At 74.5% G+C, this 54,730-nt stretch carries 54 protein-coding genes and 1 riboswitch (2 of these 55 only partly in view); of the genes, 27 read left to right on the forward strand and 27 right to left on the reverse strand.

Annotated elements, in window-relative coordinates; all coding sequences use genetic code 11:
* Positions 1-555, reverse strand: partial view of a DUF4231 domain-containing protein gene (locus ACWD4P_RS00485; protein WP_449778102.1) — the 5' portion only. Its footprint begins 369 nt before the window's first position; 555 of the gene's 924 nt are visible here — the first part of the coding sequence; it begins with the start codon at positions 553-555; its stop codon lies off the left edge, out of view.
* 131 nt (positions 556-686) lie between these two features.
* Here ACWD4P_RS00485 and ACWD4P_RS00490 point away from each other — a divergent pair, with 131 nt between their 5' ends.
* Complete coding sequence (locus tag ACWD4P_RS00490) at positions 687-1,136, forward strand: VOC family protein (protein ID WP_449778103.1); 450 nt, start codon at positions 687-689, stop codon at positions 1,134-1,136.
* A gap of 74 nt (positions 1,137-1,210) precedes the next feature.
* On the opposite strand, the gene ACWD4P_RS00495 is transcribed toward ACWD4P_RS00490, so the two are convergent.
* Positions 1,211-2,671: an NCS2 family permease gene (locus ACWD4P_RS00495; protein WP_359820602.1), complete on the reverse strand. Its 1,461-nt coding sequence runs from the start codon at positions 2,669-2,671 to the stop codon at positions 1,211-1,213.
* Positions 2,672-2,849: 178 nt separating this feature from the next.
* Between ACWD4P_RS00495 and ACWD4P_RS00500 the strand changes: the two genes are divergently transcribed.
* From ACWD4P_RS00500 to ACWD4P_RS00510, 3 genes are all read left to right on the forward strand, one after another.
* Positions 2,850-3,128: a DUF2530 domain-containing protein gene (locus tag ACWD4P_RS00500; RefSeq protein WP_359820600.1), complete on the forward strand. Its 279-nt coding sequence runs from the start codon at positions 2,850-2,852 to the stop codon at positions 3,126-3,128.
* A gap of 130 nt (positions 3,129-3,258) precedes the next feature.
* A complete protein-coding gene (locus tag ACWD4P_RS00505; protein ID WP_449778104.1) occupies positions 3,259-5,718 on the forward strand; it encodes an HAD-IC family P-type ATPase in 2,460 nt (819 codons plus the stop codon).
* 132 nt (positions 5,719-5,850) lie between these two features.
* On the forward strand, positions 5,851-6,060 hold the full coding sequence (locus ACWD4P_RS00510) for a hypothetical protein (protein WP_449778105.1): 210 nt from the start codon (positions 5,851-5,853) through the stop codon (positions 6,058-6,060).
* A 64-nt stretch (positions 6,061-6,124) separates the two neighbouring features.
* Here the strand turns inward: ACWD4P_RS00510 and ACWD4P_RS00515 are convergent, their stop codons facing one another.
* Together ACWD4P_RS00515 and ACWD4P_RS00520 are read right to left on the reverse strand one after the other, a co-directional pair.
* Entirely contained in the window at positions 6,125-9,421 is a 3,297-nt protein-coding gene (locus tag ACWD4P_RS00515; RefSeq protein WP_449778106.1) for a sacsin N-terminal ATP-binding-like domain-containing protein, read from the reverse strand.
* A gap of 362 nt (positions 9,422-9,783) precedes the next feature.
* Positions 9,784-10,665, reverse strand: a complete 882-nt coding sequence (locus ACWD4P_RS00520; protein WP_359823067.1) for a DUF3027 domain-containing protein — start codon at positions 10,663-10,665, stop codon at positions 9,784-9,786.
* A 558-nt stretch (positions 10,666-11,223) separates the two neighbouring features.
* Between ACWD4P_RS00520 and ACWD4P_RS00525 the strand changes: the two genes are divergently transcribed.
* The 4 genes from ACWD4P_RS00525 (at position 11,224) to ACWD4P_RS00540 (ending at position 14,839) form a co-directional block, all read left to right on the forward strand.
* Positions 11,224-12,576 (forward strand): MFS transporter, encoded by a 1,353-nt coding sequence (locus ACWD4P_RS00525; protein WP_449778154.1) that lies wholly within the window; start codon positions 11,224-11,226, stop codon positions 12,574-12,576.
* Between the two features lie 73 nt (positions 12,577-12,649).
* The gene (locus ACWD4P_RS00530; RefSeq protein ID WP_359823012.1) at positions 12,650-13,183 is read left to right on the forward strand and encodes a hypothetical protein; all 534 of its coding nucleotides are present in this window, start codon (positions 12,650-12,652) and stop codon (positions 13,181-13,183) included.
* 11 nt (positions 13,184-13,194) lie between these two features.
* Entirely contained in the window at positions 13,195-13,995 is an 801-nt protein-coding gene (locus ACWD4P_RS00535; RefSeq protein WP_449778107.1) for a futalosine hydrolase, read from the forward strand.
* On the forward strand, positions 13,988-14,839 hold the full coding sequence (locus tag ACWD4P_RS00540; protein WP_359828979.1) for a 1,4-dihydroxy-6-naphthoate synthase: 852 nt from the start codon (positions 13,988-13,990) through the stop codon (positions 14,837-14,839). The genes ACWD4P_RS00535 and ACWD4P_RS00540 overlap by 8 nt, the downstream gene beginning before the upstream one ends.
* A 28-nt stretch (positions 14,840-14,867) precedes the next feature.
* On the opposite strand, the gene ACWD4P_RS00545 is transcribed toward ACWD4P_RS00540, so the two are convergent.
* The gene (locus ACWD4P_RS00545; protein ID WP_188300873.1) at positions 14,868-15,251 is read right to left on the reverse strand and encodes a cold-shock protein; all 384 of its coding nucleotides are present in this window, start codon (positions 15,249-15,251) and stop codon (positions 14,868-14,870) included.
* Positions 15,252-15,720: 469 nt separating this feature from the next.
* On the opposite strand from ACWD4P_RS00545, the gene ACWD4P_RS00550 reads away from it, so the two are divergent.
* The gene (locus tag ACWD4P_RS00550; RefSeq protein ID WP_359828980.1) at positions 15,721-15,960 is read left to right on the forward strand and encodes a hypothetical protein; all 240 of its coding nucleotides are present in this window, start codon (positions 15,721-15,723) and stop codon (positions 15,958-15,960) included.
* 81 nt (positions 15,961-16,041) lie between these two features.
* On the opposite strand, the gene ACWD4P_RS00555 is transcribed toward ACWD4P_RS00550, so the two are convergent.
* Complete coding sequence (locus tag ACWD4P_RS00555; RefSeq protein ID WP_359828981.1) at positions 16,042-16,674, reverse strand: HAD family hydrolase; 633 nt, start codon at positions 16,672-16,674, stop codon at positions 16,042-16,044.
* 99 nt (positions 16,675-16,773) lie between these two features.
* On the opposite strand from ACWD4P_RS00555, the gene ACWD4P_RS00560 reads away from it, so the two are divergent.
* From ACWD4P_RS00560 to ACWD4P_RS00575, 4 genes are all read left to right on the forward strand, one after another.
* The gene (locus tag ACWD4P_RS00560; RefSeq protein WP_449778108.1) at positions 16,774-17,817 is read left to right on the forward strand and encodes a FecCD family ABC transporter permease; all 1,044 of its coding nucleotides are present in this window, start codon (positions 16,774-16,776) and stop codon (positions 17,815-17,817) included.
* On the forward strand, positions 17,814-18,896 hold the full coding sequence (locus tag ACWD4P_RS00565) for a FecCD family ABC transporter permease (RefSeq protein ID WP_449778109.1): 1,083 nt from the start codon (positions 17,814-17,816) through the stop codon (positions 18,894-18,896). The genes ACWD4P_RS00560 and ACWD4P_RS00565 overlap by 4 nt, the downstream gene beginning before the upstream one ends.
* A complete protein-coding gene (locus tag ACWD4P_RS00570; protein ID WP_449778110.1) occupies positions 18,896-19,714 on the forward strand; it encodes an ABC transporter ATP-binding protein in 819 nt (272 codons plus the stop codon). Before ACWD4P_RS00565 ends, ACWD4P_RS00570 begins: the two co-directional genes overlap by 1 nt.
* A gap of 80 nt (positions 19,715-19,794) precedes the next feature.
* Complete coding sequence (locus ACWD4P_RS00575; RefSeq protein WP_449778111.1) at positions 19,795-20,799, forward strand: ABC transporter substrate-binding protein; 1,005 nt, start codon at positions 19,795-19,797, stop codon at positions 20,797-20,799.
* Between the two features lie 54 nt (positions 20,800-20,853).
* On the opposite strand, the gene ACWD4P_RS00580 is transcribed toward ACWD4P_RS00575, so the two are convergent.
* Positions 20,854-21,711: an AraC family transcriptional regulator gene (locus tag ACWD4P_RS00580; protein ID WP_449778112.1), complete on the reverse strand. Its 858-nt coding sequence runs from the start codon at positions 21,709-21,711 to the stop codon at positions 20,854-20,856.
* A gap of 65 nt (positions 21,712-21,776) precedes the next feature.
* Between ACWD4P_RS00580 and ACWD4P_RS00585 the strand changes: the two genes are divergently transcribed.
* Positions 21,777-22,364: a TIGR03086 family metal-binding protein gene (locus ACWD4P_RS00585; RefSeq protein WP_449778113.1), complete on the forward strand. Its 588-nt coding sequence runs from the start codon at positions 21,777-21,779 to the stop codon at positions 22,362-22,364.
* A 22-nt stretch (positions 22,365-22,386) separates the two neighbouring features.
* Here the strand turns inward: ACWD4P_RS00585 and ACWD4P_RS00590 are convergent, their stop codons facing one another.
* Together ACWD4P_RS00590 and ACWD4P_RS00595 are read right to left on the reverse strand one after the other, a co-directional pair.
* Positions 22,387-23,262: a LysR family transcriptional regulator gene (locus ACWD4P_RS00590; protein WP_449778114.1), complete on the reverse strand. Its 876-nt coding sequence runs from the start codon at positions 23,260-23,262 to the stop codon at positions 22,387-22,389.
* Between the two features lie 111 nt (positions 23,263-23,373).
* Positions 23,374-24,432, reverse strand: coding sequence for a PRC and DUF2382 domain-containing protein (locus tag ACWD4P_RS00595; RefSeq protein ID WP_449778115.1), 1,059 nt, complete (start codon positions 24,430-24,432; stop codon positions 23,374-23,376).
* A gap of 199 nt (positions 24,433-24,631) precedes the next feature.
* Between ACWD4P_RS00595 and ACWD4P_RS00600 the strand changes: the two genes are divergently transcribed.
* The 3 genes from ACWD4P_RS00600 to ACWD4P_RS00610 all read left to right on the forward strand — a co-directional run bounded on the left by ACWD4P_RS00600 (position 24,632) and on the right by ACWD4P_RS00610 (position 26,874).
* Entirely contained in the window at positions 24,632-24,991 is a 360-nt protein-coding gene (locus ACWD4P_RS00600; RefSeq protein WP_359828990.1) for a nuclear transport factor 2 family protein, read from the forward strand.
* Positions 24,992-25,104: 113 nt separating this feature from the next.
* Positions 25,105-25,647 (forward strand): hypothetical protein, encoded by a 543-nt coding sequence (locus tag ACWD4P_RS00605; protein WP_359828991.1) that lies wholly within the window; start codon positions 25,105-25,107, stop codon positions 25,645-25,647.
* A 24-nt stretch (positions 25,648-25,671) separates the two neighbouring features.
* Positions 25,672-26,874: a sensor histidine kinase gene (locus ACWD4P_RS00610; RefSeq protein WP_449778116.1), complete on the forward strand. Its 1,203-nt coding sequence runs from the start codon at positions 25,672-25,674 to the stop codon at positions 26,872-26,874.
* Between the two features lie 63 nt (positions 26,875-26,937).
* Here the strand turns inward: ACWD4P_RS00610 and ACWD4P_RS00615 are convergent, their stop codons facing one another.
* From ACWD4P_RS00615 to ACWD4P_RS00630, 4 genes are all read right to left on the reverse strand, one after another.
* On the reverse strand, positions 26,938-27,741 hold the full coding sequence (locus ACWD4P_RS00615) for a hypothetical protein (protein ID WP_359829358.1): 804 nt from the start codon (positions 27,739-27,741) through the stop codon (positions 26,938-26,940).
* A gap of 172 nt (positions 27,742-27,913) precedes the next feature.
* Positions 27,914-28,954: a fatty acid desaturase family protein gene (locus tag ACWD4P_RS00620; RefSeq protein WP_359829366.1), complete on the reverse strand. Its 1,041-nt coding sequence runs from the start codon at positions 28,952-28,954 to the stop codon at positions 27,914-27,916.
* A gap of 442 nt (positions 28,955-29,396) precedes the next feature.
* Positions 29,397-30,008 carry a TetR/AcrR family transcriptional regulator gene (locus ACWD4P_RS00625; protein WP_359829359.1) on the reverse strand — a complete coding sequence of 204 codons (612 nt, stop codon included), beginning with the start codon at positions 30,006-30,008 and terminating at the stop codon, positions 29,397-29,399.
* A gap of 121 nt (positions 30,009-30,129) precedes the next feature.
* Positions 30,130-30,906 carry an SDR family NAD(P)-dependent oxidoreductase gene (locus ACWD4P_RS00630; protein WP_449778117.1) on the reverse strand — a complete coding sequence of 259 codons (777 nt, stop codon included), beginning with the start codon at positions 30,904-30,906 and terminating at the stop codon, positions 30,130-30,132.
* Between the two features lie 125 nt (positions 30,907-31,031).
* On the opposite strand from ACWD4P_RS00630, the gene ACWD4P_RS00635 reads away from it, so the two are divergent.
* Entirely contained in the window at positions 31,032-31,670 is a 639-nt protein-coding gene (locus ACWD4P_RS00635) for an NAD(P)-dependent oxidoreductase (RefSeq protein ID WP_449778118.1), read from the forward strand.
* A gap of 65 nt (positions 31,671-31,735) precedes the next feature.
* On the opposite strand, the gene ACWD4P_RS00640 is transcribed toward ACWD4P_RS00635, so the two are convergent.
* Complete coding sequence (locus ACWD4P_RS00640) at positions 31,736-32,683, reverse strand: hypothetical protein (RefSeq protein ID WP_449778119.1); 948 nt, start codon at positions 32,681-32,683, stop codon at positions 31,736-31,738.
* A 171-nt stretch (positions 32,684-32,854) separates the two neighbouring features.
* Here ACWD4P_RS00640 and ACWD4P_RS00645 point away from each other — a divergent pair, with 171 nt between their 5' ends.
* On the forward strand, positions 32,855-35,356 hold the full coding sequence (locus ACWD4P_RS00645) for a helicase-associated domain-containing protein (protein ID WP_449778120.1): 2,502 nt from the start codon (positions 32,855-32,857) through the stop codon (positions 35,354-35,356).
* Between the two features lie 6 nt (positions 35,357-35,362).
* Here the strand turns inward: ACWD4P_RS00645 and ACWD4P_RS00650 are convergent, their stop codons facing one another.
* The gene (locus ACWD4P_RS00650; protein ID WP_359829364.1) at positions 35,363-35,617 is read right to left on the reverse strand and encodes a hypothetical protein; all 255 of its coding nucleotides are present in this window, start codon (positions 35,615-35,617) and stop codon (positions 35,363-35,365) included.
* Positions 35,618-35,741: 124 nt separating this feature from the next.
* On the opposite strand from ACWD4P_RS00650, the gene ACWD4P_RS00655 reads away from it, so the two are divergent.
* Positions 35,742-37,379: a DNA repair helicase XPB gene (locus ACWD4P_RS00655; protein WP_449778121.1), complete on the forward strand. Its 1,638-nt coding sequence runs from the start codon at positions 35,742-35,744 to the stop codon at positions 37,377-37,379.
* 21 nt (positions 37,380-37,400) lie between these two features.
* On the opposite strand, the gene ACWD4P_RS00660 is transcribed toward ACWD4P_RS00655, so the two are convergent.
* Positions 37,401-37,562 (reverse strand): hypothetical protein, encoded by a 162-nt coding sequence (locus ACWD4P_RS00660; RefSeq protein WP_359827904.1) that lies wholly within the window; start codon positions 37,560-37,562, stop codon positions 37,401-37,403.
* A 336-nt stretch (positions 37,563-37,898) separates the two neighbouring features.
* Between ACWD4P_RS00660 and ACWD4P_RS00665 the strand changes: the two genes are divergently transcribed.
* On the forward strand, positions 37,899-39,974 hold the full coding sequence (locus ACWD4P_RS00665; protein WP_449778122.1) for a HelD family protein: 2,076 nt from the start codon (positions 37,899-37,901) through the stop codon (positions 39,972-39,974).
* Between the two features lie 45 nt (positions 39,975-40,019).
* Here the strand turns inward: ACWD4P_RS00665 and ACWD4P_RS00670 are convergent, their stop codons facing one another.
* The 3 genes from ACWD4P_RS00670 to ACWD4P_RS00680 form a co-directional block, all read right to left on the reverse strand.
* Positions 40,020-40,706 (reverse strand): copper homeostasis protein CutC, encoded by a 687-nt coding sequence (locus tag ACWD4P_RS00670; RefSeq protein ID WP_359827908.1) that lies wholly within the window; start codon positions 40,704-40,706, stop codon positions 40,020-40,022.
* 139 nt (positions 40,707-40,845) lie between these two features.
* Positions 40,846-41,802, reverse strand: a complete 957-nt coding sequence (locus ACWD4P_RS00675; protein WP_359827910.1) for a hypothetical protein — start codon at positions 41,800-41,802, stop codon at positions 40,846-40,848.
* Positions 41,799-42,182, reverse strand: coding sequence for a PadR family transcriptional regulator (locus ACWD4P_RS00680; RefSeq protein WP_359827911.1), 384 nt, complete (start codon positions 42,180-42,182; stop codon positions 41,799-41,801). The genes ACWD4P_RS00675 and ACWD4P_RS00680 overlap by 4 nt, the downstream gene beginning before the upstream one ends.
* Positions 42,183-42,239: 57 nt before the next feature.
* Between ACWD4P_RS00680 and ACWD4P_RS00685 the strand changes: the two genes are divergently transcribed.
* On the forward strand, positions 42,240-42,944 hold the full coding sequence (locus ACWD4P_RS00685) for an HD domain-containing protein (RefSeq protein WP_449778123.1): 705 nt from the start codon (positions 42,240-42,242) through the stop codon (positions 42,942-42,944).
* On the opposite strand, the gene ACWD4P_RS00690 is transcribed toward ACWD4P_RS00685, so the two are convergent.
* From ACWD4P_RS00690 to thrC, 5 genes are all read right to left on the reverse strand, one after another.
* Complete coding sequence (locus tag ACWD4P_RS00690; RefSeq protein WP_359823240.1) at positions 42,941-43,297, reverse strand: hypothetical protein; 357 nt, start codon at positions 43,295-43,297, stop codon at positions 42,941-42,943. The genes ACWD4P_RS00685 and ACWD4P_RS00690 overlap by 4 nt on opposite strands.
* A gap of 114 nt (positions 43,298-43,411) precedes the next feature.
* Positions 43,412-45,034: a chaperonin GroEL gene (gene groL, locus ACWD4P_RS00695; RefSeq protein ID WP_270144962.1), complete on the reverse strand. Its 1,623-nt coding sequence runs from the start codon at positions 45,032-45,034 to the stop codon at positions 43,412-43,414.
* A gap of 323 nt (positions 45,035-45,357) precedes the next feature.
* Positions 45,358-45,561: a cold-shock protein gene (locus ACWD4P_RS00700; RefSeq protein ID WP_030289665.1), complete on the reverse strand. Its 204-nt coding sequence runs from the start codon at positions 45,559-45,561 to the stop codon at positions 45,358-45,360.
* Between the two features lie 538 nt (positions 45,562-46,099).
* Positions 46,100-46,378: a MoaD/ThiS family protein gene (locus ACWD4P_RS00705; protein ID WP_359823238.1), complete on the reverse strand. Its 279-nt coding sequence runs from the start codon at positions 46,376-46,378 to the stop codon at positions 46,100-46,102.
* A 47-nt stretch (positions 46,379-46,425) separates the two neighbouring features.
* The gene (gene thrC, locus ACWD4P_RS00710) at positions 46,426-47,721 is read right to left on the reverse strand and encodes a threonine synthase (protein ID WP_449778124.1); all 1,296 of its coding nucleotides are present in this window, start codon (positions 47,719-47,721) and stop codon (positions 46,426-46,428) included.
* 16 nt (positions 47,722-47,737) lie between these two features.
* Positions 47,738-47,873: riboswitch (SAM riboswitch) on the reverse strand.
* 111 nt (positions 47,874-47,984) lie between these two features.
* Between thrC and ACWD4P_RS00715 the strand changes: the two genes are divergently transcribed.
* Positions 47,985-49,022 carry a glucosyl-3-phosphoglycerate synthase gene (locus ACWD4P_RS00715; protein WP_449778125.1) on the forward strand — a complete coding sequence of 346 codons (1,038 nt, stop codon included), beginning with the start codon at positions 47,985-47,987 and terminating at the stop codon, positions 49,020-49,022.
* A gap of 49 nt (positions 49,023-49,071) precedes the next feature.
* The gene (locus ACWD4P_RS00720; protein ID WP_359823229.1) at positions 49,072-50,538 is read left to right on the forward strand and encodes an alpha,alpha-trehalose-phosphate synthase (UDP-forming); all 1,467 of its coding nucleotides are present in this window, start codon (positions 49,072-49,074) and stop codon (positions 50,536-50,538) included.
* On the opposite strand, the gene otsB is transcribed toward ACWD4P_RS00720, so the two are convergent.
* Positions 50,525-51,349 (reverse strand): trehalose-phosphatase, encoded by an 825-nt coding sequence (gene otsB / locus ACWD4P_RS00725; RefSeq protein ID WP_359823244.1) that lies wholly within the window; start codon positions 51,347-51,349, stop codon positions 50,525-50,527. The two genes, ACWD4P_RS00720 and otsB, sit on opposite strands and share 14 nt — an antisense overlap.
* Before the next feature lie 74 nt (positions 51,350-51,423).
* A complete protein-coding gene (locus tag ACWD4P_RS00730; protein ID WP_359823226.1) occupies positions 51,424-51,651 on the reverse strand; it encodes a DUF3263 domain-containing protein in 228 nt (75 codons plus the stop codon).
* Positions 51,652-51,752: 101 nt separating this feature from the next.
* Here ACWD4P_RS00730 and ACWD4P_RS00735 point away from each other — a divergent pair, with 101 nt between their 5' ends.
* Positions 51,753-52,097, forward strand: coding sequence for a cupin domain-containing protein (locus ACWD4P_RS00735; RefSeq protein WP_359823223.1), 345 nt, complete (start codon positions 51,753-51,755; stop codon positions 52,095-52,097).
* Positions 52,098-52,159: 62 nt separating this feature from the next.
* On the opposite strand, the gene ACWD4P_RS00740 is transcribed toward ACWD4P_RS00735, so the two are convergent.
* Entirely contained in the window at positions 52,160-53,440 is a 1,281-nt protein-coding gene (locus ACWD4P_RS00740; protein WP_359823220.1) for an extracellular solute-binding protein, read from the reverse strand.
* A 315-nt stretch (positions 53,441-53,755) separates the two neighbouring features.
* Between ACWD4P_RS00740 and ACWD4P_RS00745 the strand changes: the two genes are divergently transcribed.
* Together ACWD4P_RS00745 and nagA are read left to right on the forward strand one after the other, a co-directional pair.
* A complete protein-coding gene (locus tag ACWD4P_RS00745) occupies positions 53,756-54,703 on the forward strand; it encodes an ROK family protein (RefSeq protein ID WP_449778126.1) in 948 nt (315 codons plus the stop codon).
* Positions 54,700-54,730: the start of an N-acetylglucosamine-6-phosphate deacetylase gene (gene nagA / locus ACWD4P_RS00750; RefSeq protein WP_449778127.1), read on the forward strand. 1,151 nt of this gene lie beyond the right edge of the window; the window shows 31 of its 1,182 coding nt (coding positions 1-31); its start codon is at positions 54,700-54,702; its stop codon lies beyond the right edge, outside the window. Before ACWD4P_RS00745 ends, nagA begins: the two co-directional genes overlap by 4 nt.

Raw genomic sequence — 54,730 nt, forward strand, 5'->3', positions numbered from 1 at the left:
GTACCAGGTGCGCTGGCCCTCCACCCGGGTGCGCAGGTAGAGCGTGCGCCGGGCGGCCAGGCCCTCGGCACGCTGACGCCGCATCTCCGGGGTGATCTCGGCGACGCTGCCGGGCGGCACGATCTCCGGGTCCTCGAAGGCCCGCAGCACGTCCTCGACCTGCAGCAGGTAGCCGCGGTCGACGTCGGCGGACTCGGCCTCGCCGTCGAACGGCCGGGCCCGGACGGTGTACTTCCAGGCCAGCGTCTTGACCGACTCGGCCGCCGCCCGGGCCTGGTACCAGCGGCCCTGCGGGTTGCCGCGCCGCAGCCGGGACCAGAAGTAGCCGGCCACCAGGAAGGCGGCGACCGAGAGCAGCGGCCAGAAGTCGAAGCCGCCCTTGTCGCCCGTGCTCGGGAACGACCCGATCACGGCGGCGACCACCAGCATCGAGATCAGTCCGCGGTACCAGCGCAGCGTCTCGCGCTGGCCGTCCAGCGAGGCCTTGTCCGCCGTCCAGAACAGCTCCGGCAGCAGCTGTGCCTCGACGCCCCCCGGCGGATCCTGTTGCACCATCGGTCGAGTCCCCTCCCCCTTCTCCGTCCAGCCAGTATTCCCTCCGCCAACTCGCCTACACGGGCGCCTTTTTGACAACTTCCGACCGGTGGCCGTTGTCCGGCCGCCCGGTAACCTATATAACCGGTTACATGCCGCTGCACTGGAAGCTCGTCATCGACTGCGCCGACCCGCACCGCCAGGCCGCCTTCTGGGCCGCCGCCCTGGAGTACGCGCGGGAGGACCACGGCGCGCTGATCACCCGGCTGCTCGCCGCCGGCGCGGTCGGCCCGGAGGCCCTCACCGAGGTGGACGGCCGCCCGGCCTGGCGCACCCTGGCCGCCGTCCGCCACCCCGAGGACCCGTTCGACCCGGCCTCGGACACCGGCCTCGGCCGCCGCCTCCTGTTCCAGGCCGTCCCCGAGCCCAAGCAGGGCAAGAACCGGCTGCACCTCGACCTCCACCCCGGCCCGGACGCGCGCGGGGCCACCGTCACCCGCCTCGAAGCCCTCGGCGCCACCACCGTCCGGCACGTCGAGGAGCCCGGCGGCGCCTGGGCCGTCATGCGAGATCCAGAGGGCAACGAGTTCTGCGTCCACTGACCAGCCCCCTCGGGAACGCCGAAGCCCCGCCCTCCCGGAGCCGGGAGGGCGGGGCTTCGTACCGCGGTGGGCCGTCAGAGCAGGCCGAAGGCCGGCATCAGGTAGTAGAAGGCGAACACCGTCGCCACCGCGTACATCGGGACGGGGACCTCGCGGCCGCGGCCGGCCGCCAGGCGCAGCACGCAGAAGGCGACGAAGCCCATGCCGATGCCGTTGGTGATGCTGTAGGTGAACGGCATCATCACGATGGTCAGGAAGGCCGGGATCGCGATCGTGTAGTCGGCCCAGTCGATCTCCTTGATCGAGTTGGCCAGGATCAGGAAGCCGACGGTGATCAGGGCCGGGGTGGCGGCCTGGGCCGGGACCATGGTGGCGAGCGGGGTGAGGAAGAGCGCCACCACGAAGAGCAGGCCGGTGACGATCGAGGCGAAGCCGGTCCGGGCGCCCTCGCCGACACCGGCGGTGGACTCGACGAAGCAGGTGTTGGCGGAGGCCGAGGTGGCGCCGCCGGCCGCGGTGGCGATGCCGTCGACCATCAGGACCTTGTTGATGCCGGGCAGGTCGCCCTTCTCGTCGAGCAGGTGGGCCTCGTCGGCCACGCCGAGGATGGTGCCCATCGCGTCGAAGAAGCAGGACATCAGCACGGTGAAGACGAACAGCAGGCCGGTCAGCACGCCGACCTTCTCGAAGCCGCCGAACAGGCTGACCTTGCCGACCAGCCCGAAGTCCGGCGCGGAGACCGGGTTGCCCGGCCAGGTCGGGACGGTCAGCCCCCACTTGAGCGCCGGGACGTCGGCCACCTTGTCGATGATCGCGGCGAGCGCGGTGGAGACCGCGATGCTGATCAGGATGGCGCCGGGCACCTTGCGGATCAGCAGGATCAGGGTGAGCACCAGGCCGATCACGAAGATCAGCACCGGGAAGCCGAGCAGGTGGCCGTTGCCGCCGAGCTGGAGCGGGACGGTGGTGTGGGCGGCGTCCGGGATGCGGCTGACGAAGCCGGAGTCGACCAGGCCGACCAGGCTGATGAACAGGCCGATGCCGATCGCGATGGCCTTGCGCAGGCCGAGCGGGACGGCGTTCATGACCCGCTCGCGCAGACCGGTGGCGACCAGCAGCATGATCGCGAAGCCGGCCAGCACGACCATGCCCATGGCGTCCGGCCAGGTCATCCTGGGGGCGAGCTGGAGCGCCACGATCGTGTTGACGCCGAGGCCGGCGGCCAGGCCGATCGGGACGTTGCCGATGACGCCCATCAGCAGGGTGGTGAGACCCGCGGTGAGGGCGGTGGCGGTGACCAGTTGGCCGCTGTCCAGGTGGGCCCCGGTGATGTCCGTGCCGCTGGCAAGGATGATCGGGTTCAGCACCAGGATGTACGCCATGGTGAAGAAGGTGGCGACTCCGCCGCGGATCTCGCGCGGCAGGGTGGAGCCGCGCTCGCTGATCCGGAAGAAGCGGTCGACGGCGCTCGTGGGGGGCTTGGGCGCGGCGTCGGCGGGTTCGGGCGACTCGGTGGTCGGCTGGACCACAGGCATGTGCGTGCGTCCTCTGTGGGGGAGCTGAGGAGAGGGAGTGAACGCCCGGTGCGACGGTGGCCGGGCGCAGATCTTTAAGTATGGTTTCCGGATCGCACACGCGCTATCTTCGCGCGTAGAGCCTGCCGGGGGTCGCAACACCCGCGAAGCCGCCCCGCCGCACCGTACGCTAGGCCCCATGCCCAAGACGCCACTGCACCCCTCGCCCCCTCCGCTGGAGGCCAACGACGTCGCCATCGTCGGCGGCGGCACGGTGCTGTGGTTCGTCGCCTTCCTCGCCCTGCTCCCCTTCCAGGGCAGCCTCTCGGCGCACGGCCACGGCACCTGGCCCTGGATCTGCCTCTCCGGCGGGCTGCTCGGCCTGATCGGCCTCTGGTACTGCCGCGCCCGGCGGGACGCGATCGCCCGCAGCCGCGCCGCCGAGGCCGCCGGAGCGGCCGAGCACGAGGCCGGCTAGCGGAGCGCGCGGCCCCGGCGCACCGTCGGACGCGGGGCTGGCGGCGACGGCCGGAACCCGGCCACCCGGTCGGACTGAATAGTCCTTTAGTAGCACGCATCGGACATAAGGCGCCCGTAGAGTCGGTGCCATGACGCAGCCTGCCCAACCAGCGGAAGAGCGGCCGACCGACCGAGACCGCCCGGACGGAGCACACCCCCTCGGCCTGCTGCCCGGCCGGCGCGGCGGCCTGACCGCCGCCGAGGTGGCCGAGCGGGTCGCGAAGGGCCAGGTCAACGACGTCCCCGTACGGTCCAGCCGGTCCACCAAGGAGATCGTCAGGGCCAACGTCTTCACCCGCTTCAACGCGATCATCGGCGTGATGTTCGGGATCATCCTGATCGTCGGTCCGATCCAGGACGGCCTGTTCGGCCTGGTCATCGTGGCCAACACGGCGATCGGCATCATCCAGGAACTGCGCGCCAAGAAGACCCTGGACAGCCTGGCCCTGATCGGCGAGGCCCGCCCCCAGGTCCGCCGGGACGGCTCCGCCCGCCAGATCGGCGTCTCCGAGATCGTCCTCGACGACACCGTGCTGCTCGGCATCGGCGACAAGGTGATCGTCGACGGCGAGGTCACCGAGGCGGACGGCCTGGAGATCGACGAGTCGCTGCTCACCGGCGAGCCCGACCCGGTCCTCAAGCAGCCCGGCGACCCGGTGATGTCCGGCAGCTTCGTGGTGGCCGGCGCCGGCGCGTTCACCGCCACCAAGGTCGGCCGCGAGGCCTACGCGGCCCAGCTGGCCGAGGAGGCCAGCAAGTTCACCCTGGTGAAGTCGGAGCTGCGCACCGGCATCGACAGCATCCTGCGGATCATCACCTACCTGCTGATCCCCACCGCCCTCGGCCTGATCATCAGCCAGCTGGCCGTCGAGGGCCGGGACTGGAAGGAGGCCGTGCGGCGCATGGTGGCCGGCATCGTGCCGATGGTCCCCGAGGGGCTGGTGCTGCTGACCTCGGTCGCCTTCGCGATCGGCGTGGTCCGGCTCGGCCGCAAGCAGTGCCTGGTCCAGGAGCTCCCGGCGATCGAGGGCCTGGCCCGGGTGGACACCGTCTGCCTGGACAAGACCGGCACCCTCACCGAGGGCGGCATGGACGTGGTCGACCTGCGGATGCTCTCGAACGGGGAGCCCGCCGCCGCCACCCCGGAGACCGTCCGGCACGCGCTGGCCGTGATGGCCGGCGCCGACGCCCGTCCCAACCCCTCCATGCAGGCGGTCATCGACGCCTACGGGCGCGGCGACGCCGGCACCGCCCCGGACCGCGACGGCTGGCGGGTGATCGAGGCGATGCCCTTCTCCTCCGCCCGCAAGTGGAGCGGCGTGCAGCTGCTGGAACCGCAGGGCGGCGAGGCCAGCTGGCTGCTCGGCGCGCCCGACGTACTGCTGCCCGCCGGACACCCGGCCCTGGCCGAGGTCGACGAACTGGGCGCCCGGGGCCTGCGGGTGCTGCTGCTGGGCCGCACCCCCGTCCCGCTGGACTCCCCCGACCCGGCGGCCGACCTCACCCCGCTCGCCCTGGTGGTGCTCCAGCAGCGACTGCGCTCGGACGCCGCCGAGACCCTGCGCTACTTCGAGGGCCAGCGGGTCCGGGCCAAGGTCATCTCCGGCGACGCGGCGGTCTCGGTCGGCGCGGTCGCGGGCCACCTGGGCCTGCCCGGCGCCGACCACCCGCTGGACGCCCGCACCCTGCCCACCGACCCGGAGGAGCTCGCCGAGACCGCCGACCGGACCAGCGTCTTCGGCCGGGTCACTCCCCAGCAGAAGCGCCAACTGGTCGGGGCGCTGCAGTCCCGCGGCCACACCGTGGCGATGACCGGCGACGGCGTCAACGACGTGCTCGCGCTCAAGGACGCCGACATCGGCGTGGCGATGGGCACCGGCTCCGACGCCACCAAGGCCGTCGCCCAGATCGTGCTGCTGAACGACTCCTTCGCCTCGCTGCCGTCGGTGGTGGCCGAGGGCCGCCGGGTGATCGGCAACATCGAGCGGGTCGCTTCGCTCTTCCTGGTGAAGACCGTCTACTCCGTCCTGCTGGCCCTCCTGGTGATCTTCACCCACTCGCCGTACCCGTTCCTGCCCCGGCACTCCACCGTGCTGTCCTCGCTGACCATCGGCATCCCCGCCTTCTTCCTCGCGCTCGCCCCCAACAACGAGCGGGCCCGCACCGGCTTCGTGAAGCGCGTGCTGCGGCTCGCGATCCCCGGCGGCGCGATCGCCGGCACCGGCACCTTCGTCGCCTACACGCTCGCCCGCGCCGACCACGCGACCGACCTCAAGGCCGACACCAGCGTGGCCACCCTGACGCTCTTCCTGATCGCCATCTGGGTGCTCGCCATCGTCGCCCGCCCCTACAACTGGTGGCGCCTGCTGCTGATCGGCTCCATGGGCGGGGCCTTCGCCCTGGTCCTGCTGGTGCCCCCGCTGAAGACCTTCTTCGACCTCTCCCTGGTCGGCTTCCGCGATCCGCTGACGGGCGTCGCCATCGCGGTGGTCTGCGGCATCGCCCTGGAGATCGCCTGGCGCGTCATGAAGCGCCGCGGCATGGAGTGACGCGGCACGGAGTGACGCGTCCGCCGGTACGGGGCGGCGCGCCCTCGGCACGGAGCGGCGCGCGCCCCTCGGCGGCTTGCGTGACAAGGCCGTGCCCCCACCACGATGATGGGCACCGGGAGGGGGTGCCGAATGGCGCGCAAGGGTGGGGATCTGGAGGCGTTCATCGCCTTCCTGGGCGGACTGCTGGCGGCCGGACTGGCCGGACTGGCGATGGCGGGTGTCGGCCTGGCCGTCCGGCCGACACCCGCGCTGCGGAGCGCCGCGCTGGTGACGCTCGGCGCGGTCTGGCTGACGGCCACCACCACCGTCTACTGGCGGCTGCGGGCGCGCACCCGCTGAGCCCGGCGGGCGCCCGCGCGGACTCGGCCCCGCACGCGGGCGACTCGGCCCGCACGCCCCGGGCTCAGCCCTCGAAGTCGCGGGCGGCCGAGAGCTCGTAGGCGCGGTCCGGCTCGCTCAGGGCGGCCAGCACCTCGAAGCGGCGGTGCCACTGCCCGACCGACCAGGCCAGCCCGGCGGCGAGGCCCTCCGGGGTGGCCGCGTGCAGCAGACCGGGCACCGGCGGGACGTCGAACTCGTCGTCCTCGTCGCCGGCCTCGGCCAGCTCCGGGTCGTACGGCGGCTCCGGGCTGTCCGCCCCGGTGTCCCAGCGCCAGTCCACCGCCGCCTCGCCGCCGTCCGGCCCGACGACCAGCAGTTCCTCGTGCTCCTCGTAGGCGACCGGGCAGCCGGGCAGCAGCTCCCGCACCACCGCCGGGACCCGGTGCAGCACGCCCTCGGAGAGCACCCGGCCGCCCGCCACCTCGCTGGCCAGCGACACGTGCAGCCGCTCGGCGAGGTCGGCGGCCAGCGCCGGGGCGACCGGCAGCAGCGGGTACGGGTGCAGCAGCTGGACCAGGTCGGGGGCGTCCGCGACGACCGCCTCGGTGGCGTCCACCACCACCGTGTGGGCCGGCCGGCGCCCGGTCTCCGGGTCCAGCGGGGGCAGCGCCCGCACCACGTCCAGCGGCTCGATCCGCTCGCGGTCCACCCGGGCCAGCGCGGTGTGGATGCCGTGCAGCTGGCGGTGGCCGACCTCGGCGTCCGGGTCGGTCATCCGGTCCAGCACCTCGTCCGGCCCGTGCGGCTCGGCGAGCAGCGCGGCCAGCGTGGTGCGCACGCCGAGCGCGTGCAGGAACTGCTCGTCCAGCGCGGTGCGGGCCTCGTCGTACAGCCCGCGCAGCAGCGGGTCGGCCCCGGCGGCGCGCAGGCCGGCCGGCTCGCGGCCCGCCAGCACCGGGTGGTCGCGCAGCCACCACGCGGTGTACGGCGGCAGGTCGGCGTACGAGCCGTCCGGCAGCAGGGTGCGCACCGGGGCGACCACGGCCTCCCGGTACGGCGGGCGGGCCAGCGCGGCGAGCGCCTGCGGCCAGGCGTCGTCGTCCACCAGGTCGAGGTCCCGCACGGCCAGCAGCTCGGCGGCCACCGGCGGGACGCCGACCGCCTCGTCGGCCTGGAGCGCCTCCAGCGCGTCCTCGGCCCACTCGGCGAGCCCGTCCGGCGCCTCGTCCAGCAGGCCGGTGGGGTGGCCGCCGGCCGCGCGGTCGGCCGGGACGGTGGGGTCGAGCCGCTCCAGGTCGTCCGGGTCGAGCACCACGTCCTCGGCCCGCACCAGCACGAAGCCGGCCAGCACGCCGACGGCGGCGAGCACCTCCGGCCCCCAGCGCTCCAGCAGCTCGTCGTCCACCCAGCCGGCGTCCTCCTCGCGGGCGAGCGCGGCGAACGGGCTGCCGGGCAGCACGAGTTCGCCGGCCCGGGCGGGCTCGCCCTCGTCGTCGAGCAGCGCCAGCCGGGCCAGCCACGGGTGGGCACCCGGCTCCGGGGCGGCGGCCTTCACCAACGCCAGGACGGCGTCGGCGAGTTCGAGCGCCGCGTCGAGGTCGTCCTCGGCCAGCTCGTAGGAACGGGCGACGGCGGCCCGCACCTCGGGGGTGTCCAGCACGCCGGCCGGGGTGGCGGTGCCGGCGCCGAGCTTGGCCAGCAGCGGGTGGGCGGCCTCGGGGTGGGCCAGGCGCAGGTCGAGCGCGGCGAGCGCGCCCGCGAGGGACTCGGGGTAGCCGGGGAAGGCCGCCCAGTCGGCGTCCTCGGAGGGCAGCAGGACGCGCCGCGGCCCGGTGACCGTCCGCCCGTCGGCGAGCGGGACGGGCAGCGCGCCGAGCGCCTCCGGGTCGGCCGCGCCGAGCGCCGCGTACAGGTTGCGCCACCAGGCGGGCTCGCGGTCCAGGCCGCCGAGCTGGTCCACCACCTCGGCCAGCGGCACCCGGCGCACGTTCAGCACCCGCAGCTCGGTGCGGCGCTCCAGTCCGGCCGGCAGCAGCCCGGGGAAGATCGGCGAGAGCGCCTCGACCACCGAGCCGTCCGCGCCCTCCAGCAGCGTCGCGTCCCGCGGCCGCAGGGCCGGCGTGCCCTCCTCGACCGGCGCCGGGTGCGGCAGGAACGGCGTGCCGGGCAGCCGGGAGAGCACCGCGGCGCGCAGCGCGTTGTCCAGCGCCCCCTGGCCGAGCGGGGCCGGGACGAGGCCGAGCGAGCCGAGGTCGGCGCCGCGGGCGCGCAGCAGATCGGCGTAGCTGTCGGCGGCGCGCTCGGTCAGGAAGTCGGCCAGCGGGCCGGGCGCGACGTGCCGGCGGGTGGAGTCCAGCGGGTAGGAGGCGATCAGCAGCGCGGGCAGGCCTACCGGCTCGTCGCTGGGGGTCGGCGCGTGCAGCACGGAGGCGATCCCGGGCCGCTGCGGGGCACCGTCCGGGCCGACCGGGACGGCCCAGGTCACCGTCCAGTACGGGCGGGCGCGCTCCTCGGTGGGCCGGTCGACCAGCAGCTCGGCGGAGAGCGTGCCGGAGGTGCCGGCGGTCTGCCAGACCGTCTGCCGCGGCCGGCCGCCCGCGTCGTCGGTGACGGTGACCTCGGTGACCCCGTCCGGGCGCGGCTCGGCGGCGTCCCGGGTGAGCGTCCGGGTGCCGTCCGGGGTCTCCACCACGACCTCGCGCAGACCGGGCAGGGTGAGCAGCAGCGCGTCGTCGATCCCGGCCAGCAGGCGGCGGGTCAGGTCCTCGGCGGCGGCGTCCCGCAGCGGCAGCACGACCACCGTGTCGTAGCCCTCGGGGGCCGGGCCGTCGGCCGCGAACGGCAGCCGCAGCAGCGGCACGTGGCCGTCCCGGCGGCGCAGTTCCTCGGCCAGCTCGGGCCGCTCCCCGGCCATTGCCCGCGCCTCGCCGAGCGACCAGCGCACGCCGCCGGTGGCGCTCAGCACGGCGGGCTCGTCGGTGACCGCGAGGACGGCGGCGAAGCCGACCCCGAACCGGCCGACGGCGGGCGCCTCACCGCGCTTGGAGGAGGCGCGCAGGGTCGACAGCGACTCGACGGCGGCCGCGTCCAGCGGGGCGCCGGTGTTGGCGGCGGCGAGCACGCCGTCGGCGAGGGTCAGCCGCAGCCGGCCGGGGCCGTGCCCGGCCCGGACCGCCGCGTCGGCCGCGTTCTGCGCCAACTCGACCACCAGGCGGTCCCGGTAGCCGCCGAGCGCCAGCTCCTCCTCGGCGTTGGCGTCCTCCCGGAACCGGGACGGCGAGGCGGCCCAGGCGTCCAGCACCCGCCGGCGCAGCGCGGCGCTCCCGAAGGGGTCCGCGAGGTGCTCGTCCGTGCCGCTGCCGATGATCCGAGGTTCCACTGGACCTGCCGCCTTCCGCTGCCCTGTTCGTCGTAGGGCATTCTTCCCTGCCCCACTGACTGCTCCCGACCACGGACCCCGCCGCCGACGGCCCGGGGACGACGCCGGCGGCGCACCTGACGGTTCCTCCGCCGGCCGTCCGACGGCCCGGGGGCTCCCCGGCGGGCGGCGCCGCCGGGGCCGGTGGACGGCCCGGGCCGGACCCGCGCCGGGAACCGAAGCCCCAGGCCACCGGCGGGGCCGCGGCGGGCGGGCGGCCGGCCGGCGGGTGCCGACGCCGGCCCGGAACCGCCCGGAACGCACCGCGGCCCGCGCCGGCGGGTGCCGGGCGGGCCGCGGTGGAACGTCGCTCAGGAAGACCGCTAGGAGTGGCCGAGCTCCTCGGCCGGAGCGTCGGGCTCGACGGAGCCGGAGGCGCGGTCGGGGTGCAGCGGGAGCGGCTCGACCACCAGCTCGTCCAGGATCAGCTCGGACGGCGCCGGCGGGGCCGGGATGACGGCCGCCTCGGAGTGCCCGCCGCAGCCGTACGCGAAGGAGACGATCTGGCCGTCGGCCGGGCCGAACTCGTTGCCGCACACGCCGAAGGCCTGCCCGAGCGAGCCGCCGATCGGGACCAGGAAGCCGCAGCTCGCGCACGAGGCCGGGGCGGCCTGCGCCATCGGGGTCTGCGGGCCGTGGGACTTCTCCCAGCGGTCGGCGGCCAGGTGCAGGCCCAGCCGGGAGAGCACCCGGCTGCGGCCCAGGCCCAGCTCCCCGGCGACGGCGTCGATCCGGGCGCGGGCCGGGGCGGGCTGGATGTGCGGGTCGGTGACGACCAGGTCCTCGTCGTCCGCCAGGGCGACCGCGGAGTTCGGCGCCGGCTCGTCCTCGCCGGTCCAGCCGGGCTCCAGGCGCAGGTCGTCGGCGCCGGTGGGCAGCAGGTCGCCCGGGCCCATGTCGCCGGGGCGCAGCCGGTCGCTCCACGGCACCCACTCGGGGGCGAGCACCGCGTCGGCACCGGGCAGCAGCACGACCTCGTCCAGGGTGACGTTCTTGGCGCGCGGCGCACGGGCCACGGTGACCGCCCAGTGCCAGCCGCGGTAGGCCGCGTCGAGGCACTCGAAGGTGTGGGTGACGACGCGGTCGGCGTCCGCCTGGACGCCCAGGTGCGGCCCGACGGCCTCCGCACCGACGGCCTCCTCGGCGGCCTGGCGGGCGAGTTCGACGGCCTCGGCACAGAGCCGGTCGGGGGTACGGCTTCGCATCGCAGCACTCACGGCGTCGATTCTCTCCCAGTTCTTCTGTCGCCCACGGCGTGTTGCCTGTTCCGTCGCGGCTCGGTGTCCCTCGTCCATTCTGCGCGACCGGGAGCCCCCTCGGGTACCGGCCGCGCCGCTCGACCGGCCTGCCGGCGCCCCGGCGCCCCGGCGGGTCGACCCTGGGCAGGCTACCCGTCGCCCGGCACCCCGGCACAGTCCGGGGCGGACACGTCCCTTCCGAGAGGCCGCGCCGAGCGGGTCCGGTCCCGCGTCGGCTCGCCGATTCTGGGGCAGGATGGGCTTGTGGCGGACCACGACCCGTCGCAGCACGCACTGCGCGCCCCGCAGGCCGGCAGCCCCGACCACGCGGACGCCGTGCCGCGACAGCAGCCTCCGGTCCCCGGCGCGGACGACCCGCAGCCGGCGGACGGCCCCGAGACGCCCGCCGCCCCCGTGCACCCCCTCACGCCCCGGGCCGCCGACACCGCCGGGCCGGCCCTGCCGGAGCCGGCCGCCGCGGGCGAGGAGGACGAGGACGAGGCTCCCGAACCCCGCCGGCACTTCCTGGTCCGCACCGCCTCCGCCGCCGGCTCCCGCACCGGCAAGGTGGTCCACGGCACCGGCCGCCGGATCCGCCGGGCCACCGCCGCCGAGGGCGCCGGCGAGTCCGGCCTCGCGAAGCTGATCGAGCTGCACGCGCTGAACTCCTTCGGCGACATGCTGATCACCATCGCGCTGGCGTCCACCATCTTCTTCTCCGTGCCCACCGGCGAGGCCCGCGGCCGGGTCGCGCTCTACCTGCTGATCACGATGGCCCCCTTCGCCCTCCTGGCCCCCGTGGTCGGCCCGCTGCTGGACCGCCTGCCGCACGGCCGCCGGGCGGCCATGGCGATGGCCATGCTGGCCCGGGCGGTGCTGGCCTGGACGATGGCCGGGGTGATCGCCGGCGGCGGCATCGCGCTCTACCCGGAGGCGCTCGGCGTGCTGGTGGCGTCCAAGGCGTACGGCGTGGTGCGCAGCGTGGTGGTGCCCCGGCTGCTGCCGAGCCGGCTGTCCCTGGTGAAGGCGAACTCCCGGGTCACCCTGGCCGGGCTGCTGGCCACCGGCGTGGCGGCCGCGGTGGGCGGGCTGCTGCACCTGATCGGGCCCGGCTGGCCGCTGCGCGGCGCCTTCCTGGTGTTCGTGATCGGCACCCTGATGGCCTTCCACCTGCCGCCCGCGGTGGACTCGGCCAAGGGCGAGCAGCGCGCCGTCCTGCACGCCGAGGTGCACGGCGAGGGCTCGCACCTGATCCACCACCGGCCGCCGCCGGTCAAGGCCTCGCTGCGCACGGTCGGACCCTCGGTGATCCTGGCGCTGCGGGCGATGTCGGCGATGAAGTGGCTGGTCGGCTTCCTGGTGATGTTCCTGGCCTTCCTGCTGCGGGAGGAGCCGATCGGCGGGCTCCAGCCGACGGTGGCGCTGGGCCTGGTGGCGCTGGCGGCCGGGACGGGCAACGCGCTGGGTTCGGTGCTCGGCTCCTGGCTGCGCACCCGGGGCCCGGAGGCGACGGTCACCGCGATGCTGCTGCTGGCGACCTGCGTGACGGCGGCGGCCGCGCTCTGGTACGGCGTGGTGACGGTGGTTCTGGTCGCCGGGGCGGCCGGGATGGCGGCCTCGCTGGGCAAGCTGTCGCTGGACGCGCTGATCCAGCGGGACGTCCCGGAGACGGTGCGGACCTCGGCGTTCGCCCGTTCGGAGACCCTGATGCAGCTGTCCTGGGTGGCGGGCGGCGCGGTCGGCATCCTGCTGCCGCTGAACGGCAAGCTGGGCCTGTCGATCGCCGCCGGGGTGGTCGCCCTGGTGCTGCTGTGGACGCTCCGCTCGCTGTTCCGGGTGGGCCTGCGGCGGCATCCGGCGGCGCCCCGGGTGGCCTGACCGGGGCCCGTCGGCAACACGCGGTGCGGACCCCCGCGTCGCGTGATCGGCCAGGCCCGGTAGATTCTGACGCATGAGCCTCAATTCCCGTGCCATCGCCGCCCTCGGCGCCGTCGTCGTGGTCGGCGCCGCCACGGTGGGCACCTCCGTCGCCATCGCCGCCGGCCAGACCGAGCACATCTCCCACCAGGCCACGCTGACGGTCGGCAACTCCTCGGTCGTCGCGCAGCCGCTGTGCTGGAACAACGGCAGCCCGCTCACCGAGGACCAGCAGCAGCAGTGCCAGCTGGACGCGACCAAGGCGCTGAAGGACGGCACGCTGCCCTCCTCGGACGTCGTGGGCAGCGACCGGGTCGGCGTCGGCGTCTCGCCGAACGTGGCCGACACGGGCTGGTGGGCCTTCACCAACGGCGGCTCGGCCAACCAGGGCGGGCGCTACAGCCTGTTCTCGGCCTCCAAGGGCCAGACCTGGTCCGGCGCCCAGGCCGCCGGCAAGCTGCTGAACTCCAGCGGCAAGACCGTGGTCACCGTGGTCGAGGGCGACCCGGAGCAGGAGTCCCCGATCGCCGTCTGGTACTTCCAGCTGAACAGCAAGGACAACAGCTGACGGTCCGGCGGATGACAGCGCGCGCCGTCCCCGACGGCCGGAACGAGCAGTCGGGCCCCGCACGGGCCCGGCTGCTCGTCGTCGTCGCGGTGGCCGCCGAGGCCGAGGCGGTGCTGCGCGGCCTGCCCGGCGGGTCCGCCGCGCTGCCGCTGCCCGGCGGCACGCTGCACCGCGCCGAGCGGGTGCCGGTGGACGTGCTGGCCGCCGGGGTCGGCCCGGCCGCCGCCGCGGCCGCCGCCTCCGCCGCGCTGGCGGCCCACCCGTACGCGCTGGCCGTCTCGGCCGGGATCGCCGGCGGTTTCGCCCCGCTCGCCCCGGTCGGCGGCACCGTGCTGGCCGACGCGATCGTGGCCGCGGACCTCGGCGCCGAGACCCCCGAGGGCTTCGCCGACGTCGCCGAGCTGGGCTTCGGCACCGTCCGGCACACCCCGCCGCCCGCCGCCGTGGCACTGGCCGCGCGGGCGCTGGCCGGCCCCGGCCTGACCGTCGGCCCGGTGCTGACCGTCTCCACCGTCACCGGCAGCGCCGAGCGGGCCGCCGAGCTGGCCGCCCGCCACCCCGGCGCCGCGGCCGAGGCGATGGAGGGCTTCGGCGTGGCCGAGGCCGCCGCCCGGTACGGCGTGCCGGCCCTCGAACTGCGCACCGTGTCCAACCCGGTGGGCCCGCGCGACCGGGCCGCCTGGCGGATCGGCGAGGCACTGGCCGCCCTGGAACGGGCCTTCGCCGCGCTGCCCGTCCACGAACTGGCCGCACGGCGGGCACCGGAACCGGCCGCGCGGCACGAACCGACTGAGGAGGCCGGCCGTGGCTGAACGGCTGAGCATCGCGTACTCGCCCTGCCCGAACGACACCTTCGTCTTCCACGCCTGGGCGCACGGCCTGGTGCCCGGGGCCGACGCGCCCGAGGTGACCTTCGCCGACATCGACATCACCAACGGGCAGGCCGAACGCGGCGAGCTGGACGTGCTGAAGATCAGCTACGGCGCGCTGCCCTGGGTCCTGGAGGAGTACGCCCTGCTGCCCTGCGGCGGCGCGCTGGGCCGCGGTTGCGGCCCGCTGGTGCTCACCCGGCCCGGCGTGGACTCCCCCGCCGACCTCGCCGGGAAGACCGTCGCGGTGCCCTCCGAGCGCTCCACCGCCTACCTGCTGTTCCGGCTCTGGGCGGCGACGGCGGTGCCGGGCGGCTTCGGCGAGATCGTCGTCCTGCCGTTCCACGAGATCATGCCCGCCGTCCGGGACGGCCGGGTGGACGCCGGCCTGGTGATCCACGAGGCCCGCTTCACGTACCAGCAGTACGGCCTGCACAGCCTGGCCGACATGGGCGAGGCCTGGGAGCGGGAGACCGGCCTGCCGATCCCGCTGGGCGCGATCGTCGCCCGGCGCTCGCTCGGCGCGGAGCGGCTGCGGGAGATCGCCGACGCGATCCGCGCCTCCGTCCGGCAGGCCTGGGCGGACCCGGCGGCGAGCCGCGCGTACGTGCTGGCGCACGCCCAGGAGATGGACCTGGACGTCGCCGAGCAGCACATCGGGCTGTACGTCACCGAGTTCTCCGAGGACCTCGGCGAGGAGGGCTACGCGGCCGTCCGCGCGCTGCTCACCCGGGCCGCCGCGGAGGGGCTGGTGCCCCCGCTCGACCCGGGTGCGCTCGCGTTCTAGGCGCTGCCTCCCGTCCGCCCGAGGGCGGTCAGACGTCGAACTGGTCGGCCACCGCGCGCAGCAGGCCGGCCAGCTTCTGGCCGGTCGGCTTGGCGGGGTAGCGCCCGCGCTGGAGGCCGGGCAGCACCGCGTCCAGCGTGGTGATGAGGTCCTGGACGATCGGCGCCATGTCGTCGGCGCTCCGGCGCTGGGCGGCGGCCACCGAGGGCAGCGCGTCCAGCAGCTGCACGGCCATCGCCTGGTCCCCGCGGTGGCCGGCGACCACGCCGAACTCGACCCGCTGACCCGGCTTCAGCGACGTGACACCGTCGGGCAGCGCCTTGGTGTGGACGAAGACGTCGCCGCCGTCGTCGCGCGACAGGAAGCCGAAGCCCTTCGTCTCGTTGAACCACTTGACCTGGCCGGTGGGCATCTCGAACAGTCCTCGAATGGGTGTGAGGGATCCCGGCCCTGGCCGGGGATCACTGGGTGGTGGGAAAAGCGGCCGACCTCGACTCCGAGCCCGTGGGCGCTCATGGTCGGCACGCGGTCAGGAGCAGACTAACCGTCCGTCACTGCCTCATCCGCGTTCCGCGAGGGATCCGCGTTCCGAGGCCCGGTCGGGGCGGCGGGAACGGGATCTCGCGGTCACGGGCAACCCGGAAACGGCACGGCCGGGGCGCGGCTCCGCGCATTCCATCGGCTCACACCCCCGGGTCTGAGGACGCGGGGCACACCTGCAGCGCCCCTCGGCATCCCGTGCATACCCCCGCTCAGCAGGGATCAAAACGTTCAGCTGCCGGAAAACTGCGCAACGTGACCGGCCCGCTCCGGTGGGCCCGCCCGGCGGCCGCTCTGCCAGACTGGTGGCAGTCCCGACCGGCCCGTAGGAGTGAGCAGACGTGAGCAGCCAGAGCGCCGACCCCGGCGACGTGTACGTCAGGGCCGGGGCGATCGTCTTCGGCCTCGGTGCGCTCGCCACCCTGGTCACCTTCGTCCCGCTGTTCCTGCACCTGACGCCGCTGCCGACGGCCGCGTACTGGCTGAGCATGCTGATGCCGGCCGGCTTCCTGGCCGCGCTGACCGGGTTGCTGAGGAACGCCCGGGCCCAGCGCCGCCGGACCGGGCCCGTCGGCTCCTGATCCGCCGGCGCGGCGCCGGCCCGTGCGGTCCGGCCTCGCCCAGCCGCGCTCGCCCAGCCGCGCTCGCCCAGCCGCGCTCGCCTAGCCGCGCTCGGCGAGGTGCCCGGCGAGCCAGTCGGGGAAGGCGGTGAGGTCGGCCAGCACCACGTCCGCGCCCGCCTCGCGCAGTTCCTGCGCGCTGTACGGGCCGGTGGGCACGCAGACCGCGAGGGCGTCGGCGTGCCGGGCGCCCCGGATGTCACCGAGGTGGTCGCCGACGTAGACGCTCGCACCGTGCTCGCGCAGCGCCACGCCCTTGGTCTCCGCCCACAGGTCGCCGATCACGGTGTCCGCGACCAGCCCGGCGTGCTCCAGGTGGAGCCGGGCGTTCGGCTCGTACTTGCCGGTGATCACCGCGACCCGGCCGCCGTGGGCGCGGACCGCCTCGACGGCGGCGTACGCGCCGGGCAGGGCCACGGTCGGGGCGAAGGCGTGGTCGCGGTAGAGCTCGCGGTAGCGGTCGACCGCCCGTTGCGCCTCGGCCTCGGGGAACCAGTTGCGGATCTCGTCCAGCAGCGGCGGACCGAGCCGGGTGACCACCAGGTCGGCGTCGATGAACGTGCCGGTCTCGGCGGACAGCGCCCGGTAGGTGGCGCGGATACCCGGCCGGGTGTCCAGCAGCGTCATGTCGAGGTCGAAGCCGACCGTGAGCGGAGCGGGTGGGGTCGCGGACATGCCGTCAGGCTACCCAACCGGTACCGCGGGCCACGAGGCAATTTGCCCGGGCTTCACGGCTGAACTTAGGTTTACCTGAGTTGTCTGCGGAGAGGGCCCATGACCGACACCAGCGCACCGCCCGGGGCGCCCCGCGCGCCGTACCGCGCGCCCCGGCGCCGAATACTGTGGCTCGCCGCCGCGCTGGCCGTGCTGGCCGCCGCGGTGCTGCTGAGCCTGGCGGTCGGCAGCCGGACCATCCCGTTCGGCGACACGCTCGACGCCCTGCTGCACGGCGGCGACACCGCGGACGCCGTCGTGGTCCGCGAGCTGCGGGTGCCGCGCACGGTCGTCGGACTGGCCGTCGGCGCGGCGCTCGGCCTGGCCGGGGCCGTCATGCAGGGCCTGACCCGCAACCCGATCGCCGACCCCGGCATCCTCGGCGTCTCCCAGGGCGCGGCGGCCGGCGTGGTGGTCGCCATCTCCGGCTTCGGCGTCTCCACCCTCACCGGGTACGTCTGGTTCGGCTTCGCCGGCGCGGTGATCGCCACCGTGCTGGTGTACGGGCTCGCCGGGCGCGGCCGGGGCGGGGCCACGCCGATCAAGCTGGCGCTGGCCGGCTCGGCGATGTCCGCCTTCATCGCCTCGCTCAACACCCTGGTGCTGACCACCGACGCGGCCACCATGGACCAGTTCCGCTTCTGGCACGTCGGCTCGCTCTCCGGGCGGACCGCGGACGTGGCCTGGCAGCTGCTGCCGTTCCTGGCCGTCGGCACCGTGCTGGTGGTCGCGGTGGCGCGCGGCCTGGACGCGCTGGCGCTCGGCGACGACACCGCGAAGGGGCTGGGTGCGAAGACCGGCCTGGTCCGGGCGGTCGGCGCGCTCGGCGCGACGGTGCTGACCGGCTCGGCGGTCGCCGCGGCCGGCCCGATCGCCTTCGTCGGCCTCGCCGTCCCGCACGCGGCCCGCGCGGTGGCCGGCGCCGACCACCGCTGGATCCTCGCGTTCTCCGCCGTCCTCGGGCCGGCGCTGCTGCTGCTCGCCGACACCCTCGGCCGGGTCCTGTTCCCGCCGTCCGAGGTGCCGGCGGGCGTGATGACGGCGCTGGTCGGCGTCCCGGTGCTGGTGGCCCTGGTGCGCCGCCGGAAGGTGGTGGCGGCATGAGCTCCGTCCCCGGCATGGGCTCCGCCCCCGCCGCGCGGTCCGTGACCCTGCGCGGCTACTCCGTCGTCCGGGCCGGGCGGGCGTCGTTCCTGGTGCACCGGCGTTCGGTGGCCGTCACCGTCGGGCTGCTGGTGGCGCTGGCGGCGACCGTGGTGGCCTCGCTCTGCCTGGGCGAGTCCACCGTGGCGCCGGGCGAGGTGGTCAAGGTGGTGCTCGGGCAGCCGAGTCCGCACGAGCTGGTGGTCGGCGAGTTCCGGCTGCCCCGGGTGGTGGTCGGACTGCTGGTCGGCCTGGCGCTCGGGCTGGCCGGGGCGCTGGTCCAGACCGTCGCCCGCAATCCGCTGGCCAGCCCCGACGTGGTGGGCGTGACCTGGGGCGCCACCGCGACCGTGGTCGGCCTGACGGCGTACGGAGTGGTCGGCTCGACCGGCCAGGCCCCGTACGCGGCGGTGGCCGGCGGCCTGGTCGCCGGGCTGCTGGTGTACGCGTTGGCCTGGCGGCGCGGCCTGCACGCGCAGCGCTTCGTGCTGATCGGCATCGGCATCAGCGTCGCGCTGTCCTCGCTCACCTCCGTCTTCCTCACCAAGGGCGACGGCTTCCAGGCCCAGGCCGCCAAGGTCTGGATGACCGGCAGCCTGAACGGCGCCGGCTACGACCACGCCGGTTGGCTCGCCTGGGTGCTGCTCGCCGCCCTGCCGGTCGCCCTGTGGGCCGCCCGGGCCCAGCGGTCGATCTCCTTCGACGACGCCACCGCCGTCGGCCTCGGCCTGCGCCTGGACCGGATCCGCCTCGGCATGGCGCTGCTGGGCATCGTGCTGGCCTCGTGCGCGGCCGGGGCCGCCGGGCCGGTGGACTTCGTCGCGCTGATGGCCCCGCAGATCGCCCTGCGGCTGGCCCGCTCGGCGCAGGTCCCGCTGTTCTGCTCGGCTCTGACCGGCGCGCTGGTGGTGGTCCTCGCCGACCTGATCGCCCGGCGCCTGCTGGCTCCGACCGAGCTGCCGGTCGGCGTGGTGACCGGCATGGTCGGCGCGCCGTACCTGATGTGGCTGCTGATCCGATCCCGTCGTGGAGGTTCCTGATGTCCGAACACCGCCTGGAGGCCCGGGGCCTCACCCTGGCCTACGAGGCGCGCACGGTCGTCGAGGACCTGGACGTGGCCGTCCCGGACGGGCGGGTGACGGTGATCGTCGGCCCGAACGCGTGCGGCAAGTCGACCCTGCTGCGGGCCCTCGGCCGGCTGCTGAAGCCGGTCCGGGGCGCGGTGCTGCTGGACGGCGAGGAGCTGGCGCGGGTCCCGACCAAGCGGATCGCCCAGCGGCTCGGCCTGCTCCCGCAGTCGCCGACCGCCCCCGAGGGCATCTCGGTGGCGGACCTGGTCGCGCGCGGCCGCCAGCCGCACCAGAGCTGGTGGCAGCAGTGGTCGCCGCAGGACGAGGAGGCGGTCGCGGAGGCGCTGGAGCGCACCTCCACCACCGAGCTGGCCGAGCGGAGCATGGACGAGCTGTCCGGCGGCCAGCGCCAGCGCGCCTGGATCGCGATGGCGCTCGCCCAGGGCACCGACATCCTGCTGCTGGACGAGCCGACCACCTACCTGGACATCGCGCACCAGGTCGAGGTGCTGGACCTGGTCCGCCGGCTGAACGTCGAGCGCGGCCGGACGGTCGTCGCGGTGCTGCACGACCTCAACCAGGCCGCCCGGTACGCGGACCACCTGGTGGCGATGCGGGACGGCCGGGTGGTGGCGCAGGGCGCGCCCGGGGACGTGGTGACGGCCGAGCTGGTGCGGGAGGTGTTCGGACTGGACTCGGTGGTGGTGCCGGACCCGGTGACCGGCACACCGCTGGTCGTGCCGGGCGCCCCGTGGGCGGCACTCGCACCGGACGGCACCAGCGCTTAACGGCACTTTAGGTCCCATTTCGGACATAATCGACGGCGCCCCGACCTCGCCCGCTCCGCCCCGCCGCCAGAGGACCGCCGATGCCCCGGATCTCCCGCCGCACCCTCCTCACCGGCCTCGGCGCGGGCGCGCTCGCGGCGGCCGCCGGCTGCACCGCCCGGCAGCCGGCCCCGGCGGCCACGGGCGGCCCCACCACCGGCACCCAGCCGGCCTCGGCCCCGACCCCCACCCCGCCCCCGGTACCGCCGGTGACGGTGAACGCCGCCACCGGCCCGGTGGTGGTACCGGGCGCGCCGATGCGGGTGGTCGTGCTGGACACCGACGTGCTCGACTCCTCGCTGACCGTCGGCATCACCCCGGTCGGCGCCGCGCTCCCGAGCCACGACACCAGCTACCCCGCGTACTGGCCCGCCTCCCGGACGGCCGGGATCCGACTGGTCGGCCCGGCCGGCGCCCCCGACCTGCCGACCGTCCGGGCCCTGCGGCCGGACCTCATCCTCTCCAACCAGACCCGCGACGGAGACCGCTACGAGCAGCTGCGGGACATCGCCCCGACCGTGCTCACCCAGACCGCCGGGGCGGCGTGGAAGGCCGACTTCCAGCTGCACGCCCAGGCTCTGGGCCGGGAGGCCGCCGGGGCCGCCTTCGCCGGGGCGTACCAGAAGCACGCCGGGCAGGTGGCGCAGGCACTGGCGACGGCGAAGCTGTCCGGACGCCGGGTGAGCCTGGTGCGGTTCGTGGAGGGCGGCGGCATCCGGCTGTTCGGCCGGCAGAGCTTCCCCGGGACGGTGCTCACCGACGCCCAGGTCGGCCGGCCGGACGCGCAGAACGTCGACCAGTCGGACTTCGAGATCCCGCCGGACCAGCTCGCCAGGGCCGACGGCGATCTGCTGCTGTACGCGACGTACGGCGATCCGGAGGCCTCGGGCGCCAACGCCGTGCTGGCGAGCCCCGGCTGGCAGGCGCTGGGGGCGGTCAAGGGACACCGGGCCTTCCCGGTGGACGACCAGCTGTGGTTCCAGGGGATCGGGTACACCGGGGCCAACTACGTGCTGGACGAGCTGCAGCGCTTCCTGGGGGCGTAGCCCCGGCCCGGACCGGGCGTTCGGCCGGGGTTCTCGGGCGTGCCCCGGCGGGTCTCAGCGCGCCGCCCCCGCGTAGCGGGCCGGGGAGACTCCGACGGCGGCGGTGAAGTCCCTGGTCAGGTGCGCCTGGTCGGCGTACCCCAGCTCGGCGGCGAGCGCCGCCAGGTCCAGACCCCCCACCGCGGCCGCGCGTTCGGCGGCCTCGTGGAGGCGGGCGCGGCGCAGCACCCACTTCGGGGAGGCGCCGACGTACTCGGCGAACAGGCGCTGGAGGCGGCGGACGGTCACGCCCAGCTCGGCGGCCAGCTCGTCCACCCGGAACAGGTCCGGGGCGCCGGTGATCCGGTCCACCATCGCGGCGACCTCGGCGGCGACCGGATCGGGCGCGGGCAGCAGCGGGCGGAGGAAGGCGTCGGCGAGGGCGGCGGGGCTGCCGGACGCCCCGAGGACCCGCGCGTTGAGCCGGTCGACCCCGGGCCCGAAGTACTCGGCGGCGGGCACGGAGCGGTCGGCCAGCGCGCTCACCGGATGCCCGGCGAGGCCGCGGAAGGCGCCGGCGCGGAACCGCGCGCCCAGCACGTGCCCGGCGCCCTCCAGGCGGCGGACGAAGAGCGAGCGGTCCACCCCGTACACGCGCGCCCGCGGCGCCTCGAGGACCAGGTGGACGTTGGGGTGGGCGAGCACCTTCTGCTCGTACGGCGGCAGGCCGCGCAGGTCCCACCGGACCAGCCAGTAGTACTCGACGGACCGCGCCACGGCCGGATCGGGGGCGAGCCGCTCCACGGTGATCAGCTCGGCCGCCCGGGCGGGGTGGAGCACACCGCGGCCGAGCCCGGGAGTGTCAGGGGAATCCGGGGAGTCCGGGGAGTCCGGGGAGTCCCCGCTGATGCCCGTCCCCTCGCCGCTGCCCATGGCGTCAGGCTAGTCGTCGCGTTTCTTCAAGACCGGGTGGTGCGGCCGCGCGCAGAATCGGCGCCATGAACGTCCACCCGATGCACCCCTTCCTGGCCCGTGCCGCCTCCCTCGCGGCCGGTGTCGCCGCCGCCGTCCCCGCCGACCGGCCGCTGGACGCGCCGACGCCCTGCACGGAGTTCGACACCCGTGCGCTGATCAACCACTGGGTGCTCTACACCTCGCACGGCCTGGAGCACCGGGCCCGGCGGGCCGAGCTGCCCGAGGAGCTGACCGCACGGGACTTCACCGCCGAGGCCGACTGGCGCTCCGCCTACGCGGACCGGCTGGAGCGCGCGGTCGCCGCCTGGGCGGACCAGGCCGCCTGGGCGGGGGACGTCGACCTCGGCGGCTCTCCGGTGCCGGCCGTCGGGATCGCCCGGATGCTGATCCTGGAGCTGCTGCTGCACGGCTGGGACGTGGCCCGGGCGACCGGCGGGCGGATCGAGGTCGACGAGGAACTCGCGCTGCTGGCCGGGGAGATCGTGGCGGAGAACGCCGAACTGTACCGCCGGTACGAGGGCTTCGCCGCGTCGGTGGCGCTGCCCGAGGACGCTTCCGCGTGGGACCGCGCGCTGGCCGCCTCGGGGCGCGATCCGCGCGGGAAGGCCTGAACCGCGGCTTCCGCCCGGGCGGTCACTCGAAGCGGAGCGACTCCCGCAGTCGGGCCCGCAACAGCCGTACGGCCGGGGAGGGTTGGTCGCGGCGGGCGACCAGCCCGAGCCTGGCGGTCGTGGTGGCGTCGGCCAGCGGGACGGCCCGCAACCCGGCCCCCGTGGCGGAGGAGGGGCTGAGGACGGCCACGCCCGCGCCGCGTTCGGCGAGTCGGAGCAGCGCGACCGGGGAGCTGGCCTCGATGTCCACCCGCGGGTCGAGGCCGAGCCGGCGGCAGGAGTCCTGGTAGGCGGCGCGGATGCCGGTGCCCGGGGAGAGGCAGAGGATCTTCTCGCCCCACAGGTCGGCGAGCCGCAGCCGCGCCCGGTCGAGCGGGTGGCCGGCGGGCACGACGGCCGCGATCGGCTCGTCGATGGCGACGGTGGCCTCCAGGCCCGGGGAGACCTCGCCCGCGTAGCCGATCAGGGCCAGGTCGAGCGAGCCGGCCAGGACCTGCGTCTGGAGGTCCTCGGAGTGCCCCTCGTGCAGGCTGAGTTCGATGCCGGGGTGGCTGCGGCCGAGGTCCGCGACGGCGTCCAGGAAGGGCGGGATCGAGCAGCCCGTGATCATGCCGAGCCGGACCCGGCCGCGGACGGCGTCGGCGAACTCGGCGGCGGTGTGCTGGATGGCGTCCAGGGTGGCCAGGGCGTTCTTGGCCAGCGGCAGCACCGCTTCGCCGACCGGGGTGAGCCGCACCTGCCGGCCGGACCGGTCGAGCAGTTGCTGCCCCAGTTCGCGCTCCAGCTTCGCCACTTGGGTGCTGATGCCGGACTGGCTCACGTGCAGCCGGGCGGCGGCGGCGGTGAAGGTGCCCTCGTCGACCACGGCGGCGAAGTAGCGCAGCTGGTGCATCTCCATGACCGCTGACGATATGCGACCGGGCGCTCCGCCCGCCCGGCCGATCGACGCGTCGGGCGGGACGGTGCGGTCGGGCCGCGGCCGCGCGGGGCGGTCACGGCCCGGAGGGCGTCACCGGCGGCGGTCCTTGCCCCGGATCTCCGCGCCCTGCGTCTGGGCGCCCTGCATCCGGGTGCCCTGCATCTGCCGACCGTGTGCCTGCCCCGTCCTCCCGTCGGGCAGTTCGGCCTCGATGCGCTCCTTGCGCACCTGGCCGGTGACGGTCTGCTCCTCGACGCGTTCCTCGGTCACCAGCCGCACGCGCTCGACCGGAACGGCCTCGGTGCGCACGACCGGCCGCTCCGCGTGCAGGGTGACCTCGTACTCGGCCTCCGAGATGAGCTCGCCGGACATCGCGGCACGCCGGTCGGCCTCGGCGATGGGCTCGTGCTCGACGTGGACCTCCTCGTGCCGCACCGGCACGGTCTGCCGTTCCTCCTCGGTGACGACGTACTTGTGCAGCTTCGCGTGACCGGCCTCGTAGCGCTCGACGCCGACGCGCATCCGCTCCTCGGAGCGGGTCATCACGCCATCCTTCTCCGGGTGGACACCGGCCCGCCCGACGGCGGAGGCGGCTCCCGGAACGGCGGCGGCCCGCGCGGTGGCACCGGTCGTACCCGCGGCACCCGTCACGCCGGCGGCACCGGCCGTGCCGGCCCTGCCGAGGTGCCCGGTCGAGCCGGTGCGGCCGGCCGCGGCGGCGGTCCCGGCAGCGGCGGTCCCGGCGGCGGCGGTCCCGGCGGCGGCGGTAGTGGCGGCAGCGGCGGTGCCACCGCCCGCGCCGGGCCGGTTGGCGGCCTTCCAGGCCTCGTCCAGGTCGATGCCGTAGTACTGGTAGAGCCGACGTTCCTCCTGTTCGGAGAGGTGCCCGCCACGATCCACGGCCACCAGCGGGGCGTCCTTGACCTTCTCCTTGGCGTACGGCACCTCCAGATGGTCGCCGACGACGCGGGCGTCGCGGATCGGCACGAACGACTCGCTCGCCCCGAACCATCCGGTCCTGATGCTGACCCACTCCGGCTTGCCGGTGACGTCGTCGAGGAACATGTGGTCGGCCTTGCCGATCCGGTTGCCCCGCGCGTCATGGACGGGGTGGTGCAGCATGGAACGGGCCTGCTGTTCGGTGATCACGATTCACGCCTCCTTCGATTCCGGCGTTGAGCGCCTTACCAGGTCGAACAGGCCGAAACCATCTCATCTGACATTCACTCAACGTGATGACCACGGCCGGTCGATCACGCAGAGCACCCCTATCCCATCACTGAAAAAGATTGAAGCCATCTGATTCATCTGTTGGACGGATGGATGGGGTCGCCCGGAGGATGGAGGCATGACGACGAAGACCGCGCGTGAGACCGCCGAGACCTACTTCACCGCCTGGGAGGCGGGCGAGTTCGAGACCATCCGGGGCCTGCTGGCCGACGACGTCGACTTCGTCGGCGCCCTCGGGACGGCCTCCGGAGTGGAGGAGGCGCTGGCCGGACTGAAGGGACTCGGGCAGGTGCTGGAGAAGATCGACGTGAAGGTCCGGGTGGCCGAGGGCGACGAGGTGATCACCTGGTTCGAGCTGTGCACGAGCATCGCCCCGCCGGCGCCGACGGCGAACTGGATGCGCGTCGAGGACGGCAGGATCACCCGGATCCGGGTGACCTTCGACCCGCGCGGCCTGCTGGCCGGATTCGGCCGGTGAGCCGGCCCTCGGCCTCCGTGTCGAACTGACGTTCCCCGGGCGCCGCGCAGGGAAGTGGGCTTCTACTGGAGTGAAGGACCCCACCACCCCCCTCCCACCCCGGGAGCCCCGCCATGGACGAACGAACGACCCCGCACCCCACCGTCGGCGCCACCGTGCACCAGGTCCATCCGGACGGGACGGCCGGTCCGGCCCTGGCCGACGGCCTCCTCCTGAGCCCTCGGACGGTCCTGGTGCCCGACCCTCCCCCGGCGGTCGGCGACCCGTGGCAGAGCCTCGCCGTCCGCATCACCGAGGACCCCGGCCCCGACGGCGGCGCGGAGGCCCTGCGGGTGGCCGGCATCAGCCTGGCCGCCTTCACCGACGACGGCTTCCGCGCCGCCGCGTCCTTCCTGACCCTTCGCGCGCCCTCGCAACTCCCGACGGGCGAGGTGGAGTTCACCCGGGACCAGCTCGTCGCAGCCATCCGGGACCACCACGGCGACCTGTGGGCCGCGTACGCCGCACTCGGCTACCCGGTCCGTTCACCGGCGGAGCACGCCACCGCGGTCGAACCGTGGTGGTCCGACGTCCGGACCGGCGGACTTCCGGACCTGGTGGACAGGACGTGCTGCGACAAGACGAACACCCTCTGCTGCCGAGAACTCCAGCTGTGACGGACCAGCTGTGACGGACCAGCTGTGACGGACACCGCCCTCCGGCGGAGGCCACCGCCCACCAGGACCCAGGACGCCCTGCTGGCGCTGGCCATCACCATCCCCGACGTCTTCTTCTACGCGACCCCTCTCGACCCGGGGGTGACCGGGCGCGACCAGCTGCTCGTGGCCGTCTTCGCCGTGCCGGAGGCCCTCGCGCTGACGTTCCGGCGGAGGTGGCCCATGACGGTGTTCGTCGTCGTCTGGGCCGCCGCCGTCGGCGCGACCCTGCTCTCCCTGACCACCTCCTTCAGCTTCGCCCCCTACTTCGGCCTCCTGCTCGCGCTGTACACCGTGGCCCGGCAGAACAACCGGCCCGCCGCCCTCACCGCGCTCGCGCTCACCTGCCTCCCGAACGCCCTCGGCATCTGGTACCCGGTCGCCACGGGAGCGGTGGGGCCCGCCCACGAGACCGCGGTGATCCTCAGCGAGATCGCCTTCTCCGTGCCGATCACCGCCCTGGCCTGGGGCGCCGGCCGCTGGATCCGGTCCACCGCCCTCACCGCCGAGCGCGACCAGCGCGAACTCGCGCTGGCCCGGCAGGCCGTCCTCGGCGAACGCGTCCGGATCGCCCGCGAGTTGCACGACATCGTGGCCAACGCGGTGGCCGTCATCGTGCTGCGGGCCGACACGGCCCGCAGCACGGCGCCCGCCGACCCCGACCGGCTGACCGAGACCCTCGGCGACATCGAGGCCGTGGGCCGCAACGCGATGGCCGAACTGCGCCGCATGCTGAGGCTGTTGCGCTCCGCCGACGTGCCCGTGACGGAAGGGGCCACCCGCCGGGGGCTCGCCGACCTGGGCCCGCTGCTGGACGACGCCCGGCGCGCCGGGGTCCTGATCGACCTGGAGGTGCACGGCACCCCGGTCCACCTCGACGACAGCGTCGACCTGACGGCCTACCGACTGATCCAGGAGGCCGTCACCAACGTCATCAAGCACTCCGGCGACGGCAGCCGCGCCTCGGTGCGGATCGACTGGTCCGAGGTGCTGACCCTCGACGTGATCGACGACGGCGCGGGCCGCCGGCCCGAGGCCCGCCGCGAGCTGTCCACCGGCCACGGCCTGCTCGGACTCGCCGAGCGCATCGCGCTGTTCGGCGGCGAGCTGACCGCCTCGCCCTACCGCTCGGGCTTCCGGGTCACCGCCACCCTGCCGCTCCGCCCGCCCGCCGACGCGGCGGACTGACCGGCCCCGGCCCCGGACCCGGCATCGGCATCGGCATCGGCATCGCACGGACGGGACGGCCCGTCAGGACGTCTCCGGCTGCTCCGCGTACCGGGTCGTGAAGCCCAGCACCACCACGTAGCGGCCCTCGGCCTGCTTGGTGACCTCGCTCGGCCGCACCGGCCGCCAGGCCAGGTAGTCGGACCGCTGCCCCTCGTCGTTCCGGTAGCGCCGGTCGCCGTACTTCTCGTACCAGTAGTCCTCGCCGGTGGCCAGGAGTTCGGGTCCCGGCGGCCTGGCGACGCTCACGGCCAGTTCCGTCCGCACCGCCTCCTTCGTCGCCGACTCGAACTCGACGGACGGGTCGACCGGCCGGGCCGCCGCCTCCGCCACCTCCTCCGGGGTCGGGTCGGCGGGCGGCTGGTGGGCGTAGTCGTCGGCCGCGACCAGGCCCTCCCAGCGCGAGGAGCTGCTCCGCCAGCCCTCGGCGGCCAGGTACCGGTCCAGGTCGGACAGCCGGGCCCGGACGTCGCTCCCGTCGAAGGCCAGGTACACGTTCACGGAGCGCTCGCAGGCCGTCGGCAGCCACTTGCCCCGGTTCCACAGGTCACCGCGGTAGTCGGTCCGGCACACGTCGACCGCCGACTGCCCCAGCGCCTCGGCCCAGGGCAGCAGCTCGGGCAGCCGGTCGATCCGGGCGGCCATCCGCTCCTCGGCCGCCTGCCGGGCCTCCCCGGTCTCCGGTGACCGCGCCACCCCCGGGACGTCCGGCGCGGCCGGGATCGCCGAGTCGCGGTAGAGCCGCCACCCCGCCCAGCCGCCGAACACGACCGCCGCGCCCAAGGCGGCGATCAGCACCCACCGCAACCAGAACCGAACCACACCCACCCCCGGTCTCCGTCGCCCACCCCGTTCCGGCATCGTACGGGCGCGAACGCGGAACCGGGCGGAGGGTGCGCCGGGCGGGGGCGGTCCGGCGGTCGGCCGCTCAGGTGCTCAGGTGCTCAGGTGCTCAGGTGCTCAGCTGCTCAGCCGGTCAGCCGGTCAGCCGGTCAGCCGGTCAGCCGCCGGAGCGGATCGGTTCGCCGGTGCGGTGCAGGTGGGCGAAGATCTCCCGGTAGGAGCGGACCAGGCCCGTCTCGTAGTACGGGACGCCCTTCTCGGCGCAGAACTCCCGGGTGATCCGGGCGGCCCGCCCGAGCGCCGGGGTCGGCATGCTGGGGAACAGGTGGTGCTCCACCTGGTAGTTGAGGCCGCCCATCACCGCGTCGACGACCGCCCCGCCGCGGACGTTGCGCGAGGTGAGCACCTGGCGGCGCAGGAAGTCGAGCTTCATCTCCGGCGTCACCATCAGCATGCCCTTGTGGTTCGGGGCGAAGACGCTGCCCAGGTAGACGCCGAGCAGCGCCTGGTGCACGGCGAGGAAGGCGACCGCCTTGCCGACCGGGAGCGCGGCGAACACCAGGCCGAAGTAGGCGGCGAAGTGGACCACCAGCAGCACGCCCTCCAGCACCGGGCGCTTCACCGCGGGGCCGCGCAGCGCACGGAAGCTGTTGAAGCTGAGGTTGAGGCCCTCCAGCAGGAGCAGCGGGACGAACAGGTACGCCTGCCGGCGGCCGATGAACCGGGCGATGCCGCTCGCCCCCCGGGCCTGCCGCTTGGACCACACCAGGAGGTCGGGGGCGACGTCCGGGTCCCGCTCCTCGTGGTTCGGATTGGCGTGGTGGCGGGTGTGCTTGTTCATCCACCAGCCGTAGCTCATGCCCATGAGCAGGTTGGCGGCTATCCGGCCGCCGATCTCGCTCGGCATCCGGCGGTCGAAGACCTGACGGTGCGCCAGGTCGTGGGAGAGCAACCCGATCTGGGCGAAGACGACGGACATCGCCGCCGCCAGGGCGAGTTGCCACCAGGTGTCGCCCAGTGCGAACAGGGCGTACCAGCCTCCGAGGAAGGCGGCGAGCACCAGGCCTACGCGGACGGCGTAGTAGCCGGGGCGTCGGTCGAGCAGGCCTTCGGCGGCGATCCTGCGGGTCAACTGGGCGAAGTCGCTGCCGCCGCTCCCCGACCGGGGGGAGGGGGCTTCGGGCGCTTCGGTCGTCATCACGGGCTGCGCGGGCATGCCGCGATTCTGCCGGTGTCGGGCCCGTCCGCATAACGGGGAAAGCACCCGCCCCGTACGGGTGTTAACCCCCTTGCCGCACGGGGGCCGACCCGCTGGGAGGTCCGACGGCGGGCCGCGCAGCCCGTCTCCGGACGTCCTAACGGCTCGTCCAGGTGGTACGCGAGGACCGCGAACACCTGCTCACCGGTGCGCCGGCCGCCCGGCACGCCGGAGCCGAGCCCGTCGACCATCGCCGGCAACCCGGCCGCGACCGCCCCGGCCTCCCGCTCCGCCCCGATCCCCCGGCCCGCCGCGCCGGCACCTCCGGGTCGCCGAGCACCAGCGCGTCGTACGCCGCGTACGTCCTGGTGATCCGGCGGCTCTCGGCGTCCGTCGGCAGAGGCAGGACGCAGGAGGCAGGAGGCAGGACGCAGGGCCGCCGTCACGCCGGTCGGGACGGCCCGCCGAGGGCGGCGCGGACCAGCCGGGTGAGGGCCGGGGTCGCGGCGGCCAGACCGCCACCGCCGTCCGACGGCCCGGTCTCGGTCGCCAGCGCGTCGTAGGTCTCGAAGGCGGTGAGGACGAAGAGCAGGCCCGCCGCGTCCGGCGGGGCGGCGGGCAGGCGGCCGGTCAGGACGGCGGCCCCCTCCCGGCGGCGGGCGTCGCGGTCGGCGATGACCCGGCCCACCTCCTCGTCGAGCGCGGCGAGGGCGCGCAGGCGGCGGGTGCAGACCCGGTCGACCGCCCAGAAGCCGCCCATCACCTCCACGAAGCGGTCCACGGCCGCCCAGGGGTCGGCCAGGGTGAAGGCCTCGACGAGCCGGCCCATGCCGCCCTGTTCGGCGAGGGCGTCGCAGACCGCCTCCAGCAGGCCCGCCTTGGAGCCGAACTGGTAGTAGACGGTCGCCCGGGCGACGTCCGCGCGGCGGGCGACCGCGTCCAGCGAGACCCCGCCGGTCTCGGCCAGGTGCGCGCGGGCGGCCGCGACGATCCGGGCCCGGGTCTCGTCGACCTCCGCCTGCCGCTGTCCCATCCGGTAGGACCGGGGGCTCATCCCGCTCGCCTCCACTCGTTCCGCGTGAACTGGCAGTATCGCCGATCGGTTCACCCGTGGCGGGGAAGGCCGGGCGCCCGCCGGGGAAGGCCCGGCACCCCGGGGGAGCCGGCCCGGGCACTCAGAGCATGATCCGCCCGCCGCTGACGTCGAGGGTCTGCCCGGTGATCCAGGAGGACGCGTCGGAGGCCAGGAAGAGCACGGCCGAGGCGATGTCCGCCGGCTCGCCGAGGCGGCCCAGCGGGTGCGCGGCGGCGACCGCGGCCTGCACCTCGGGCGGCATCTGCGCGGCGGTCCGTTCGGTGCGGACGGCGCCCGGCGCGACGGCGTTGACCCGGACGCCCTCGCCGGCGACCTCCAGGGCGAGGTGCCGGGTGAACATCAGCACCCCCGCCTTGGCCGTGGCGTACGCGGCGGAGGCGCCGCCGGGCAGCCGACCGGCCGTGGAGGCCATGGTGACGATCGAACCGCGGCCACGGACCAGCATTCCGGGCAGGAAGGCCTGGACGGTGAGGAAGGTGGCGGTGAGGTTGCCGTCCAGCACGGCCCGCCAGTGCTCCTCGGTCTCGCGGACGGTCGGCACCGGGCGGCCGTCGCCGCCGGCGAAGGCGGCCAGGACGTCGACGGGGCCGAGGTCCCGCTCGATCCGGGCGGCGGCGGAGCCGAGCGCCGCCGCGTCCGTGCAGTCGGCGACCAGTCCGAGCGCCCGGGCCGCCCCCTCCGTCCGCAGGTCCCGCGTCACGTCCGCCAGCGCCTGCTCGTCGCGTCCGAGGACGGCGACGGCCGCGCCCTGCCGGGCGAAGGCGCGGGCGGTCTCCGCGCCGATGCCTCGGCTGCCGCCGGTGACCACGGCCACCCGACCGTCCGGTTCGGGGTGGTGATCTTGCCGAACTCCCATGTCCCATCGCTCCTTTGGGCTTGCACTCGCGGTGCGCTGTGGTTCACTTGATTCATTCATACAGCCTGTCCGAATGAATTCCAAGGCACCACCCGAGACCCGAACCATCTCCCCAGGAGGAACCGATGAGGATCGCCGTCGTGGGCGCCACCGGACGCACCGGCCGTCTGGTGGTCGACCTCGCGCTGGCCGCGGGACACACCGTCACCGCCGTCGCCCGCGACCCCGCCCGGCTGCCGGAGTACGCGCACGGCACCCCGCTCACCGCCCGGGCCGACGTCGGCCGGCCGGGCTCCCTGCACGGACCGCTGAGCGGGCAGGACGCCGTCGTCGCCACCCTCGGCACCACCGGCCGCCGGGCCGCCACCACCGTCTTCTCCGACGGCGCCCGGGAGTTGACCGCCGCGCTGCGCGACAGCGGCGCCCCGCACCTGGTGACGATGAGCTCGGCGGGGCTGGACACCAGCCGGCTCCCGTTCGTCCAACGGACGGTGTCCAGGCTGGTGGTCGACCGGCTGTACCGGGAGGTCCACCACGACCTGGCCCGGATGGAGGCGGTGCTCGCCGGCTCCGACACCGCCTGGACGGTCGTCCGGGTGCCGATGCTCAAGGACGGACCGCCGTCCGCGGGCCCCCAGGTCTCGTACGACCGGCCGCTGGCCCGCGCCGGCACCGTCACCCGCGCCACCGTCGCCCACTGGATCGTCGGCCACCTCGGCGACCCGACGACCTACCGCCGGCTCGTCCACCTCGCCGACGACTGACGCCCCGCCCGCACCCCCTCAGGCGGCCGGCGGCTCCCGCGAGGACGCCCGGACCGGCCCCGCGCTCAGCCCTGCTGCGGCGGGCGGCGGCGCATGGCGAGCAGCAGCAGGACCACCGCCGACAGCACGGCGGCCACCCGCAGCACGTTCGGGGCCGACGACCAGCTGATCTGGCCCAGCGGCGAGCCCGACTGGAGGCCGCCGCCCTGGCCCCCGGCCTGCTTGGCCTTCTGCATGGCGAACAGGGTGGTCGCGCTCATCGTGATCAGCGGAATGCCGAGGATCGCGAACTTGCGCATCAGGTCGGAGATCTGGCGGGACAGGTAGCCCAGGCCCCAGCCGGCCAGCATCACCGGGAGGAAACCGGAGACCGCCCCGCCGACCAGCAGGGCGCAGGAGAGCAGGATCAGCGGGGAGGGCTTCTGGCCGCCCGCGTCCTTCTGCGCCGCCTCGCCCTTGCCGCCCTTGGCGGCCTTGGTGGCCTTGCCGCCCTTCGCCCCGCCCCCGGCCTTCCCGGCCTGGGCCCCGGGCTGGGCGGGGGCGGCGGCGGGAGCCGCTCCGAACAGGCGTCTGCGCGGCTTCCTCGGGGCCGCGGCGGGCGCGGCCGGCTCCGTCGCGGGCTCGGCGGCCTCGCCGTCCTCGGCGGTGCGCTGTTCGGGGATCGGCTTCGGCGCGGGCTGCGGCCCGTCCGAGAAGTCGAAGAGCGTCATCGTCCACGGGCCGGTGCTCGACACCATCGGCGACGGGATCACGTCCGACCGCTCCTCGGCGGCGGTCTCCGGGAGGTACAGCGGCACGGACGGGATGCCGGCCGCGCTCGGCGCCGGCGGGTCGTAGACACTGTCGGGGTCGAAGTCCGGGGCGGGGGCGGACGGGACCTCCGGGGCGCCGCCGGACGCGCCCTCACCCGAGCCCGAACCGGAGCCCGAACCGGCGTCCGGACCCGCGTCCGGGCCGCCCGGCGAGCGCTCGCTCCACGGCCCGCTCTTGCGCCACCACTCGCCGTCCGTCATCACCGACCACCCCGCCTCGCCCGAACCCTGCCGCCCGCCGAACCGCCCTCGGCGTGACGCTACCCACCCCGCCCCCGCCCGCGCGAGTCCGACCGCGGGTCCGGCGATGCGCCGGAGCCGCCGCGGGACGAGGACACCCCCTCGTCCCCGCGCCCGACTAACCTAGGTCGAATGACCACACAGCAGGGCCCTCAACGCCGGGGCAGGTCCGCCACCGGCCCGCGCACCCTCGCCGAGGAACTGCGCGCCCGTCCCGACGACGCGCTCGCCGCCCTGCTCCGCTCCCGCCCCGACCTGCTGAACCCCGTCCCCGGCGACCTCACCCAGCTGTCCGCCCGGCTCTCCTCGCGCGCCTCCGCACTGCGTGCCCTGGAGCGGCTCGACCGCTTCACCCTCCAGGTCGCCGAGGCGCTGGCCACCGCACCGGACGGCACCTCGCTGAGCACCGTGCGCACCCTGCTGACCGGCCCGGCGAAGGTCAAGCCGCACCCCGACGCGACCCCGCTCACCCCGGCCGACCGCTCCGCCGTCGCCACCGCCCTGCCGCGCGCGATCGCCACCCTGCGCGACCGGGCCCTGCTCTGGGGGCCGGACAACGGGCTGCGGCTGGTCCTCGCCGTCCGCGAGGCGCTCGCCCCGACCGCCACCAACCCGGGCCGCACCGGCCTCGGCCCGACCCTCGCCGACGCCACCGTCGGCATGTCCCCGGCCCGGCTGCAGCAGCTGCTCGCCTCGGCCGGGCAGCCCGGCACCCCGGACCCGGTCAGCGCCGTCGCCGCGCTCACCGCGCTGCTCACCGACCGCGCCCGCTGCGCCGCACTGCTCGACACCGCGCCCGAGGCGGCGCTGCGGCTGCTGGAGCGGCTGGTCTGGGGCCCGCCCACCGGCACCGTCCCGGACGCCACCCGCCCGGTCACCGCCGAGGACGCGCAGAGCCCCGTCGAATGGCTGCTCGCCCGCGGCCTGCTGCTGCCCTCCAGCCCCGGCAGCGTCGTGCTGCCCCGCGAGCTCGCGCTGCACCTGCGCGGCGGCCGCACCCACCGCACCGTCGAACCGGTCCAGCCCGAGCCCGCGCCCGCCGCCGCCCCGCGCGACCCCCGGGCCGTGGACGGCGCCGCGGCCGCCCAGGCGCACACCGCGGTCAAGACCGTCGAGGAGCTGCTGGACGGCTGGGGCCTCACCCCGCCGCTGACCCTGCGCGCCGGCGGCCTCGGGGTCCGCGACCTCAAGCGCACCGCCCAGGCCCTGGAGAACACCGAGCAGCAGACCGCCTTCTGGCTCGAACTCGCCTACACCGCGGGGCTGCTGGCCCCCGACGGCGAGGTGGACGAACGCTGGGCCCCCACCCCCGGGTACGACACCTGGCTGCACCTGGACACCGCCGAGCGCTGGTCCGTCCTGGCCGGCGCCTGGCTCGCCGCCACCCGCGTCCCCGCCCTCGCCGGCACCCCGGACGGCCGGGGCAAGCCGCGCGCCGCCCTCGGCCCCGAACTCGACCGCACCCTCGCCCCGTCCGTCCGCCGCGCCGCCCTCGCGCTGCTCGCCGAACTCCCGCCCGGCACCCCGGCCACCGCCGGGGAACTGCTGCCCACCCTGCGCTGGCAGCGCCCGCTGCGCGGCGGCCCCACCGGCCCGGACGGCCGAGAGCTGCGCGACGAGCTCACCGCCTGGACCCTCGACGAGGCCGAACTCCTCGGCATCACCGGCCGCGGCGCCCTGGCCGCCCCCGGCCGCGCCCTGCTCACCGCCGAAGCCGACCCGGCCGAGGTGCTCGCCCCGCTGCTCCCGCAGCCGCTGGACCACGTGATCCTCCAGCCGGACCTCACCGCGATCGCCCCCGGCCCGCTGCTCACCCCGCTCGCCCAGGCCCTCGCCCTGTGCGCCGACATCGAGTCCAAGGGCGGCGCCACCGTCTACCGCTTCACCCCGGCCTCGGTCCGCCGCGCCCTCGACGCCGGCCGCACCGCCGCCGACCTGCGGGCCTTCCTTGCGCAGCACAGCCGTACGCCCGTCCCGCAGCCGCTCGCCTACCTGATCGACGACGTCGCCCGCCGGCACGGCATCCTGCGGGTCGGCGGCGCCTCCTCCTACCTGCGCTGCGACGACCCGTCCCTGCTCGGCGAGGTGCTCGCCGACCGCCGCTCCGCCGACCTGCGGCTGCGGCTGCTCGCCCCCACCGTCCTCGCCTCCCAAGCCGCCCCGGACGTCCTGCTCGCCGCCCTGCGCACCATGGGCTACGCCCCGGCCGCCGAGTCCGCCGACGGCGACGTGCTGATCACCCGGCCGGACAGCCACCGCACCCCGCCGCGGACGGCCCCCGTGCCCGTCCCCGACGGCCCGCCCGCTCCCGACGACGTCCTGCTCGCGGCCGCCATCAAGGCCATCCGGGCCGGCGACCGCGCCGCCACCGCCACCCGCCGCGAGCCCACCGCCGACCCGCGCCAACTCCCCCGCACCGCCGCCGCCGAGACCCTGGCCGCCCTCCAGACGGCCGTCCTCCTGGGCGAGCGGATGTGGATCGGCTACCTCAACGCCGAGGGCATCGCCAGCCAGCGCATCATCGACCCGGTCAAGGTCGAAGGCGGCTTCGTCACCGCCTTCGACCACCACGCCGACGAACTCCGCACCTTCGCCCTCCACCGCATCACCGGGGTCGCGGAACTCGACGAGTGACCCCGGTCAGTGCCCCTGCTGCGCCTCCTTCATCTTGTCCTGGACGGCCTTGTCCGCCAGGCTGCCGATCTGGCCCTGCCCGACCGGCATCGCGCCCCCGGTGACGGTGTCCGCCAGCAGGAACCCGGGCGCCGCGAGCAGGCCGCCGGGCCCCTCGCCGATCCCCGCGAGGGCGTGGGCCGAACCGGCCGAGGAAGCAGTGGCCGCGAAGGCCGAGCCCATCAGGGCGAGGGCGGTGAGAACGCGCTTCGACTTCTTCATGGCCGGATCAACGAGCGAGTGCGCACCGTGGTCACTGCGGACGGCTCCCGCGCACCGTCCGCGATGCGCGACACTGGAGGGTCTGCGTCAAACCACCCTGTCAGCCAGTGGAGGGCTTCCCCGCGTGAACGACGGACCGCTCATCGTCCAGAGCGACAAAACTCTTCTCCTGGAGATCGACCACCCCAGGGCCGCCGACTGCCGTCGCGCCATCGCGCCGTTCGCCGAGCTGGAGCGGGCGCCCGAGCACGTGCACACGTACCGGGTGACGCCGCTCGGGCTGTGGAACGCGCGGGCGGCCGGGCACGACGCCGAGCAGGTGGTGGACGCCCTGGTGACGTACTCGCGCTACCCGGTGCCGCACGCGCTGCTGGTGGACGTGGCGGACACCATGGGCCGGTACGGGCGGCTCCAGCTGCTCAAGCACCCGACCCACGGGCTGGTGCTCACCACCACCGACCGGCCGGTGCTGGAGGAGGTGCTGCGCTCCAAGAAGATCGTCCCGCTGGTCGGCGCCCGGGTCGACCCGGACACCGTCGTCGTGCACCCCTCCGAGCGCGGCCAGATCAAGCAGGTGCTGCTCAAACTCGGCTGGCCCGCCGAGGACTTCGCCGGGTACGTGGACGGCGAGGCGCACCCGATCGACCTGGCGGAGGACGGCTGGCAGCTGCGCCCGTACCAGGCGCAGGCCGTCGAGGGCTTCTGGCACGGCGGCTCGGGCGTGGTCGTGCTGCCCTGCGGCGCCGGCAAGACGCTGGTCGGCGCGGCGGCGATGGCGCACGCCAAGTCGACCACGCTGATCCTGGTGACCAACACCGTCTCGGCCCGCCAGTGGAAGCACGAGCTGGTCAAGCGCACCTCGCTCACCGAGGACGAGATCGGCGAGTACAGCGGCACGAAGAAGGAGATCCGCCCGGTCACCATCGCCACTTACCAGGTGATGACGACCAAGCGGAAGGGCGTCTACGCCCACCTGGAGCTGTTCGACGCCCGCAACTGGGGCCTGGTGGTCTACGACGAGGTGCACCTGCTGCCCGCGCCGGTGTTCAAGTTCACTGCCGACCTCCAGGCCCGCCGCCGGCTCGGCCTGACCGCGACGCTGGTGCGCGAGGACGGCCGCGAGGGCGACGTGTTCAGCCTGATCGGCCCCAAGCGCTTCGACGCGCCGTGGAAGGAGATCGAGGCCCAGGGCTACATCGCGCCCGCCGACTGCTGCGAGGTGCGGGTCACCCTGACCGACTCCGAGCGGCTCGCCTACGCGACCGCCGAGCCGGAGGAGCGCTACCGCTTCTGCGCCACCACGGCGACCAAGCGGCGGGTGGTGGAGGCCCTGGTCAAGAAGCACGAGAAGGACCAGACGCTGATCATCGGACAGTACATCGACCAGCTGGACGAGCTCGGTGAGGCCCTGGACGCCCCGGTGATCAAGGGCGAGACCAGCAACGCCCAGCGCGAGAAGCTCTTCGACGCCTTCCGGAACAAGGAGATCAGCGTCCTGGTGGTCTCCAAGGTCGCGAACTTCTCGATCGACCTGCCCGAGGCCACCGTGGCCATCCAGGTCTCCGGGACCTTCGGCTCCCGCCAGGAGGAGGCCCAGCGCCTCGGCCGGGTGCTGCGCCCCAAGGCGGACGGCCACGCGGCGCACTTCTACTCGGTGGTCGCCCGGGACACCGTGGACCAGGACTTCGCCGCCCACCGGCAGCGCTTCCTGGCCGAGCAGGGCTACGCGTACCGGATCATCGACGCGGACGACGTGCTGTAGCGCGCCCCGGTACCGGTCGGCTCAGTAGCGGACACCGTCGCGCCCGAGGAAGATCACGCGCGCGGCGGTGTCCAGGGCGATGCCGACGTTGCGCACGGCGGTGCTCAGCGGGTTGCGGTGGCGCCCGGGGACGGCGGTGGCGCCGGCCGGGCCGGATCGGGGGGTTCGGTTCGTGGTGCTCATGTCTTCAACGGTAGGCACCCGACCGGCCGACGGCATCACTCCAAAGGCCGTATCCGCAGGTGCGCGGGTCGTCCTCCCGGTGTACGGCGGCCCCGGCACCCCGGAGGGAGGAACCCCGGGACCGGGGTAGGGGAGGCCCCTGAGACCCTCCCGGCTGGAACCCCGCGGCGGGCGGGTCTAGGATCGTCCGTCTGCCCCCTCCCGAACCGTGGTACCTGCTGAAGTCCCGCAGGCAGCCGGGGGAGGTACCGACCGTTCGGCAACCGGTCGGCCGTACCCACCGTGAGCTCCTACGATCCGCTGCGCCCGCCACCGGGCCGGCCGGGAAGGTTCGCTGTGCCCGCCACCCCCACCACCGACCCCCTCCAGCGCGAACGCGACCACCTGGCCGCGTCCCGGGCCGCGCTGCGCGCGATGCGCGCGGACGTCGAGTCGCTCGACATCCGCGACGTGACCGGCACCTGGGTCACCGCGCTCGTCCTGCACAACCAGATCGAGGCCAGGATCGCCGCGCTGGCCGACCTCTCGCACACCCCGCTCTTCTTCGGCCGCCTCGACTACCTGCACGCGATCAGCGAGGAGCTGAGCGAGGGCAGCGGCGGAGAGAGCTTCTACATCGGCCGCCGGCACGTCCACGACGCGGACGGCGACCCGATGGTGATCGACTGGCGCGCGCCGGTCTCCCAGCCGTTCTACCGGGCCAGCCGCACCGAGCCGATGGACGTCGAGCGCCGCCGCCGCTTCGGCTACACCGGCGGCGAGCTCACCGCCTACGAGGACGAGCACCTCAGCGACCCGTCCACGGACACGTTCACCGGCTCCGCCGGGGGCTCGACCGCCTCCGCGCTGCTGGCCGCCGAGATCGAGAAGCCCCGCGTCGGCCCGATGCGCGACATCGTCGCCACCATCCAGCCCGAACAGGACGAGATCGTCCGCGCCGACGTCACGGGCACCATCTGCGTCCAGGGGGCGCCGGGCACCGGGAAGACCGCCGTCGGCCTGCACCGCGTCGCGTACCTGCTGTACGCGCACCGCGAGCGCCTGGCCCGGACCGGCACCCTGGTGATCGGGCCGAACAACGCCTTCCTCTCCTACATCGAGCAGGTGCTCCCGGCCCTCGGCGAGCTGGACGTCGCCCAGGCCACCGTGCAGCAGCTGGTCGGGCACGTCGAGGTGAAGGGCGAGGACGATCCGGAGGCGGCCCGGCTGAAGGGCGACGCCCGGATGGCCGAGGTGCTGCGCCGGGCGGTGCGGTCGGGCATCACGCTGCCCACCGAGCCCTGCGTGGTGGTCCGCGGCTCCCGCCGCTGGCGCGTGCCGGCGCACGAACTGGTCGAGATCATCGAGGAGTTGAAGGACCGCGACGTCCGCTACGGCGCCGCCCGGGAGGCCCTGCCGCAGCGCATCGCGCACACCGTGCTGCTGAAGATGGAGCAGGGCGGCGAGGCCCCGGACGACCGGGTGCAGGACGCGGTCGCCCGCAACGCCGCCGTCAAGGCCGTGGTCAAGGAGTGCTGGCCGGCCGTCGACCCGGCGAAGCTGGTCCTGCGGCTGCTCTCCGAACCGGAGTTCCTGGCTGCGTGCGCCGAGGGCGTGCTGACGCCCGAGGAGCAGCGGGCGGTGCTGTGGCCCAAGCCCGGCCGCTCGGTGAAGACCGCCCGCTGGACGCAGGCCGACGCCGTCCTGGTGGACGAGGCCACCGACCTGGTGCAGCGCACCCCCTCGCTCGGGCACGTGGTGCTGGACGAGGCCCAGGACCTCTCCCCGATGCAGTACCGCGCGGTCGGCCGCCGCTGCGCCACCGGCTCGGCCACCGTCCTCGGCGACCTCGCCCAGGGCACCACCCCGTGGGCGACGGCGAGCTGGCCGGAGGCGCTGCACCACCTGGGCAAGCCGCAGGCGCACATCGAGGAGCTGACCAAGGGCTTCCGGGTGCCGGAGGAGGTCATCGCGTACGCCTCCCGGCTGCTCCCGTCGATCGCCCCCGGGCTGGCCCCGGCCTCCTCGGTCCGCGAGGCGCCCGGTTCGCTGACGCTCCGGCAGGTCGAGGGCGGGGACACCACGGAGGCGGTCCTGGCGGCCTGCCGGGAGGCGCTGGAGCGCGAGGGCTCGACCGGACTGATCGCCGCCGACGCCCGCGTCCCGCGGCTCGCCGAGGCGCTGGCCGAGGCCGGTCTGCCGCACCTCTCCCCCGGCACCGAGACCAGCGCGCAGGCCCGGCTCACCCTCGTCCCGGCCTCGCTGGCCAAGGGCCTGGAGTACGACTACGTGGTGCTGGACGAGCCGGCCGCGGTGGTCGCCGGGGAGCCGGACGAGCGGACCGGCCTGCGGCGGCTGTACGTGGCGCTGACCCGGGCCGTCTCCGGGCTGACGGTGCTGCACGGCGAACCGCTGCCGGAGCAGCTGCGGTAGTGCGCGGAGGGGCCGGTCCGCGGACCGGCCCCTCCGAACGGGGCGTCAGGCGTCGATCAGCGCCCGCCACTCGGCGACCTTGGCCGCGTCCACCGGCGTCCGCCAGCCGTCGACCCGCACCGCGCCGCCGACGTGGAAGCCGTCGAAGCCCTCCGCCCGCAGCTCCTTCAGGTGCTCGGCCCGCAGGCCGCCGCCGATCAGGATCCGCTGCCGGTACCCGGGCTCGCCGGCCCGGGCCAGCTCGGCCGACAGCACCTCGCGCCCGGCGTCCACCCCGGCGGCCGCGCCGGAGGTCAGGAAGGTGTCCAGGCCGGGCAGCGCGCCGACGGCGGCGCGCAGGGCGGCCCGGTCGGCGCTGTGGTCGATCGCCCGGTGGAAGGTCCAGCGGCAGCCGGCGATCGCCTCGGCGACGGCCGCGGTGGCGGCCAGGTCGACGGCGCCGTCGGCGTCGAGGAAGCCGAACACGAACTCCTCGGCCCCCTCGGCCCGCAGGGCGTCCGCCCGGGCGCACAGCTCGTCCACCCCGCCGGGGGCGAAGCCGTCCCGGATCCGCAGCATGACGCGCAGCGGGATGCCGACGGCGGCCCGGATCCGGCCGAAGTCCTCGACGGACGGGGTGAGCCCGTCGGCGGCCATGTCGGTGACCAGTTCGAGGCGGTCGGCGCCGCCCGACTCGGCGGCCTGGGCGTCCTGGGGCGTCAGCGCGATGACTTCGAAAATTGGTCTAGACATATCAGATAGCCTGCCACATACCGCTGAACCCGGCGAGCCCCCTGGGCCGACCGGCCGAAGGGGGCTCGCAGGCGTTCGCACCGCGCGTCCGCCCGCGTGTCGCGCGTCCGCCCGCGCCGCGCGCGGCCGGGCCGCGCGGTCAGGCCGGCCGGCGCACCGCCGAGAGCAGCCACCGGTGGTCGAACCAGCGCACCGCCATCGCCACCGCGGCCAGCACCAGCAGCGCGGGGAGGGCCTTCGGGGCCATCCCGGTGACACCGCCCGACTCGCGCCAGATGTTGAACAGGCTGCCCGTCCCGGTCACCGCGAGCGCCACCACGCCCACCGCGGTCGGCACCAGCCACCCGCGCAGCGCGGTGAGGGCCAGCAGCACCGGCGCGATCAGCATCAGCACGAACCACTCCCGCTCCACCGGGAAGCTCGTGCTGTTCCACTGCTGGACCCCCGACAGCAGACCGCCCCCGAGCGCCGAGGCGAGCACCAGCCCGGCACCCCGGACGCTGCCCCGCGGCAGCAGGTCGGTCGGCGCCGCGACCAGCAGCAGCGCGCCCAGCAGGAACGGCACGGTGCTGATCCCGACGAACCCGACCCACCAGGCGCTGATCTCCGGCCAGTTGAAGGCCTTCAGCAGCCGGTACAGCGGCAGCACGCCGAGGGCCAGCGTGACCGCCCGCGCCATCGTCCAGCGGCCCAGCGCCGCCGCGACCAGGAGCAGCACCGCCCCCACCGGCGGGACGAACACCTCGAGCTTCGTGAGCAGCGAGTGGTCCCAGGTCAGCCGGAAGGTGATCCAGCCCGGATCGGGGATCCAGGGCATCAGCGCCGTCCCGGCCAGCGCCCCCGCGATCATCGGCGCGATCAGCGCCAGCAGCCGCCCGGCCGCCGAGCCGCCGGTCAGCCCGAGCCGCACCCGCAGCCCGTACACCGCCAGGCCGAGCACCTCCCGGGCGACCGCCGCCCGCCCGCCCGCCGCCGTCGTGTCGGCGAACACCTCGGTCAGTTCCTCGCCGCGCTCGCGGCGGTACCGCTCCGGATAGAGCCGGAGCGCGGCCCGCAGCACCGTCGAGGGCGCGGGACCTATCGCCGGCATGGTCATGAGAGTCCTCCCCCCGTCGCGGGCCGCCCTTGCGACCCGGCCCTCCCCGGCAGCATCGACCGGATCTTCGTCAGTCGGCGCTCGGCCTCGGTGGCGACCGCCCGCAGCCGCTCCGCCTCGGCGGCCAGCGCGTCCCGGCCGGCGCCGGTCAGCGCGTAGCTGCGCCGGGCGCGACCGTCCACCACCTCCTCGGCGGCGACCTCGATCAGTCCCTGGCCCAACAGCCGGTCGAGCGCCCCGTAGAGCGTGCCGGTGCGCATCTTGACCCGGCCGTCGGAGATCGCGGCGATCTCCTGGATGAGCGCGTAGCCGTGTCTCGGCGCGTCGGCCAGGGCAGTGAGCAGCAGCAGTGTGGGCTCCTGCATGGAGCGTTCCGTCATACGACTACATATATCGTCAACCTACCTATAGGTCCAGCGCTCGGCCGGGCCGCCACAATGGTCGCCATGCCGACCCCCGAGCACGACCCGCTCACCACCGCCCGGCCCACCGAGGACCTGCTCGCCGCCTGGACCGCCCTGCTGCACCGCTGCGGGGCCGCCGTCGACCCCGAACCGTACGGCCGGGAGCTGCTGCGCCGCTGGTCGGAGCCGCAGCGCCGCTACCACACCGCCGCACACCTGCGCGCGGTGCTCCGGCACGTCGACGAGCTGGCCGGGCACGCCGCCGATCCGGAGGCCGTCCGCCTCGCCGCCTGGTTCCACGACGCCGTCTACCGCCCCGACCGCACCGAGAACGAGGAGCGCAGCGCCGCCCTGGCCGTCCGCGCGCTGACCGCCGCCGGGCTGCCCGCCGAGCGGGTCGCCGAGGTGGAGCGCCTGGTGCTGCTCACCGTCGGCCACGACCCGGCCCCCGGCGACCGCGACGGCGAGGTGCTCTGCGACGCGGACCTCGCCGTCCTCGGCGGCACCCCCGAGGCGTACGCGGCGTACGCGGCCGCCGTCCGGGAGGAGTACGGCTTCGTGCCCGCCCCGGACTTCACGGCCGGCCGGGCCGCCGTCCTGCGCCACCTGCTCGCCCTGCCCGCGCTCTACCGCACCCCCGCCGCCCGCGACCGCTTCGCGGCGGCGGCCCGCACCAACCTGACGGCCGAACTCGCCGCCCTCCGGGCCGCGGCCGAGCCCTGCCGGGACGCCCCCTAGACGAGCTTCCCCACCGGCGCCACCACGGCGCCCCGCTTGCCGCAGACCCAGTGCGGCTCCGGCCCGAGCTCGGGCTCCACGCCCAGCGCGTGCGGGTCGCCCTCGGCCGCGCAGTCCTCGCACAGCGGCCAGCGCCCGTACGCCTCCAGCAGCGCGTCCTGGACGTCCTGGGCGACCAGCCCGAGCACGTACTCGGTGCCGTCCGGCCACTGCTCCAGCCACCAGCGGCGGTGGGTGACGGCCTGCTCCACCAGCGAGACGACGGCGGCGTCCGCCACGTCCCGCGCGGTGAGGTCGGCCAGGATCAGTGCCCGCGCGTTGTGCAGGGCGGTCTCGATGTCGTCAGCAGCCATCCGTCCATTCTCCGCCGCCGCGCCCGAACGCCGAAACGCCGCGTGGGCGGCCCCCCGAAGGGAACCGCCCACGCGGACGAGGATCAGCCGATCCGACCGGGAACCCGATCAGGATCAGAAGTCCATGTCACCGCCCGGCATGCCGCCGCCGGCGGCCGCGGCGGCCTTCTCCGGCTTGTCGGCGATGACGGCCTCGGTGGTGAGGAACAGCGCCGCGATGGAGGCGGCGTTCTGCAGCGCGGAGCGGGTGACCTTGGCCGGGTCGATGATGCCCTCGGCGACCAGGTCGACGTACTCGTTGGTGGCGGCGTTCAGGCCGTGACCGGCGGGGAGGTTGCGCACCTTCTCCACCACGACGCCACCCTCCAGGCCGGCGTTGGTCGCGATCTGCTTGATCGGGGCCTCCAGCGCGACCTTGACGATGTTGGCACCGGTGGCCTCGTCGCCGTCCAGCTCCAGCTTGTCGAACGCGACACCGGCCTGCAGCAGGGCGACGCCACCACCGGCGACGATGCCCTCCTCGACGGCGGCCTTGGCGTTGCGGACGGCGTCCTCGATGCGGTGCTTGCGCTCCTTGAGCTCCACCTCGGTGGCCGCGCCGGCCTTGATGACGGCCACGCCGCCGGCCAGCTTGGCGAGGCGCTCCTGGAGCTTCTCGCGGTCGTAGTCCGAGTCGCTGTTCTCGATCTCGGCGCGGATCTGGTTCACGCGGCCCGCGACCTGCTCGCTGTCGCCGCCGCCGTCGACGATGGTGGTCTCGTCCTTGGTGATGACCACCTTGCGGGCGGTGCCCAGCAGGTCGATGCCGGCGTTCTCCAGCTTGAGGCCGACCTCCTCGGAGATGACGGTGCCACCGGTGAGGATGGCGATGTCGCCGAGCATGGCCTTGCGGCGGTCACCGAAGCCCGGGGCCTTGACGGCGACGGACTTGAAGGTGCCACGGATCTTGTTCACGACCAGGGTCGACAGGGCCTCGCCCTCGACGTCCTCGGCGATGATGACGAGCGGCTTGCCGCTCTGCATGACCTTCTCCAGCAGCGGGAGCAGGTCCTTGACCGAGCCGATCTTGGAGTTGGCGATGAGGATGTACGGGTCCTCGAACGTCGCCTCCATGCGCTCCAGGTCGGTGGCGAAGTAGGCGGAGATGTAGCCCTTGTCGAAGCGCATGCCCTCGGTGAGCTCGAGCTCCAGACCGAAGGTGTTGCTCTCCTCGACGGTGATGACGCCTTCCTTGCCGACCTTGTCCATGGCCTCGGCGATCAGCTCGCCGATCTGGGTGTCAGCGGCGGAGATGGAGGCGGTGGAGGCGATCTGCTCCTTGGTCTCCACGTCCTTGGCCTGGGCCAGCAGCTGGTCGGAGACGGCCGCGACGGCCTTCTCGATGCCGCGCTTCAGGGCCATCGGGTTGGCGCCGGCGGCGACGTTGCGCAGACCCTCGCGAACCAGGGCCTGGGCGAGCACGGTGGCGGTGGTGGTGCCGTCACCCGCGACGTCGTCCGTCTTCTTGGCGACCTCCTTGACGAGCTCCGCACCGATCTTCTCGTACGGGTCCTCGAGCTCGATCTCCTTGGCGATGGAGACACCGTCGTTGGTGATCGTGGGGGCGCCCCACTTCTTCTCCAGCACGACGTTGCGGCCCTTGGGGCCGAGCGTGACCTTCACCGCGTCGGCGAGCTGGTTCATGCCACGCTCAAGGCCGCGGCGAGCTTCCTCATCAAAGGCGATGATCTTGGCCATCAGAAGTGGTCCTCCGGGACACGGTCGACTGCTCGGACCAAGGGGTGCCCGCGACGGACGGCCCTGGTGTGCGGAGGTTCATTCCCCTCCGCTCCCGGGGGCCTCACCGACCCGGTCCGCTGTCACTCTCACACTGTGAGTGCTAACGCCAATGATTAGCACTCCCCTGGGTCGAGTGCAAGCCCAATCGGCGATCCGCGAGCCGCCGCGAGGGGCTTCCGGGGAACGCCGACGGGCCCGTACGACGCGTGTCGCACGGGCCCGTCGAGAAGCGAGTGGTCACCAGCCGTAGGGCCGCGCCGAGCTCCTGGAGCCGGAAGGGGTCAGACCGCGGCGCGGACCATGTCCGCCTGCGGGCCCTTCTGTCCCTGAGAGATCTCGAACTCGACCCGCTGGCCCTCCTCGAGGGTGCGGTAGCCGTCCATCTGGATCGCGCTGTAGTGGACGAAGACGTCCGCACCACCGTCGACCGCGATGAAGCCGTAGCCCTTCTCCGCGTTGAACCACTTGACGGTGCCCTGAGCCATTCCGAACTCCCCTAGTGCTGTGCTGGCCCTTCACGCGCCCGCAGGTCGCGGGCCCGGGTTGGTTGAAGGCCGGCCCGGGGAACCCCCCCTGGGCGCAGCCGTGCACGCCGCAACCCTCCGTGCAGGACGCCAGGCGGCTTCCGGCGGGCGGCTGATTGCGTCGACCGCCGCTGAATGTATCCGGATCGACGCCCTCTGCAACAGGGTCAGCCACCGGTAATTCCGCCGGGGCGTCAAGGGACAGGCCGGGCCGAACCGGAATAATCTCGGCATTCCACGCCGGACATAGCGGACGAATTACCCAAATGATCGCGGGAATTCTGACATCTGCCTGACATGTTTCCCGGGCCGCGCCCCACGGCCGGGCGCCCCCGGGCCGAGCACTGCGGGGGCCGAAAGGGAAACCCTGTTCCCAGCCGAGCCACACTCTACTCCGACTCGACCCGGAAATATTCCAGCCGGAATGCGAGCGGTCGCCCGCGCATACGGGGAACGGAATTCCGTACGCGCGGGCGACCGCGGGCTACTCGGGAACGGCTCAGCAGCCGCCGGCCACCGCCGGGATGATCGAGACGCTGGCGCCGTCCCCGATCTCGGTCGCCAGGCCCTCGGCGAAGCGCACGTCGTCGTCGTTCACGTAGACGTTCACGAAGCGGCGCAGCTTGCCGGTGTCGTCCAGGATGCGGGCCGAGATGCCCGCGTGGTTCTTCTCCAGGTCGGCGACGACCTCGGCCAGGGTGGCGCCCTCGGCGGTCACCTCGGCGGCGCCGCCGGTGTAGGTGCGCAGGATGGTGGGAATGCGGACGTTGGCGCTCATGACTCTCCTTGCGGGGGCTGGCCTTGCTGGGGTGGTTCCGGGGTGGTTCAGGCGGACACGAGGCCGGCGGCGCGGAACGAGTCCAGCGTCGGGCGGATGACGGCGGTCATCCCGGCGTCGGAGACGGCGTCCAGGGTCTTCAGGCCGTCGCCGGTGTTGATCGCGACGGTCTCCTTGGCCGGATCCAGCTGCCCGGTCTCGACCAGCTTCTTCAGCACGCCGACGGTCACGCCGCCCGCGGTCTCGGCGAAGACGCCCTCGGTCCGCGCCAGCAGCCTGATCGCCGCCACGACCTCGGCGTCCGTGACGTCCTCCACCGCGCCGCCGGTGCGGCGGGCGATGTCCAGCACGTACGGGCCGTCGGCCGGGTTGCCGATCGCCAGCGACTTGGCGATGGTGTTCGGCTTGACCGGCTTGATCACGTCCCGGCCGGCCTTGAACGCGGCCGACACCGGCGAGCAGCCCTCGGCCTGGGCCCCGAAGATCCGGTACGGCCGGTTCTCGACCAGGCCGAGCTTGATCAGCTCCTGGAGGCCCTTGTCGATCTTCGTCAGCTGCGAGCCCGAGGCGATCGGGATGACGATCTGCTCCGGCAGCCGCCAGCCGAGCTGCTCGCAGATCTCGTACGCCAGCGTCTTGGAGCCCTCGCCGTAGTACGGCCGCAGGTTCACGTTGACGAAGCCCCAGCCCTCGCCGGCCGGGTCGCCGATCAGCTCCGAGCAGAAGCGGTTCACGTCGTCGTAGTTGCCCTCGATGCCGACCAGCTCGCCGCCGTACACCCCGGCCATGACGACCTTGCCCTGCTCCAGGTCGTGCGGGATGAACACGCAGGACCGGAACCCGGCCCGGGCCGCCGCCGCACCCACCGCGCCGGCCAGGTTGCCGGTGGAGGAGCAGGACAGCGTGGTGTACCCGAACGCCCGGGCCGCCTCGATCGCGCAGGCGACCACGCGGTCCTTGAACGAGTGGGTCGGGTTCCCGGAGTCGTCCTTGATGTGCAGCTGGGCGGTGAACCCGAGCTCCCGGCCCAGGTTGTCCGCCTTCACCAGCGGGGTCCACCCCGGGTTCAGGTTGGGCTTCGACGCGACGTCGGCCGGAACCGGCAGCAGCGGCGCGTACCGCCAGATGGACGCCGGACCGGCCTCGATCCGCTTGCGCAGCTCCTCGGCACCCTCGCTGCCGAACTCGTAGGCGATCTCCAGCGGGCCGAAGCACTCCAGGCAGGCGAAGCTGGGGCCGAGCGGGAAGCGGGTGCCGCACTCGCGACAGGACAGCGCGGCGGCGGGGCCGAGGTCGACGGAAACCGGTGCGGTGCCGGAAAGGGTCGTCCCAGTGGTAGCCATGATGGCGAGGCCTCTCTCCTCATCTTCCCCGGGTCGCGGTCGCGACACGGGCCGGAATTGGCACCTGTCCCGCCGGGGCCTGTCGTCGACGGCCGCGCGAGAAGGTTGCCGGGACGTCAACGGGCCGTTCCCTCAGTCCCTCTGGATGAGCTTGTGAAATTGTGGTGGTGCTCAACGGAGACCCCGGCGTGCAAAGGTCCGACCGCTGTACGAAGACTGTATCCGAAGGCGTCAATCCTGAACGGGACCGTCCGCCACGCGAGATGGCCCGTCCCACCGACCCCGCCGAGGAGAACTCCGTGCCCGCCGAACCGACCCCCGAGCTCCTCCCGCAGGCGGCGTCCTGGCTCCGCCGCCGCTCCTGGAGCGCGGCCGACCGGCCGGTGCGCACCCTCCTCGCGGCCAAGGAGCGCACCGGCCGCACCGTCAGCGTCGTCCTCCCCGCCCTGGACGAGGAGGCCACCGTCGGCGACATCGTCCGCACCATCCGCCGCGAGCTGATGGAGCGGCTCCCGCTCGTCGACGAACTCGTCGTCGTCGACTCCGGCTCCACCGACGCCACCGCCGCCGTCGCCGCCCAGGCCGGCGCCCGGGTCGAGCACCGCGACGCCGTGCTGCCCCGGCTGCCCGCCGTCCCCGGCAAGGGCGAGGTGCTCTGGCGGTCGCTGCTGGTCACCCACGGCGACATCGTCTGCTTCGTGGACGCGGACCTGCGCGAGTTCGACCCGGCCCTCGTCTCGGGCATCGTCGGCCCGCTGCTCACCGACGAGTCCATCCAGCTGGTCAAGGCCATGTACGACCGCCCGCTGGAGTCGGAGGGCGCCGTCCTGCCCGCCGGCGGCGGCCGGGTCACCGAACTCGTCGCCCGCCCCCTGCTCAACCTCCACTGGCCGGAACTCGCCGGTTTCGTCCAGCCGCTCGGCGGCGAGTACGCGGCCCGCCGCTCACTGCTCGAACGGCTGCCCTTCCCCACCGGCTACGGCGTCGAACTCGGCCTGCTGGTCGACGCCCTGGAACTGGCCGGCCTGGACGCCCTGGCCCAGGTGGACGTCGGCGTCCGGCACCACCGCCACCAGGACGGCCAGGCCCTCGGCCGGATGGCCGCCACCATCTACCGGACCGCCCTGGAACGCCTCGACCGCACCCACCGCCTCAAGGCCTCCGCCGACCTCGTCCACCCCCACCTCACCCAGTTCACCCGCGACCCGGAGACGCGCGCCTTCACCGCCCACACCCACCCGGTGATCGCCCTGGAACGCCCCCCGATGCACACCGTCCCCGAATACGCGACCCGGCACTGAGGGGCCCCGACGGGGTTTGCCACCCCGAACCCCCGGCAACATCCCAACCATGGGCGATCTCACGACCAACCGTTCGAGCGCGACCGGCACCGCCCCCGTCCTGGTCGCCTCCAACCGGGGACCGGTGTCCTTCGGCACCGCCGACGACGGCACGCTGACCCTGCGCCGGGGCGGCGGCGGCCTGGTCTCCGGCCTCTCCGCCATCGGGGACCCGAACGCCGTCTGGGTGTGCGCGGCCCTCAACGACTCCGACCGCAGAGCCGCCGCCGAGGCGCCGCACGGCCGCCTCGACCTGGCCGGCCACGAGGTCGGCGGCCAGGCCGTCCGGATGCTGGACATCGACCCGCGGACCTTCGCCCGCGCCTACAACGGCGTCGCCAACTCCACCCTGTGGTTCGTCCACCACCTGCTCTACGCGACCCCGACCGCGCCCTCCTTCGACGCCGGCTTCCGCACCGAGTGGGCCGCCTACCGGGCCTACAACGAGGCCTTCGCCGAAGCCCTCGCCGCCGAAGCGGCCCCGGGCGCCGCGGTCCTCGTCCAGGACTACCACCTCTCCCTGGTCCCGGCCCTGCTCCGCGCGGCCCGCCCCGACCTGCGGATCGGCCACTTCTCGCACACCCCCTGGGCCCCGCCCGAGTACTACCGGCTGCTGCCCGACGACGTCGCCCGGGCCGTCCTCACCGGCATCCTGGGCGCCGACCGGGCCGGCTTCCTCACCGAGCGCTGGGCCCGCGCCTTCGCCGCCTGCTGCGAGGACCTCCTCGGCGCGGACGTCGACCACGACGCGCTCACCGTCACCCACGACCGCCGCACCACCGCCCTGGGCGTCCACGCCCTCGGCGCCGACGCCGACTTCCTGCGCGAACGCGCCCACCGCCCCGACGTCGACGAGCGCCTCGCGGCCCTGCGCGAGGCCGTCGGCGACCGCCGCACCATCGTCCGGGTGGACCGCACCGAGCTGAGCAAGAACATCGTCCGCGGCCTCGAGGCCTACCGGCACCTGCTCCGCACCCGCCCCGAGTGGCACGACCGGGTGGTGCACATCGCCTTCGCCTACCCCTCCCGCACCGACCTCGCCGAGTACCGCGCCTACACCGCCCGGGTCCAGGAGCTCGCCGAGGCCGTCAACGCCGAGTTCGCCACCCCCACCTGGCAGCCCCTGATCCTCCACGTCGACGACGACTTCCCGCGTTCCCTCGCCGCCTACCGCCTGGCCGACGTCGCCCTGGTCAACCCCATCCGCGACGGCATGAACCTGGTCGCCAAGGAAGTCCCGGTGGTCTCCGACCGCGGCTGCGCCCTCGTGCTCTCCCGCGAGGCCGGCGCCCACACCGAACTCGGGGACGACGCCCTCACCGTCAACCCGTACGACGTCATCGCCACGGCCGAGGCCCTCCACACCGGCCTCGTCATGAGCCCGGAGGAGCGCGCCGACCGCACCAAGCGCCTGACGGCGGCGGCCACCGCGCTCCCCCCGCAACAGTGGTTCCTGGACCAGCTCAACGCGCTGTGAGCGCCTCCCCCAGGGCCTCCAACAGCTCCACCACGCCCTCCGGCCCGCCCACGACCAGGTCCGCCCGGTCGGCCAGCTCCCGCACCGGCGCGTCCCCCACCGCGCCGGCGCACACCAGCACCCCGGCCAGGCCCTCGCCGCGGAGCTCCTCCACCGCGGCGAAGGCCGCCACGTCCCCCAGGTCGTCCCCCGCGTAGAGCACCGAACGGGCCCCCCGCTCCCGCAGGAAGCCGGTCAGCGCCGCGCCCTTGTCCACCCCCGGCGGCCGCAGCTCCAGCACCAGCCGCCCGGGCTCCACCACCAGCCCGTGCTCGGCCGCCAGCTCCCCCACCGGCGCCCGCAGCAGCTCCAACGCCTCCTCGGGCACCGCCGTCCGCCGGGTGTGCACGGCCACCGAGCGCCCCTTGTCCTCCACCCACGTCCCCTCGGGCGCCCCCACTCGCTCCAGCACCCCCGGCAGCGCCGCCCGCACCCGGGCCACCCCCGGATGGACCTCCGGTGCCGTCAGCTTCCCGTCCTCCCACCGCTCGGCCCCGTAGTGCCCCAGCACCACCACCCCCGGAACCTCCGCGAACCCCCCGTACTCCGCCGCCACCCCGGCGGGCCTGCCCGTCACCACCACCACGGCTCCCACCACCGGGCCCAGCCGCCGCAGCGCCCCCACCACGCCCGGATGCGCCCGCGCCCGCTCCGGATCCGCCACGATCGGCGCCAACGTCCCGTCGAAGTCCAACCCGATCACGGCGTCCCCGGGCGCCGCCAGGATGGCCCGCACCCCGTCCCGCCCGATCCCGGTCCCCGGCACAAACATCTCTTCGAAACCCATACCGAAGCCCTACCCCGGACCCCGCTCCTCCGCACCCCGCCCCACGGACGCCGCCACCGTCAACGCGCCCCCCGCCGCGCCTCCCGGACCCGCCGCAGCCGGTTCACCAGCACCGGCGCGTGCGCCAGCGCCTCCTCCCGGTCCAGCAGGGCGTTCAGCACCTGGTAGTACCGCGTGGGCGAGATCCCCAGCTCCTCCCGGACCGCCCGTTCCTTCGCCCCGGCCGTCCGCCACTGCCGCCCCTCCAGCGCCAGCACCGCCCGTTCCCGCTCACTCAGCTCGCCCACCGCGCACACCTCCGCTCACCACTACGGAGTGTCATTCTCCCGCCCGTCCCCGACACACACTGCTCGCCCCTCCGGCCGGCCCCACCCGTTACCGTCGCCCCATGACCACGCCCAGCTTCGCCCTGCACGTCCCCACCGCCGAGCTCGAACCCGATCCGCTCGACCCGTCCCAGATCGTCTCCGGCACCCCCGAGGTCACCGGCAGGGTGCTGTCCGACGACGGCCGCCACCTGCGCGGCCTCTGGCAGATCACCCCCGGCGTGGTGACGGACGTCGAGGCCGACGAGATGTTCGTGGTGCTCAGCGGCCGGGCCACCATCGAGGTCGAGGGCGGCCCGACCCTGGAGGTCGGCCCCGGCGACTGCGCGGTCCTGCGCGAGGGCGACCGCACCACCTGGACGGTCCACGAGACCCTCCGCAAGGCGTACGCCATCACCCTCCCCTGAGGGCCGGCCGGGGCCGGGCCGGCCCCCGGCCCGGCCGCCGTCGCGGCCCGGCCGCCCCGGTCCTACTTGCGGACCTTCGCCGCTTCCTTCACCGCCGCGTCCTGCAGCCCGTCGAGCACCTGCTTCGGATCCCCCGTCACGGCCTGCCCGATGCCCGCCTTGATCCGGTTGCTGACCTCGCCCCAGGCCGGGTCCCCGAACGGGTAGAAGCTCGCGTTGCTCAGCCCGACCGCGAACTGCTTGAGGTCCTCGTGCTTCGGGTCCGAGGACATCTGGGCGAAGGCGTCCTGGGTGACCGGCAGCAGGTTGTACTGCTCGTCGAACTTCAGCTGGTTGTCCTTGTCGTAGACGAACGACAGGAACTTCTTGATCTCGTTCTTGTGCCCGTTCGCCTTGAGCGCCATCATCCAGTCCGCGACCCCGAGGCTTCCGGTCCGTCCGACGCCGTCCTTCTTCGGGATCGGCGCCGTCCCGAAGTCGATCTTCCCGGCGGTCGCCATCCGCAGCAGCGTCGGGTGCCCGTTCAGCATCGCGACCTTGCCGGCGGCGAAGTCCTGGAACACCGGGGTGCGGTTCATCTTCCCCGGGTCCGGGTACGTCAGCCCGGTGGCCACCAGGTTGCTCTTCAGCCAGCTGAAGGTCGCCTGGTTCTGGGTACTGTCGATGGTGTAGTTGCCGACGTCGTCGGAGATGCTGCCGCCGCCGCTCAGCGTCCACAGCATCGATTCGGCGGGTGCCTCCTCCGGCCCCAGCGGCAGCCCGTACGGGGTCACCCCCGGCACCTTGGCCTTGATCTTCTCCGCGTCCTGCCGCAGCTCGTTCCAGGTGGCCGGCGGCTGGGCGATCCCGGCCTGCCGGAACATCGCCTTGTTGTAGAAGAGCACCCGCGACGAGGAGACGAACGGGATCCCGTACTGCGTCCCGAGCACCTGCCCGGCGTGCGCGAAGGTCTCCAGGAACCTGGCCTGGGTCTCCACCGAGAGCACGTCGGACGCCGGGTACAGCCGGTCCGCCGCGACCTGGTCCGCGAACCCGCCGGTCTGGAGCAGGTCCGGCGACTTGCCGGCCGCGATCATGTCCTCGACCTTCTTGCCGATGTCGGTCCAGCTGTCCACCTCGACGCTGACCTTGATCCCGGGGTTGGCCGCCTCGAAGTCCCTGGCGACCGCGTCCCAGTAGTGCTGGGAGTTGGTCTCGGCGCTCTCCCCGTAGTCGGCGGCGACCAGCCTGAGGGTGACCGGCCCGTCGTCCTGCCCACCGCAGGCGGTGGCCGCGGTGAGGACCAGTGCTCCGGCCAGCGCACCGCCGAGCACACGGGTGGGAACGTCGACGCGCCTGTTCAACGCGGGTACCGCCTTCGGGGGGATGTACTTCGGCCGGAACGGGGGAAATCCGGCAGGGGAGGCGCAACACTGCCAAACCCTCCGACCACTGGTCCACACCGCCGACCGGGCCCGCCCGAGGAGTTACCGAAGTGCGCGGAGTCATTGCACAATGCGCAACAAAACACCCCGCCGCGCCCCGGCCGCGCCCCCCGCAAGCCCCGGCGCAAAGCCCCGCACACCGCCGCAGCTGCGACAAAGCTCACCCAGTATGGACCAGACCAATCCGACAACTGGACTAGACCTCTTCTGCCTGCCCAAGGGAAACTGTCCTCCGTGAAGCACGTCATCGCACTCGATGTAGGCGGCACCGGCATGAAGGCCGCGCTGCTCGCCCAGGACGGCTCCGTGCTGTTCGAGGCACGCCGACCGACCGGGCGGGAGCACGGCACGGACGCCGTCGTCGCCGCCATCCTCGACTTCGCCACCGACCTGGCGGCCGAGGGCCTCAGCCGCTTCGGCGTGGCCCCGCTCGCGGCCGGTGTCGCCGTCCCGGGCACGATCGACGAGAAGAACGGCGTCGCGGTCTTCTCCGCCAACCTCGGTTGGCGGGACCTCCCGCTGCGCAAGCTCCTCGGCGAGCGCCTGGCCGGACCGGACGGCGGCGCGATGCCGGTGGCCCTCGGCCACGACGTGCGCTCCGGCGGCCTGGCCGAGGGCCGGATCGGAGCCGGCCGCGGCGTCGACCGCTTCCTGTTCGTCGCCCTCGGCACCGGCATCGCCGGCGCCATCGGCATCGAAGGCCGGATCGAGTCCGGCGCGCACGGCTACGGCGGCGAGATCGGCCACGTCGTGGTCCGCCCGGGCGGACCGCAGTGCGGCTGCGGCGCCCGCGGCTGTCTGGAGACGCTGGCCTCCGCCTCCGCCGTCTCCCGCGCCTGGGCCGAGGCCAGCAGCGACCCCGACGCCGACGCGGCATCCTGCGCCGCCGCGGTGGACGCCGGGGACGACCGCGCCCTCGCGGTCTGGCAGTCGGCCGTCGACGCCCTGGCGGACGGCATCGTGCTGGCCCAGAGCCTGCTCGACCCGTCCACGGTGATCGTCGGCGGCGGGCTGGCCGAGGCCGGCGACACGCTCTTCACTCCGCTGCGAGCGGCGGTCACCGAGCGACTGACCTTCCAGATGCCCCCGAAGGTCGTACCCGCCATGCTCAAAGACACCGCCGCATCCCTGGGCGCGGGCCTGCTCGCCTGGGATCTGCTCTCCCTGGAGGTGACCGCGTGACCACCGCGGACCGTGACCGTACTGCCC

It is taken from the genome of Kitasatospora sp. NPDC002543 (assembly GCF_053594915.1).

Excerpts from the sequence above, each read along its gene's own strand:
- ACWD4P_RS00490 (WP_449778103.1), top strand. The coding sequence starts at position 687 with ATGCCGCTGCACTGGAAGCTCGTCATCGACTGCGCCGACCCGCACCGC.
- ACWD4P_RS00495 (WP_359820602.1), bottom strand. The coding sequence starts at position 2,671 with ATGCCTGTGGTCCAGCCGACCACCGAGTCGCCCGAACCCGCCGACGCC.
- ACWD4P_RS00500 (WP_359820600.1), top strand. The coding sequence starts at position 2,850 with ATGCCCAAGACGCCACTGCACCCCTCGCCCCCTCCGCTGGAGGCCAAC.
- ACWD4P_RS00505 (WP_449778104.1), top strand. The coding sequence starts at position 3,259 with ATGACGCAGCCTGCCCAACCAGCGGAAGAGCGGCCGACCGACCGAGAC.
- ACWD4P_RS00510 (WP_449778105.1), top strand. The coding sequence starts at position 5,851 with ATGGCGCGCAAGGGTGGGGATCTGGAGGCGTTCATCGCCTTCCTGGGC.
- ACWD4P_RS00520 (WP_359823067.1), bottom strand. The coding sequence starts at position 10,665 with ATGCGAAGCCGTACCCCCGACCGGCTCTGTGCCGAGGCCGTCGAACTC.
- ACWD4P_RS00530 (WP_359823012.1), top strand. The coding sequence starts at position 12,650 with ATGAGCCTCAATTCCCGTGCCATCGCCGCCCTCGGCGCCGTCGTCGTG.
- ACWD4P_RS00535 (WP_449778107.1), top strand. The coding sequence starts at position 13,195 with ATGACAGCGCGCGCCGTCCCCGACGGCCGGAACGAGCAGTCGGGCCCC.
- ACWD4P_RS00545 (WP_188300873.1), bottom strand. The coding sequence starts at position 15,251 with ATGCCCACCGGCCAGGTCAAGTGGTTCAACGAGACGAAGGGCTTCGGC.
- ACWD4P_RS00555 (WP_359828981.1), bottom strand. The coding sequence starts at position 16,674 with ATGTCCGCGACCCCACCCGCTCCGCTCACGGTCGGCTTCGACCTCGAC.
- ACWD4P_RS00560 (WP_449778108.1), top strand. The coding sequence starts at position 16,774 with ATGACCGACACCAGCGCACCGCCCGGGGCGCCCCGCGCGCCGTACCGC.
- ACWD4P_RS00565 (WP_449778109.1), top strand. The coding sequence starts at position 17,814 with ATGAGCTCCGTCCCCGGCATGGGCTCCGCCCCCGCCGCGCGGTCCGTG.
- ACWD4P_RS00570 (WP_449778110.1), top strand. The coding sequence starts at position 18,896 with ATGTCCGAACACCGCCTGGAGGCCCGGGGCCTCACCCTGGCCTACGAG.
- ACWD4P_RS00575 (WP_449778111.1), top strand. The coding sequence starts at position 19,795 with ATGCCCCGGATCTCCCGCCGCACCCTCCTCACCGGCCTCGGCGCGGGC.
- ACWD4P_RS00580 (WP_449778112.1), bottom strand. The coding sequence starts at position 21,711 with ATGGGCAGCGGCGAGGGGACGGGCATCAGCGGGGACTCCCCGGACTCC.
- ACWD4P_RS00585 (WP_449778113.1), top strand. The coding sequence starts at position 21,777 with ATGAACGTCCACCCGATGCACCCCTTCCTGGCCCGTGCCGCCTCCCTC.
- ACWD4P_RS00590 (WP_449778114.1), bottom strand. The coding sequence starts at position 23,262 with ATGGAGATGCACCAGCTGCGCTACTTCGCCGCCGTGGTCGACGAGGGC.
- ACWD4P_RS00600 (WP_359828990.1), top strand. The coding sequence starts at position 24,632 with ATGACGACGAAGACCGCGCGTGAGACCGCCGAGACCTACTTCACCGCC.
- ACWD4P_RS00605 (WP_359828991.1), top strand. The coding sequence starts at position 25,105 with ATGGACGAACGAACGACCCCGCACCCCACCGTCGGCGCCACCGTGCAC.
- ACWD4P_RS00620 (WP_359829366.1), bottom strand. The coding sequence starts at position 28,954 with ATGACGACCGAAGCGCCCGAAGCCCCCTCCCCCCGGTCGGGGAGCGGC.
- ACWD4P_RS00625 (WP_359829359.1), bottom strand. The coding sequence starts at position 30,008 with ATGAGCCCCCGGTCCTACCGGATGGGACAGCGGCAGGCGGAGGTCGAC.
- ACWD4P_RS00630 (WP_449778117.1), bottom strand. The coding sequence starts at position 30,906 with ATGGGAGTTCGGCAAGATCACCACCCCGAACCGGACGGTCGGGTGGCC.
- ACWD4P_RS00635 (WP_449778118.1), top strand. The coding sequence starts at position 31,032 with ATGAGGATCGCCGTCGTGGGCGCCACCGGACGCACCGGCCGTCTGGTG.
- ACWD4P_RS00640 (WP_449778119.1), bottom strand. The coding sequence starts at position 32,683 with ATGACGGACGGCGAGTGGTGGCGCAAGAGCGGGCCGTGGAGCGAGCGC.
- ACWD4P_RS00645 (WP_449778120.1), top strand. The coding sequence starts at position 32,855 with ATGACCACACAGCAGGGCCCTCAACGCCGGGGCAGGTCCGCCACCGGC.
- ACWD4P_RS00650 (WP_359829364.1), bottom strand. The coding sequence starts at position 35,617 with ATGAAGAAGTCGAAGCGCGTTCTCACCGCCCTCGCCCTGATGGGCTCG.
- ACWD4P_RS00660 (WP_359827904.1), bottom strand. The coding sequence starts at position 37,562 with ATGAGCACCACGAACCGAACCCCCCGATCCGGCCCGGCCGGCGCCACC.
- ACWD4P_RS00670 (WP_359827908.1), bottom strand. The coding sequence starts at position 40,706 with ATGTCTAGACCAATTTTCGAAGTCATCGCGCTGACGCCCCAGGACGCC.
- ACWD4P_RS00675 (WP_359827910.1), bottom strand. The coding sequence starts at position 41,802 with ATGACCATGCCGGCGATAGGTCCCGCGCCCTCGACGGTGCTGCGGGCC.
- ACWD4P_RS00680 (WP_359827911.1), bottom strand. The coding sequence starts at position 42,182 with ATGACGGAACGCTCCATGCAGGAGCCCACACTGCTGCTGCTCACTGCC.
- ACWD4P_RS00685 (WP_449778123.1), top strand. The coding sequence starts at position 42,240 with ATGGTCGCCATGCCGACCCCCGAGCACGACCCGCTCACCACCGCCCGG.
- ACWD4P_RS00690 (WP_359823240.1), bottom strand. The coding sequence starts at position 43,297 with ATGGCTGCTGACGACATCGAGACCGCCCTGCACAACGCGCGGGCACTG.
- groL (WP_270144962.1), bottom strand. The coding sequence starts at position 45,034 with ATGGCCAAGATCATCGCCTTTGATGAGGAAGCTCGCCGCGGCCTTGAG.
- ACWD4P_RS00700 (WP_030289665.1), bottom strand. The coding sequence starts at position 45,561 with ATGGCTCAGGGCACCGTCAAGTGGTTCAACGCGGAGAAGGGCTACGGC.
- ACWD4P_RS00705 (WP_359823238.1), bottom strand. The coding sequence starts at position 46,378 with ATGAGCGCCAACGTCCGCATTCCCACCATCCTGCGCACCTACACCGGC.
- thrC (WP_449778124.1), bottom strand. The coding sequence starts at position 47,721 with ATGGCTACCACTGGGACGACCCTTTCCGGCACCGCACCGGTTTCCGTC.
- ACWD4P_RS00715 (WP_449778125.1), top strand. The coding sequence starts at position 47,985 with ATGGCCCGTCCCACCGACCCCGCCGAGGAGAACTCCGTGCCCGCCGAA.
- ACWD4P_RS00720 (WP_359823229.1), top strand. The coding sequence starts at position 49,072 with ATGGGCGATCTCACGACCAACCGTTCGAGCGCGACCGGCACCGCCCCC.
- otsB (WP_359823244.1), bottom strand. The coding sequence starts at position 51,349 with ATGTTTGTGCCGGGGACCGGGATCGGGCGGGACGGGGTGCGGGCCATC.
- ACWD4P_RS00735 (WP_359823223.1), top strand. The coding sequence starts at position 51,753 with ATGACCACGCCCAGCTTCGCCCTGCACGTCCCCACCGCCGAGCTCGAA.